Source organism: Kitasatospora sp. NPDC002543, assembly GCF_053594915.1.
Window position 1 is genome coordinate 1 of sequence record NZ_JBSFWR010000070.1, and the last position, 45,369, is coordinate 45,369.

At 74.9% G+C, this 45,369-nt stretch carries 48 protein-coding genes; 21 read left to right on the forward strand and 27 right to left on the reverse strand.

Annotated features, from left to right (window positions below; all coding sequences use genetic code 11):
• Positions 1-66: 66 nt before the first annotated feature.
• The 3 genes from ACWD4P_RS25805 to ACWD4P_RS25815 form a co-directional block, all read right to left on the reverse strand.
• Positions 67-339, reverse strand: coding sequence for a DUF397 domain-containing protein (locus tag ACWD4P_RS25805; protein WP_449781198.1), 273 nt, complete (start codon positions 337-339; stop codon positions 67-69).
• A 76-nt stretch (positions 340-415) separates the two neighbouring features.
• A complete protein-coding gene (locus ACWD4P_RS25810) occupies positions 416-604 on the reverse strand; it encodes a DUF397 domain-containing protein (protein ID WP_449781199.1) in 189 nt (62 codons plus the stop codon).
• Complete coding sequence (locus ACWD4P_RS25815) at positions 601-1,458, reverse strand: helix-turn-helix domain-containing protein (RefSeq protein WP_449781200.1); 858 nt, start codon at positions 1,456-1,458, stop codon at positions 601-603. The genes ACWD4P_RS25810 and ACWD4P_RS25815 overlap by 4 nt, the downstream gene beginning before the upstream one ends.
• 248 nt (positions 1,459-1,706) lie before the next feature.
• Between ACWD4P_RS25815 and ACWD4P_RS25820 the strand changes: the two genes are divergently transcribed.
• The 3 genes from ACWD4P_RS25820 to ACWD4P_RS25830 all read left to right on the forward strand — a co-directional run bounded on the left by ACWD4P_RS25820 (position 1,707) and on the right by ACWD4P_RS25830 (position 3,518).
• The gene (locus tag ACWD4P_RS25820) at positions 1,707-2,111 is read left to right on the forward strand and encodes an ATP-binding protein (protein WP_449781201.1); all 405 of its coding nucleotides are present in this window, start codon (positions 1,707-1,709) and stop codon (positions 2,109-2,111) included.
• Positions 2,108-2,374 carry a hypothetical protein gene (locus ACWD4P_RS25825; RefSeq protein WP_449781202.1) on the forward strand — a complete coding sequence of 89 codons (267 nt, stop codon included), beginning with the start codon at positions 2,108-2,110 and terminating at the stop codon, positions 2,372-2,374. Before ACWD4P_RS25820 ends, ACWD4P_RS25825 begins: the two co-directional genes overlap by 4 nt.
• A gap of 100 nt (positions 2,375-2,474) precedes the next feature.
• Positions 2,475-3,518 (forward strand): DUF5937 family protein, encoded by a 1,044-nt coding sequence (locus tag ACWD4P_RS25830; protein WP_449781203.1) that lies wholly within the window; start codon positions 2,475-2,477, stop codon positions 3,516-3,518.
• A gap of 53 nt (positions 3,519-3,571) precedes the next feature.
• Here the strand turns inward: ACWD4P_RS25830 and ACWD4P_RS25835 are convergent, their stop codons facing one another.
• The gene (locus ACWD4P_RS25835; RefSeq protein ID WP_449781204.1) at positions 3,572-4,555 is read right to left on the reverse strand and encodes a hypothetical protein; all 984 of its coding nucleotides are present in this window, start codon (positions 4,553-4,555) and stop codon (positions 3,572-3,574) included.
• Positions 4,556-4,724: 169 nt separating this feature from the next.
• Between ACWD4P_RS25835 and ACWD4P_RS25840 the strand changes: the two genes are divergently transcribed.
• The 3 genes from ACWD4P_RS25840 to ACWD4P_RS25850 all read left to right on the forward strand — a co-directional run bounded on the left by ACWD4P_RS25840 (position 4,725) and on the right by ACWD4P_RS25850 (position 8,061).
• Positions 4,725-5,843 (forward strand): alpha/beta hydrolase, encoded by a 1,119-nt coding sequence (locus tag ACWD4P_RS25840; RefSeq protein ID WP_449781205.1) that lies wholly within the window; start codon positions 4,725-4,727, stop codon positions 5,841-5,843.
• A 93-nt stretch (positions 5,844-5,936) separates the two neighbouring features.
• Entirely contained in the window at positions 5,937-7,043 is a 1,107-nt protein-coding gene (locus ACWD4P_RS25845) for an RICIN domain-containing protein (protein WP_449781206.1), read from the forward strand.
• Positions 7,044-7,509: 466 nt separating this feature from the next.
• Positions 7,510-8,061, forward strand: coding sequence for an RICIN domain-containing protein (locus ACWD4P_RS25850; RefSeq protein ID WP_449781207.1), 552 nt, complete (start codon positions 7,510-7,512; stop codon positions 8,059-8,061).
• A gap of 68 nt (positions 8,062-8,129) precedes the next feature.
• On the opposite strand, the gene ACWD4P_RS25855 is transcribed toward ACWD4P_RS25850, so the two are convergent.
• Positions 8,130-8,651 carry a peptidylprolyl isomerase gene (locus ACWD4P_RS25855; RefSeq protein ID WP_449781208.1) on the reverse strand — a complete coding sequence of 174 codons (522 nt, stop codon included), beginning with the start codon at positions 8,649-8,651 and terminating at the stop codon, positions 8,130-8,132.
• A 236-nt stretch (positions 8,652-8,887) separates the two neighbouring features.
• Between ACWD4P_RS25855 and ACWD4P_RS25860 the strand changes: the two genes are divergently transcribed.
• Positions 8,888-9,091 carry a hypothetical protein gene (locus ACWD4P_RS25860; RefSeq protein ID WP_449781233.1) on the forward strand — a complete coding sequence of 68 codons (204 nt, stop codon included), beginning with the start codon at positions 8,888-8,890 and terminating at the stop codon, positions 9,089-9,091.
• Between the two features lie 83 nt (positions 9,092-9,174).
• On the opposite strand, the gene ACWD4P_RS25865 is transcribed toward ACWD4P_RS25860, so the two are convergent.
• Complete coding sequence (locus ACWD4P_RS25865) at positions 9,175-10,662, reverse strand: ALF repeat-containing protein (protein ID WP_449781209.1); 1,488 nt, start codon at positions 10,660-10,662, stop codon at positions 9,175-9,177.
• 199 nt (positions 10,663-10,861) lie between these two features.
• On the opposite strand from ACWD4P_RS25865, the gene ACWD4P_RS25870 reads away from it, so the two are divergent.
• Positions 10,862-11,806 carry an NAD-dependent epimerase/dehydratase family protein gene (locus tag ACWD4P_RS25870; protein ID WP_449781210.1) on the forward strand — a complete coding sequence of 315 codons (945 nt, stop codon included), beginning with the start codon at positions 10,862-10,864 and terminating at the stop codon, positions 11,804-11,806.
• Between the two features lie 112 nt (positions 11,807-11,918).
• A complete protein-coding gene (locus ACWD4P_RS25875) occupies positions 11,919-12,998 on the forward strand; it encodes a response regulator transcription factor (RefSeq protein ID WP_449781211.1) in 1,080 nt (359 codons plus the stop codon).
• Positions 12,999-13,230: 232 nt separating this feature from the next.
• Here ACWD4P_RS25875 and ACWD4P_RS25880 read toward each other — a convergent pair whose 3' ends face one another.
• Positions 13,231-14,043, reverse strand: a complete 813-nt coding sequence (locus tag ACWD4P_RS25880; RefSeq protein ID WP_449781212.1) for a hypothetical protein — start codon at positions 14,041-14,043, stop codon at positions 13,231-13,233.
• On the reverse strand, positions 14,040-14,573 hold the full coding sequence (locus tag ACWD4P_RS25885; protein ID WP_359822434.1) for a SigE family RNA polymerase sigma factor: 534 nt from the start codon (positions 14,571-14,573) through the stop codon (positions 14,040-14,042). The genes ACWD4P_RS25880 and ACWD4P_RS25885 overlap by 4 nt, the downstream gene beginning before the upstream one ends.
• 318 nt (positions 14,574-14,891) lie before the next feature.
• Here ACWD4P_RS25885 and ACWD4P_RS25890 point away from each other — a divergent pair, with 318 nt between their 5' ends.
• Together ACWD4P_RS25890 and ACWD4P_RS25895 are read left to right on the forward strand one after the other, a co-directional pair.
• Positions 14,892-18,254, forward strand: a complete 3,363-nt coding sequence (locus ACWD4P_RS25890; protein ID WP_449781213.1) for a S8 family serine peptidase — start codon at positions 14,892-14,894, stop codon at positions 18,252-18,254.
• A gap of 228 nt (positions 18,255-18,482) precedes the next feature.
• Positions 18,483-20,273, forward strand: a complete 1,791-nt coding sequence (locus tag ACWD4P_RS25895; RefSeq protein ID WP_449781214.1) for a glycoside hydrolase family 35 protein — start codon at positions 18,483-18,485, stop codon at positions 20,271-20,273.
• 407 nt (positions 20,274-20,680) lie between these two features.
• On the opposite strand, the gene ACWD4P_RS25900 is transcribed toward ACWD4P_RS25895, so the two are convergent.
• A complete protein-coding gene (locus tag ACWD4P_RS25900) occupies positions 20,681-21,940 on the reverse strand; it encodes an SLC13 family permease (protein ID WP_449781234.1) in 1,260 nt (419 codons plus the stop codon).
• Positions 21,941-22,056: 116 nt separating this feature from the next.
• Positions 22,057-22,866, reverse strand: coding sequence for a DUF4253 domain-containing protein (locus ACWD4P_RS25905; protein ID WP_449781215.1), 810 nt, complete (start codon positions 22,864-22,866; stop codon positions 22,057-22,059).
• A gap of 324 nt (positions 22,867-23,190) precedes the next feature.
• Between ACWD4P_RS25905 and ACWD4P_RS25910 the strand changes: the two genes are divergently transcribed.
• On the forward strand, positions 23,191-23,934 hold the full coding sequence (locus ACWD4P_RS25910; RefSeq protein ID WP_449781216.1) for an alpha/beta hydrolase: 744 nt from the start codon (positions 23,191-23,193) through the stop codon (positions 23,932-23,934).
• Between the two features lie 190 nt (positions 23,935-24,124).
• On the opposite strand, the gene ACWD4P_RS25915 is transcribed toward ACWD4P_RS25910, so the two are convergent.
• The 10 genes from ACWD4P_RS25915 to ACWD4P_RS25960 form a co-directional block, all read right to left on the reverse strand.
• A complete protein-coding gene (locus ACWD4P_RS25915) occupies positions 24,125-25,135 on the reverse strand; it encodes an aldo/keto reductase (protein WP_449781217.1) in 1,011 nt (336 codons plus the stop codon).
• Between the two features lie 65 nt (positions 25,136-25,200).
• Positions 25,201-26,040: a S1 family peptidase gene (locus ACWD4P_RS25920; RefSeq protein WP_449781218.1), complete on the reverse strand. Its 840-nt coding sequence runs from the start codon at positions 26,038-26,040 to the stop codon at positions 25,201-25,203.
• Positions 26,041-26,161: 121 nt separating this feature from the next.
• Entirely contained in the window at positions 26,162-26,809 is a 648-nt protein-coding gene (locus ACWD4P_RS25925) for a hypothetical protein (protein WP_449781219.1), read from the reverse strand.
• 80 nt (positions 26,810-26,889) lie between these two features.
• The gene (locus ACWD4P_RS25930; RefSeq protein ID WP_359822415.1) at positions 26,890-27,414 is read right to left on the reverse strand and encodes a GNAT family N-acetyltransferase; all 525 of its coding nucleotides are present in this window, start codon (positions 27,412-27,414) and stop codon (positions 26,890-26,892) included.
• A 56-nt stretch (positions 27,415-27,470) separates the two neighbouring features.
• Positions 27,471-27,866, reverse strand: coding sequence for a sigma factor-like helix-turn-helix DNA-binding protein (locus tag ACWD4P_RS25935; protein WP_359822413.1), 396 nt, complete (start codon positions 27,864-27,866; stop codon positions 27,471-27,473).
• Between the two features lie 193 nt (positions 27,867-28,059).
• Positions 28,060-28,848 carry a helix-turn-helix domain-containing protein gene (locus ACWD4P_RS25940; protein WP_359822411.1) on the reverse strand — a complete coding sequence of 263 codons (789 nt, stop codon included), beginning with the start codon at positions 28,846-28,848 and terminating at the stop codon, positions 28,060-28,062.
• An 18-nt stretch (positions 28,849-28,866) separates the two neighbouring features.
• The gene (locus ACWD4P_RS25945) at positions 28,867-29,154 is read right to left on the reverse strand and encodes a hypothetical protein (RefSeq protein ID WP_359822410.1); all 288 of its coding nucleotides are present in this window, start codon (positions 29,152-29,154) and stop codon (positions 28,867-28,869) included.
• A gap of 493 nt (positions 29,155-29,647) precedes the next feature.
• Complete coding sequence (locus ACWD4P_RS25950) at positions 29,648-30,148, reverse strand: nucleoside deaminase (protein WP_449781220.1); 501 nt, start codon at positions 30,146-30,148, stop codon at positions 29,648-29,650.
• Positions 30,149-30,240: 92 nt separating this feature from the next.
• A complete protein-coding gene (cynS, locus tag ACWD4P_RS25955; protein ID WP_359822406.1) occupies positions 30,241-30,711 on the reverse strand; it encodes a cyanase in 471 nt (156 codons plus the stop codon).
• 91 nt (positions 30,712-30,802) lie between these two features.
• Positions 30,803-31,393, reverse strand: coding sequence for a carbonic anhydrase (locus tag ACWD4P_RS25960; RefSeq protein ID WP_359822445.1), 591 nt, complete (start codon positions 31,391-31,393; stop codon positions 30,803-30,805).
• A gap of 134 nt (positions 31,394-31,527) precedes the next feature.
• Between ACWD4P_RS25960 and cynR the strand changes: the two genes are divergently transcribed.
• Positions 31,528-32,454 carry a transcriptional regulator CynR gene (gene cynR / locus ACWD4P_RS25965; RefSeq protein WP_449781221.1) on the forward strand — a complete coding sequence of 309 codons (927 nt, stop codon included), beginning with the start codon at positions 31,528-31,530 and terminating at the stop codon, positions 32,452-32,454.
• On the opposite strand, the gene ACWD4P_RS25970 is transcribed toward cynR, so the two are convergent.
• Positions 32,444-33,391 carry an SDR family NAD(P)-dependent oxidoreductase gene (locus ACWD4P_RS25970; protein WP_449781222.1) on the reverse strand — a complete coding sequence of 316 codons (948 nt, stop codon included), beginning with the start codon at positions 33,389-33,391 and terminating at the stop codon, positions 32,444-32,446. The two genes, cynR and ACWD4P_RS25970, sit on opposite strands and share 11 nt — an antisense overlap.
• A 269-nt stretch (positions 33,392-33,660) precedes the next feature.
• Here ACWD4P_RS25970 and ACWD4P_RS25975 point away from each other — a divergent pair, with 269 nt between their 5' ends.
• The 3 genes from ACWD4P_RS25975 to ACWD4P_RS25985 are packed head-to-tail and all read left to right on the forward strand — an operon-like array spanning position 33,661 to position 34,878.
• Positions 33,661-34,596, forward strand: coding sequence for a helix-turn-helix domain-containing protein (locus ACWD4P_RS25975; protein WP_449781223.1), 936 nt, complete (start codon positions 33,661-33,663; stop codon positions 34,594-34,596).
• Positions 34,559-34,690: a DUF397 domain-containing protein gene (locus ACWD4P_RS25980; RefSeq protein ID WP_449781224.1), complete on the forward strand. Its 132-nt coding sequence runs from the start codon at positions 34,559-34,561 to the stop codon at positions 34,688-34,690. The genes ACWD4P_RS25975 and ACWD4P_RS25980 overlap by 38 nt, the downstream gene beginning before the upstream one ends.
• Positions 34,687-34,878, forward strand: a complete 192-nt coding sequence (locus tag ACWD4P_RS25985) for a DUF397 domain-containing protein (protein ID WP_449781225.1) — start codon at positions 34,687-34,689, stop codon at positions 34,876-34,878. The genes ACWD4P_RS25980 and ACWD4P_RS25985 overlap by 4 nt, the downstream gene beginning before the upstream one ends.
• Positions 34,879-34,947: 69 nt before the next feature.
• On the opposite strand, the gene ACWD4P_RS25990 is transcribed toward ACWD4P_RS25985, so the two are convergent.
• A complete protein-coding gene (locus ACWD4P_RS25990; RefSeq protein WP_359822395.1) occupies positions 34,948-35,172 on the reverse strand; it encodes a holin in 225 nt (74 codons plus the stop codon).
• Between the two features lie 209 nt (positions 35,173-35,381).
• Between ACWD4P_RS25990 and ACWD4P_RS25995 the strand changes: the two genes are divergently transcribed.
• A complete protein-coding gene (locus ACWD4P_RS25995) occupies positions 35,382-37,166 on the forward strand; it encodes an outer membrane protein assembly factor BamB family protein (RefSeq protein WP_449781226.1) in 1,785 nt (594 codons plus the stop codon).
• 39 nt (positions 37,167-37,205) lie between these two features.
• Here the strand turns inward: ACWD4P_RS25995 and ACWD4P_RS26000 are convergent, their stop codons facing one another.
• Positions 37,206-37,769 (reverse strand): EF-hand domain-containing protein, encoded by a 564-nt coding sequence (locus tag ACWD4P_RS26000; RefSeq protein WP_449781227.1) that lies wholly within the window; start codon positions 37,767-37,769, stop codon positions 37,206-37,208.
• A 248-nt stretch (positions 37,770-38,017) separates the two neighbouring features.
• On the opposite strand from ACWD4P_RS26000, the gene ACWD4P_RS26005 reads away from it, so the two are divergent.
• Entirely contained in the window at positions 38,018-38,782 is a 765-nt protein-coding gene (locus tag ACWD4P_RS26005) for a hypothetical protein (RefSeq protein WP_449781228.1), read from the forward strand.
• A gap of 371 nt (positions 38,783-39,153) precedes the next feature.
• On the opposite strand, the gene ACWD4P_RS26010 is transcribed toward ACWD4P_RS26005, so the two are convergent.
• Positions 39,154-39,618, reverse strand: a complete 465-nt coding sequence (locus ACWD4P_RS26010) for a MarR family transcriptional regulator (protein WP_359822385.1) — start codon at positions 39,616-39,618, stop codon at positions 39,154-39,156.
• 127 nt (positions 39,619-39,745) lie between these two features.
• Between ACWD4P_RS26010 and ACWD4P_RS26015 the strand changes: the two genes are divergently transcribed.
• Complete coding sequence (locus ACWD4P_RS26015; protein WP_449781229.1) at positions 39,746-41,287, forward strand: alpha/beta fold hydrolase; 1,542 nt, start codon at positions 39,746-39,748, stop codon at positions 41,285-41,287.
• Here the strand turns inward: ACWD4P_RS26015 and ACWD4P_RS26020 are convergent.
• Positions 41,242-42,291: an alpha/beta fold hydrolase gene (locus ACWD4P_RS26020; protein WP_449781230.1), complete on the reverse strand. Its 1,050-nt coding sequence runs from the start codon at positions 42,289-42,291 to the stop codon at positions 41,242-41,244. The two genes, ACWD4P_RS26015 and ACWD4P_RS26020, sit on opposite strands and share 46 nt — an antisense overlap.
• 170 nt (positions 42,292-42,461) lie before the next feature.
• Between ACWD4P_RS26020 and ACWD4P_RS26025 the strand changes: the two genes are divergently transcribed.
• A complete protein-coding gene (locus ACWD4P_RS26025) occupies positions 42,462-43,091 on the forward strand; it encodes a helix-turn-helix domain-containing protein (RefSeq protein ID WP_449781231.1) in 630 nt (209 codons plus the stop codon).
• 85 nt (positions 43,092-43,176) lie between these two features.
• On the opposite strand, the gene ACWD4P_RS26030 is transcribed toward ACWD4P_RS26025, so the two are convergent.
• Positions 43,177-43,569, reverse strand: a complete 393-nt coding sequence (locus tag ACWD4P_RS26030; RefSeq protein WP_359818197.1) for a RidA family protein — start codon at positions 43,567-43,569, stop codon at positions 43,177-43,179.
• A 216-nt stretch (positions 43,570-43,785) separates the two neighbouring features.
• Here ACWD4P_RS26030 and ACWD4P_RS26035 point away from each other — a divergent pair, with 216 nt between their 5' ends.
• A complete protein-coding gene (locus ACWD4P_RS26035; RefSeq protein ID WP_449781232.1) occupies positions 43,786-45,189 on the forward strand; it encodes a pyridoxal phosphate-dependent aminotransferase in 1,404 nt (467 codons plus the stop codon).
• Between the two features lie 77 nt (positions 45,190-45,266).
• Here the strand turns inward: ACWD4P_RS26035 and ACWD4P_RS26040 are convergent.
• The coding region (locus tag ACWD4P_RS26040) for a VOC family protein (protein WP_449781235.1) at positions 45,267-45,369 on the reverse strand (103 nt) is incomplete at its 5' end.

Below are 45,369 nucleotides of genomic sequence, written 5' to 3' on the forward strand. Positions count from 1 at the left end.
TTTCTTTGGCGCTCGCCGGGGGGGGGGCCCCGGCGCGCCGGGGGGCCCCGCCCGGGAGGAAGCGCTTCAGGGGTTGGCCGGGAACTCGCCCGCCCGGACGCCCGTGACGAAGGACTCCCACGCCTCGGGAGTGAAGGCGAGGGCCGGACCGTGAGGGTCCTTGCTGTCACGGACCGGGACGATTCCGGCGATGCCCGCGGCCACCTCAACGCAGTTGTCGTTCGGGTTGCTGGCACTCGACTTGCGCCAGGTGGTATGGAGTTCCGAGGCGACTTCAATGCAATTGCCGCCTTCGCTGCCGCTGTGGCTGCTCTTGCGCCGTGTCAGGTCAGCTGTCATGTGGATGACCTCCTGGATCCCTCAGTTCGCCGTGGGCTGCCCCGCTCAGCACGGGGCAGCCCACGGTACGGGGTCACTAGGCGGCCGGGAAGTCGCCCGCCCGGACGCCCGTGACGAAGGACTCCCACGCCTCGGGAGTGAAGGCGAGGGCCGGACCGTGAGGGTCCTTGCTGTCACGGACCGGAACGACGCCGGTGATGCCGTCGGCCACCTCGACGCAGTCACCACCAGATGGGTTGCTGTAGCTACTCTTTCGCCAGCTCATGCTCCATACCCTTCTGCCACCAGCTTGTGCATCCAGGAGATGGAGTCCTCCGGCGTCAGCGCCGACGACATCAGTTGGCTGAAGACAGTCTCGTGTCGAATGATGTCCACCTCCTTCTCGATGTAGAGGCTGCTGGTGACCGACTCGCAAAAGACAACCTCGCCAGGAACGTCCGAGAAGGAGAGTATGCGGAAATTCGTGCCCATTGCCGCGTGGGCGCCCGCACTGAACGGAAGTACCTGGATGGTGACATTGGGCAGCTGCGCGACCTGGGCCAGGTAATCGACCTGCTCCGCCATGACCTGAGCACCGCCGACCACACGCCGGAGGGCAGCCTCGGAGAGCACAGCGTGCACGGCCAACGGTTCTGGGCTCCGGATGAGTTCTTGGCGCTGCAGCCTGAGCTTCACTCGTCGTTCGATGGCTTGGTCACCGTTCTGCTCCGACCTGAAGGTTCGGAACACCTCACGCGCATAGTCGGCTGTCTGAAACAGCCCGGGGATCAACTCGGACTCGTAGGAGCGGATCCGTGCGGCGTCGGCTTCCAGGCCGACGTACGTCTGGAACCAGTCCGGCAGCGTGTCCGCGTAGTCGTGCCACCAGCCGCGCTGGGTGCTGCGGCGGGTCAGTGAGATGAACTGCCGCAATTCGGCCTCGTCGCTGACGCCGTAGAGTTCGAGCATCGCGCGGATGTCCGATTCCTTCAGGGTCGTCTGACCCGACTCGATCCGCGACACCTTGGTTGCGCTGAAGCCGAGCTCGTCCGCAACGGACTTGGCCTGGCGGCCGGTCCGTTCGCGCAATCGTCGCAGCTCGGAGCCGAGCCTACGGCGCAGCACGGTTGGACTGTCCACGCTCGTCGCTCCCTCTTGGTTGACGTCGGGTCACAGTCTGCCACCTCCCTCGGTGATCACAAGACTCTTGCGACGTCGCGCAATTGCGCGCGGACGCGCTTGCGCAGTGAAGCCATCGCAGAGCATGCTACCGCCAGTAGTCCTTCGAGGTCCCTGAGTGACCGCGACGGATCTACCGCCGGGCATCCCCTTGTCTCCGCCCGGCTTCCGCATGGCTTCAAACTCCGTTCCTGGAAGGTTCCTTCGCCATGTCCTCCACCTGCTCCACCGCCTGGCTGCCGCGCAGCCGGCGCTCCCCCGGCGCGGGGCGCTCCCTCCTCTCCGTCCTCCTCTCCTCCGCCCCCACCGGCGAGCAGTTCCTTGACTCGGGGCTCCTCCTGGTCTCCGAGCTCGTCACCAACGCCCTGCTGCACGACACGCCGCCGGGGCACCGCATCTTCCTCTCCCTCGACCTCGACCTCGCTCCCACCGCCCGCCTGCGCATCGAGGTGCACGACGCCCGGCAGGACCGCGCGCCCGTCCTGCGTGCCCTCACCCTCGACGGCGAGGCCGGGCGCGGCCTCCACCTCGTCAAGTCCCTGGCCAAGGAGGTCGGTTGCTCCCCGCGCCACCCGGTCGGCAAGGTCGTCTGGTGCGAGGTGACCGCCCCGTGAGGGCCGACCACGAGGTCCTCGTCGAGCTGCCGGGCCTGCGCCCGCCCACCGTCCACACCCTGAACGACGACACCCTCGGCCGGATCTGGGACTCGGTGCGCCACCTGCCGATGTCCCGCTTCGAGCACCACGTCCTGGAGCGCCGCCTCACCGGCCCCTGCGCCCGGCGCGACATCGTCCGTGAACTCGCCGACGCCCCGCTCCTCGCCCTCCCCTGCGGCGACCGCGAACTCCGCCTCAGCTGGGCGAACCCGCCCCGCTGAGCGGACGACAGCCGTCGGCTCGAATCCCCTGGCCCGGGCGCCCGGTCTCGGCGAGGATGGTTCGAGCACCGGCGGAGACGGTCAGGGGAGGACGATCGACGTGCCGTTACGCATCCACTTCACCGTGGAGGACCTCGCCCGCACCCGGGTCTCCGACCGCCCCGCCCCCTGCATCGAGTTGAGCACCGCCGCTCGCCAACTCCAGGAGCGCACCCACCCGGTGCGCCTCGGCGCCTGGCGCCACCGCACCCTGTCCGCCCTGCACCCCGCCTCCCGCATGGTCCTCGACCTCATGCCCCCGCGCGGGCGGATCACCGACTTCCTGAGCGGCGTGAACGCCGCCACCCCCGCCGAGCTGATCGAGTCGATCCGCTCCACGCCACGCGGCCGGCTGCGGGCCAGCCTGGAGGACACGGCCCGCCACCAGCCGCTGCCCTCCTGGGCCCACCGCCTGCCCGAAGACCCGCTCCTGCTACGGCAGTTGTGCGACAGCCTGGAGCACCTGGCCGGCCACGCCCTGCTTCCGCACTGGCGGGAGGTCCAGGCCATGACGGCCGCCGACGCCGCGGTGCGCTCCCGCCAGCTCCTCGGCGGCGGCATCGAGGCCGTCCTGGCGCGCGTCAACCCTCGGCGGATCCGCTGGCGGGCGCCCGTGCTGGAGATCGCGATGGTCTCCGGGCTGGACGCGGACGTGCACCTGGCCGGGCGCGGCCTGCTGCTCCAGCCGTCGGTGTTCGGCGTCGAGGCCCCGGTCGTCGACCTCGAAGCGGTGCCGCAGCCCGTCCTCAGCTATCCGGTGGCCCGACTCCAGGAGGGCGCGGCCACACCGCTGTTCGCGGCGCTCCCGCCCGACGGCGGCCGGACGGGAGCGGCGGCCCGCGCCTCGGCGGCCTCCGATGCCGTCGGGTCCGTGCTGGGCCACACCCGGGCCGCGGTGCTCGACGCCGTCGCCCGTCACCCGGGCTGCTCGACCCAGCAGCTCGCCGCGCTCGTCGGCATCGCCATGGCCAGCGCCAGCGAGCACGCCACGACGCTGCGCAACGCGGGCCTGATCGACACCCACCGGGACCGCCGTACGACCGCCCACGTCGCCACCCCCACGGGCATCGCGGTCCTCAACGCGCCCTCCGCACGCCGCCCCTGAGTCCTGCGGCCGCGGCCGCGGCGGCGGCGGCCCGGACGGTCCGAGGGCGACGCCTACAGCCACCCCCGCCGCGCCGCCTGCACTCCGGCCTGGAAGCGGGTGGTGGCGCCCAGGTGCGCCAGCAGGGTGGAGACGCGCCGCACGACGGTGCGCCGGCCCAGCCCCAGCCGGCGGGCGATGGCGTCGTCGGTGGCACCGCCGGCCATCAGGGTGAGGATGCGCCGGTCGCGTTCGTCGATGCGCAGGTCGACGTCGGCCACGGAGGCGGGCACGGCGAGCCGCCACAGCGTCTCGAACACCGCCGTCAGGGCGTTGAGCAGCCCGGAGGGCCGCACCAGCAGCGACACCACTCCCGGCCGGTCGTCGGCGGGCAGGGTGACGATGGCCAGGTCGTCGTCCCCGATGGCGAGTTTGAGCGGCGGCTCGTCCAGTGTCCGGGCCTGTTCCCCCGCCTCGACCATCCGCGCCATGTTGGGCCCGGCCACCGGGTCCTGGAACGCGCAGCCCTGGTAGATCGCCCGGTAGACGACGCCCGCGGCCATCCGGCGGCGTTGCAGCGCCTCCTGGTCGAGGTAGTGGGCGTGGCTGCCGGAGTACGGCGGCACGTCGATGACCCGCACCTGGTGGCGGGCGGCCAGTTGGAGGCGGTGGCTGGCGGCCAGGACCTCGGCCGGGTCCTCGACGACCTCCAGGGCGCCGTAGCTGCCGGTGTCGCGGCGGGCGAAACGGTAGAGGCGTTCGAGTTCGGCGCCGGTGCGGCGGGCGGTGGCCTGGCGCAGCGCGTCGTGCTGGAGCACGGCCTCGACGACCCGGGCGGGCGGCAGGGCTTCCCAGGCGTGGTCGCGGTCGTCGGCGCTGTCGGTGGTGTCGAAGGCCACCGCGACGCCTTCGTCGGCGAGGTCGCGCAGGACGGCGAGTACGGCGTCCTCGTCCAGGCCGGCCTCGCGGGCGAGTTCGGGGACGCGGGCCCGTGGCCGGCCGACCAGGCAGTGGTAGACGCGGCCGCGTTCGGACTCCGGTTCCAGTACGTCGTGCACGACACCCCCCAGTCGCCGCGCCCCCGGGCGGGGCCGGGGGAGGCTACCCGCGGTCGGTGGCGCGCATGCGCCAGCGACCCAGGTGCGCCGCCGGGGGCTCTGGCGTCGGGCGGAGCCGCTCGCAAGAGTTGTCGGTGATCAGTCAGACGATGGAAGGCCGAGGACGCCCATGACCCCTGCCCGGCTCCGGCGCGCCCGCGCGGCTCTCGCCGCCCTGGCCGCCTGCCTGCTCCCGCTCGCCGCACCCACCGCGGCCCCGGCCGCACCCGCACCCGCACAGACCCCCGTACGGGCCGAAGCCGACGCCCCGCCGCCGCCGCTGACCGACGGCTTCGGGCTGACCCAGGTCGGCACCGCCACCGGCAGCGCCACCAACTTCGTCGTCACCGTCACCACCCCGCAGGTCGCCGGCCCGCACACCATCCGCATCCTGCTGCCCGCCGACTACGCGGCCCGGCCCGACAAGCGCTACCCCGTGCTGTACTTCCTGCACGGCGCCTCGGACAACCCGAGCGACCCGGCGCTGGCCTACCCCGCGCTGACCGCCGCCCAGTCGATGATCACCGTCATCCCGGACGGCGGCCTGCGCGGCTGGTACGCCGACTGGCTCGACCAGGGCACCGCCGCCGGCGCGCAGAACTGGGAGACCTTCCACCTCACCCAGGTGCTCCCGTTCGTCGACGCCAACCTGCGCACCCGCACCGACCGCGCCCACCGGGCCGTCGGCGGGCTGTCCATGGGCGGCTTCGGCGCCCTGCACTACGCCGAGGACCGCCCCGACCTGTTCGGCCAGGTCCTCACCATGTCGGGCGCCAACGACCTGTCCACCGACGAGATGATCATCCGCGGCGCCGTGGTCGCCACCCTGGTCAACGCCGGCACCGTGCTCTGCGGCCCCAGCGACGGCCACCCCTGCGGCCTGGACTTCGGCCCCACCGTCTCCAGCGACGCGATCTTCGGCAGCCCGTACCCGGTGTTCAACGCCGACTGGCGCTGGAACGCCGCCGACCCCGTCTCGCGCGCGGCCACGCTCGACCACACCGGCATCGCGATCTACACCGGCAACGGCAACAACAGCCCCGGCGACATGGAGTTCTGGGCCGAGGGCACCGCCAAACGCCTCAAGCAGCGCCTGGACACGCTCGGCCTGCCGTACCGCTACGTCGGCTACGGCGACGGCACCGGCTGGGGCCCCGACTGCCACGGCGGCCACACCCCGGGCTGCTGGGCGCAGGACCTCGTGGACTACGTCCCGCGCCTGGAGGCGGCCTTCGCCGCCGCGCCCTGACCTCCGCCCCTCTCCCGTCTCCTCGATCGCCTCGATCGCCTTGACCGCCTTGACCGCCTCATCGCCTTGACCGCCCGACGAAAGGACACCCTCGTGCCCACCACCGCCACCCCCGGCCGCGCCGCGCCCTGGCTGCGCCTGCTCGCGTCCCTGCTGGTGACCTGTTGCGCCGCCCTGGGCCTGACCGCCGCGCCCGCCCGCGCCGCCTCGGCCACCCCGGCGTCCGGGCCCGCCGCGGCCGCCGCCTGCGCCGGGCCGCAGCAGTGCCTGACCATCAAGTCGCTCAGCAACGGGCGCCAACTCGACGTCCAGAACGGCAACACGGGCGACGGCGTCTACATCGTCACCAACTCCGCCCCCGGCTACCACCAGTCCTGGCGGCTGAACGTCGACCCCTCGGACTACACCTTCACCATCGTCAACAACGACACCGGCAAGTGCGTCGACCTGGCGTTCCTCACCCCGGCCCTGCGCCAGCAGACCTGCGCCGGGCAGGCCAGCCAGCGCTGGTACTTCCAGCCCGCGCCCGGCGGCGGCGACGCGTTCATGATCCGCCACGCCGGCGACAGCACCTGCCTGGACCTGCTGCTCGGCGGCCAGTACGACGACGCCTGGACCGACCAGTACGCCTGCAACGGCACCGCCAACCAGCAGTGGGCCACCGGCTTCCCGCAGGCCGCCCGCAACCTGGCCGTCGACCACGCCGCCAAGCAGTGCCAGAAGGACGCCTCCACCTGCTCCTGGGCCGTGAAGAGCGAGGCCCCCGCCGCGCCGCTGCCGCGGGTGTGCGCCTCCTCGGTCTGGTTCAACAACACCAGCGGCACCGTCCAGCAGTCCTTCGCGGTCACCGACACCAGCGGCTGGTCCAACACCATCGGCGTCGAGCTGGGCAGCGAGATCGCCGGCGGCGCCGAGGGCGCGGTGAAGGCCGCGGTCAAGACCGGCATCAGCTTCCAGAACGTCTGGAGCGGATCGCGCAGCGTCAACAACTCCGTGACCGTCAACGTCCCGCAGCAGCAGTACGGTTGGGTGACGCTCGCCGAGCTCGCCCGCAAGGTCACCGGCACCTGGACCTTCGACGCCCGGGGCATCCCGTGGACCGCCGAGGACACCATCACCATCCCGGTCACCTCCGACCCCAACGGCGGCGCGACCCTCTACATCGCCAACACCAGCGCGACGTTCAACAGCTGCTCCTGACGCGTCGTCAGGCTCAGGCCGCCGCCCGGCACCCCGCCGGGCGGCGGCCCCGCGCGTTCCGGCGGCCCCCGCGCACTCCGACGCCGGGGGCTTCCGGCGTCCGGGCTCCCCCGCAGGCCCGGAACGCCGCAGCCCCGGAACGCCGACGCCCGGCCGCGGCCCCGGAGGTGCGGCGCCGCGCGAACCGCCGTACAGTGCCGCCCTTCGCCGTCCACGGCACGCCCCCGACCTGCGGGTTCACGCGGAGCTGCGGGCCGCCGGACATCTGGCTAGCCTGGTCGGGTGGGTACGAAGCGCCTCCGCGCCCACCGGGCCCCGCAGGCCCGACAGCCGGGGCGACAGACGATCCGCCCTCTCGGGCGAACCCCGGCGCGGTCGCGTGGACCGCGGGGCGTCCGGCGCCATCCGCCGACAAGCCCGCACCACCTCCCGCAGCACCTCTCGGACACCCCACAAGGGACAGCACATGAGAGCGATCACCATGTCTCCCGCGAAACGCGTCGCGACCGCGGCCATCGCCGCGGTGCTGCTGGGCGGCACCCCCGGCCTGGCCTCGGCAGCCACCCCACAGGCCGCCCAGCCGGCCGCCCAGCCGTCCCAACAGACCGAGAACTGGTACCAGTTGCGGATCTGGCCGACGCCCAGCAGCTCAGGCGTGAACCTGGAGGCCGGCAACCACGGCAGGGCCATCGTGGCCAACCCCCAGAAGAACAACGACCACCAGCTGTGGGGGCTGAGCGGCATGGCCGGCAAGCAGCTCGTCGAGAACAAGGCGACGGGCACCTGCCTGACCGCGCCGAACCGCGGCCAGGGCGTCACCCTGCGAACCTGCGACAAGAACGACCTGTACCAGCAGTGGACCGTGGAGTACACGTCCCAGGGCAGGGTCGCGATCGTCCCCACCTACGACCGTGACCTCGCCCTCACCGGCAGCGCGGGACTCGGCACCGAGGTCTTCCTCAGGGTCTACAGCGAGTCGGCGAACCAGCAGTGGAGCGCGGTGCCCCCGGGCGCCTGATCCCCCGCGTGGCCACCGGCCCGACGGCACGCCCGCACGCCCCGCGGCCGGCGCCCCGGGCACCACCCTCAGGCGTGCTCGATCTCGACCGAGGTGATCACCACCTCCTGGACCGGGCGGTCGTCCTCGGTGGGGGTGGCGGCGATCGCGTCGACCACGGCCTTGGAGGCGGCGTCGGCGACCTGGCCGAAGATGGTGTGGCGGCGGTTGAGGTGGGTGGGGGTGCCCACGGTGATGAAGAACTGCGAGCCGTTGGTGCCCGGGCCGGCGTTGGCCATCGCGAGCAGGTACGGCTTGGTGAAGAACAGCTCCGGGTGGAACTCGTCCGCGAAGGCGTAGCCCGGGCCGCCGGTGCCGGTGCCGGTCGGGTCGCCGCCCTGGATCATGAAGCCCGCGATCACCCGGTGGAAGAGCGTGCCGTCGTAGTACGGCCCCTGGCCCGGCTCGCCGGTGCGCGGGTCGGTGTACTCCCGGGTGCCCTCGGCGAGTTCGGCGAAGTTGCGGACCGTCTTCGGCGCGTGGAACGGGAACAGTTCCAGGCGGATCGGGCCCGCCGTGGTGTGCAGGGTGGCGAACCGGGCAGTGGCCACGGGGGTGACTCCTCAGAGTGAAGCCGGCACGGGCGCGGTGGCGGCACGGGGGTGCGGCCGGAGCGGGTGCGGCTGGCGCGGGGACGGCTGGCGGGTGGATCGCATGCGACCGGTAGGGTGACCAGGGCCGATCGGCTACCGCATCCTGGCACAGTCTCCGGCGGAGCGGTCGAACCGGGTGGCGCGGTCCGCTCGTCACAGGTGGTGGAGCGTCGAGCGAAGGGTGGGTGGCCGTGATGGTCGGTGCGGTCCTGGTGGGAGTGCTGGTCCTGGTCGTCGCCGGATGCGGCTGTGTGGTGTGGGCCGGCCGGGGCGGGCCGCGCTGGGCCCGGGCGGTCGCCGCCCTCACCCTCGGCGCCGGGGAGGTGCTGCGCGTCGCCCACCGCGACCGGCCCCGCCGGCGGATCGGCGGCGGTGGCGACAGTGGCGACGACGGCTGAGCCTCCGCCCGGACAAGGGCCTGCCCCCGGAAACGGCGCGTCCCCGGACGCCTGGTGACGGCGGCCGGGGACGCGAGGGGGCGTCAGCTCTCGGTCGAGCGGCGGCGGGCGGCCACGACCAGGGCCGCGCCCGCGGCGAGGGCCGCGGCGGCGCCGCCGGCCTCCCAGCCGAGGCCCTCGGTGCCGGTGGCGGCGAGCACGCCGGTGCCGGTGGCGGAGGTGTGGGCGCCGGTGGTGGTGCCGCCGCCCGTACGGGTGCCGGAGGTGGTGCCCGTGCTGCCGGAGGTGGTGCCGGTGAGGCCGGCCTGCTGGACGTTCTGCGACTGCTGCCCGGAGCCGCCGGCGGTGGTGCCGGTGCCCGTGCCCGTGCCGGTGGCGGCCTTGGCGGCGGCCTCGTCCTCGGCCCGGGCCTTGGCCAGGCCCTCGGTGAGGAACGCGGTGATGGCCGCGTCGTCGCCCTCCAGGGCCTCCAGCGCGGCCTTGCGCACGGCCGGGCCGCCGCTCTCGGCGAGCTGGGAGACCTTCAGCCGGTTGTCGCCGGCGCGCAGCGCGGGCAGGGTGACGCTCAGGAAGTGCTGCACGTCCTCGGCGGTGCCGTCCATGGCCTTCTGGGCGGCGTCGTAGACGCGCGGGCTGGTCGTCTTGTCGGCGATGACGCGCAGCACCTCGACCCGGTTGTCCTCGGCGCGCAGCCTGGGCAGTTCGACGTCCAGGAAGTGGCGCACCTCGGCGGCGCCGCCCTTGAGGGCCTTCTCGGCGCCTTCGCGCACGCCGCGGCCGGTGGCCGGGTCGGCGACCAGGGCCTCGACCTTGGCGCGGTCCTCGTCCTCGGCGCGGGCGACGTACTGGCCGGTCTTCAGGAACTCGGCGACGGCCTCGTCGCCGGCCCTCAGGGCCGCCTTGGCGGCCTTCTGGACGGCCGGGCCGCCGACGGCGTAGATCTGGGAGGCCTTCACCTGGTTGTCGATCGCGCGCTGTTCGGCGAGTTCGACGTCCAGGAAGTGGCGCACCTCGGCGGCGCCGCCCTTGAGGGCCTTCTCGGCGGCCTCGCGCACGCCGACGCCGCTCTGCGGGTCGGCGAGGATGCGCTCGACCTCGGCGCGGGCGTCGTCCTCGGCGCGGGCGGTGTACTGGCCGGTCTTCAGGAACTCGGCGATGGCGTCGTCGCCGGCGTCGAGGGCGGCCGCGGCGGCCGCGTGGACGGCCGGGCCGCTGTTGAAGAGCCGGGCGGTCAGGACCCGGTTGTCGTCGGCGCGCAGCCTGGGCAGCTCGACGTCCAGGAAGTGGCGCAGCTCGGCGGGCCCGCCCTTGAGGGCCTTCGCGGCGCCCTGGTGCACCCAGCACCAGGACTCGTCCGGGCTCTGGGCGAGGATGCGCTCGACCTCGGCGCGGTCGCGCCGGGCCTGGTCGTCGGTGGTCGTGGGCGCGGTGCCCGGTGCGGTGTCGGGCGCGGAGTCCGAGCCGGTGTCAGGACCGGAGACGCCGGTGGGCTTCGGGGTGTCGGAGGCCGAGGCCGTGCTGGGGAAGAGGACGGCGGGGGCCAGGACGGCGGCCGCGACGACAGCGGACACCCGGGGCAGCTTCATGGAGAGCGGACCTGCATTCGTGCGAAAGGATCATGAATCTTCACCAGCATAGGTCCGTTTTCACGATTGCCATACCAATATTTTGCCAAACGCCCAACTCTCCCCGCCCGACGACCCGTTCCACCGCGCCCGAACCGTGCCCGAGCCCCGGCCCGCCCGCGCGGGCGCCGCTAGGGTGGGGCGGATGAGCTTCCACCTGGTCGTCGGACACGGGCCCGCCGGGGCCGCCACCGCCCGCCTGCTGGCCGAGCAGGGCCACGAGGTCCGGGTCGTCACCCGCAGCGGGCGCCCCGCCGGGCCGGCCGCACCCGGCGTCGAGCACCTCGCCCTGGACGCGAGCGACCCGGTCGCGCTGGCGCGGGCCGCCCGCGGTGCCGCCGCCGTCCACGGCTGCGCCGCGCCGCCGCTGCCGCAGTGGACGCGGCTGTGGCCGGCGCTGACCGACTCGCTGTGCGCGGCCGCCGAGGAGAGCGGCGCGGTGCTGGTCCTGCTCGGCAACCTGTACGGCTACGGGCCGGTGGCGGGGGCGATGACCGAGGACCTGCCGCTCGCCGCGACCGGCCCCAAGGGGCGGGTGCGGGCGGCGGCCTGGGAGCGGGCGCGCGCCCTGCACGAGGCCGGGCGGATCCGGGCGGTGGAGGTGCGGGCCTCGGACTTCTTCGGCCCCGGCGTCACCGACGGCGGCCACCTGGCCGCGCGGGTGATGCCCAAGGTGCTGACGGGCCGTCCGGTCGCCACCCTGGGCGACCCGGACACCGCGCACAGCTGGACCTACCTGCCGGACGTGGCCCGGGCGATGGCCGAGATCGCCGGCGAGGAGCGGGCCTGGGGCCGGGCCTGGCACGTGCCCACCGCCCCCGCCCTGTCGGCGCGCGCGATGATCGAGGGGCTGGCCGCCGAGGCGGGCGGCGGGCCGGTCGCGGTGCGGCGCCTGCCGGCGGCCGCGCTGGCCGTGGCGGGGCTGCTCTCCCCGCTGCTGCGCGAACTGCGGGAGGTGCGCTACCAATTCGACCGGCCGTTCGTGGTGGACAGTTCGGCCTACGAGGCCGCGTTCGCGGTGCGGGCCACACCGCTGGAGGAGCAGCTGCGGGCGACGGTCGCCTGGTGGCGCGGGCGCGAGCGGCCGTAGCGGCGGCCGTGGCCGTGGCGGCCGTGGCGGCAGCCGTGCTCGTGCAGGGCGCCGGCGGACGGCGTGGTCCGTTCACCGGACGCCGGGCCCCGGCTTCCGTAGGATTCCATCCGTGGCCAAACGACGTGACGTTGAGCGGGAAGTCCTGGGCACCATCGGCGAGTTGGCGGCCTCCGGGTTACCGGCCGCCGAGCTGTTCCGGGCGCTGCACGCCCTGCTGCTGGAACCGCTCGGCTTCGACGGCGGCTGCTGGCACGGCAACGATCCGGTGACCGGGTTCCCCACCTCCACCGTCGCCGACGGCCTCGACCCCGCCCAGTTCGAGCAGGCCGTGCACCTGGAGCTGGGGGGCGAGGACGCCACCACCTTCAGCGCGATCCGCACCGCCGGCCACCGGGTGCAGAGCGTCGGCCGGGCCACCGACGGCCGCCCCGAGCGCAGCGTCCGCTACCGGGAGCTGCTGCACCCCTGCGGCTACGGCGACGAGCTGCGGATCAACTTCGACGTGGGCGGCGGGCGTTGGGGCTCGGCAGCGTTCATGCGCGAGCGCTCCCGCGGCCGCTACGACCTGCCGGACCTGCGCCTGGCCGAGCGCGTCGCCGCCCCGATCGGCGCCGCCCTGCGCGACGCCCACCTCGCCGCCCTGCGCAGCCCCCGCACCCCGTCGCCCGCGCACGCCCCGGCCGTGGCGATCCTGGACCGGCACGGGCGGCTGCGCTCGGCGGACGCGGCGGCCCGCGAACTGATCGGACGCATGGCCGAACCCACCGACCACACCGGCGGGGTGCCCAGCGGCTTCCTCACCGTCGCCCGCCTGGCCGCCCGCCGCGGCGGCGCCGCCGAGATGCGGGTGTGCACCCCGGACGGCCAGTGGCTGGCCCTGCACGCCTCCCTGCTGGACGGCCGGCACGGCGGCGCCGCCGTCGTGGCCTCCCCCGTCTCCCCCCTCCAGCGCCTGCCGCTGGCGATCCTCGCCCACGGTCTGTCCCCGCGCGAGCAGCAGGTCGCCCTGTACGCGGTGCGCGGCACCAGCACCAAGGACATCGCCGCGCTGCTGCACCTGACCGTGCCCACCGTCCAGCAGCACGTCACCGCCATCCTCCACAAGACCGACGTGCGCTCCCGCCGTGAACTGGTCGCCCTCCTGATGGCCGACCACCTCCCCACCCTCGGCCTGCCCCCGCGGGCGTGAGGCTCCCGGACCGGCCGTGCCCGTCGTCCCGGTCGGCCGCACCGGCTCACCGCGTCGCGCACTCGCCCCACGACCGGGCGCGGGACACTGCGCCGACGACGTCCGGCGGGGTCGGGCGGAGGGCGGCGTCACGGCGGCCGGCGCTGTCGGAGCCGCTGCCGGCCGGACGGGAACGACCGGTACGGGGGCGGGAACGGCCACGCCGGGCGGCAACGACCGGTACGGGGGCGGGTCAGAACTGCCAGGCGGGGTCGTCGGCGATCGCCAGCAGGGCGGCCTCGTCCAGGCCCGCGTCCGGCTGCTCGGCCCACTGCTGGAGCGTCACCGTCCGGCCGTCGGCGCGCTGGAGGCGGATGTACAGGGAGACGCGGTCTCCCTGCCGGGGGGTCAGTGCCACGGCCTCGCCGTGTGCGCCGGAGGGCAGCTCGACCAGGTGGCAGTCGGTCCGCGGGGCGGCCTCCTGGGGGCTCGGCACGCCGGGGCGCGGGGTGACCCTGGGCAGGGCGATGGCGGCGCAGAACGGGACCTTCGGCGCGTCGGCGGTGCGGTCGGCGCCGCCGACGAAGTCCACCGGGCCGGCCGGGGACTGCCAGGCGACCCGGAAGCTGCGGCCCGGGATGTCGCCGGCGCCCACGGTCCTGGCACCGGCCGGGAGCAGGGAGGCCAGGGTGGTTCCCAGGTGGTCGCTGGTCCAGTCGGTGGCCCGGCCGCTGCCGGGGCCGAAGGAGTCCGGGCGCAGCGGCTCGGGGACGGCTCCGGCGGCGCCGGCCAGGGTGAGGGGGCCGGTCAGCGGGTCGGCGGCGGCCGTCGGGGTGCCCGGGGCGGGGGTGGTGGCGGTGGGCAGGGCGGCCACCAGGGCGGCCAGGGCGGCGGTGGCGGCCGTCGCGGCTCCGGTGCGGACGGCCAGCCGGGTGCCGCGGCGGCGGCGTCCGGCCGCGACGGCGGTGTCCACCGTGCCGGGGCGCAGGGGCGGTTCGGTGCCGAGGCCGGCCGCGAGGAGGGTGCGCAGGTCGTCCTGCGGGTCGAGGGCGTCGTGGTGGGTCACAGCAGTTCCTTCAGGGGGGTCGGGGCGGCGGCCAGTTCGTCGAATGGATCGGTGTCGCCGAGCAGGTCGCGCAGTCTGGCGAGTGCGCGGGCGGTGTGGCTCTTGACGGTTCCGGCGGTGCAGCCGAGGGCCTTGGCGGTGTCCGCGATGTCCAGGTCGACCCAGAACCGCAGGACCACCACGGCCCGTTGACGCGGCGGCAGGGCGGCGAGCGCGGCGCGGATCTGCAGCCCGAGCGAGGGGTCGGTGCCCGGGCCGGGCCGGTCGGGCAGCACGGGTGTCGGGTCCTCGCGGCGCCAGCGGCGCCGGGTGTGGTCGATGCAGGTACGGGTCAGCACGCGGTGGGCGTAGGCCTCCACGTTGGCGATCCGGTGCCGTCTTCCCCACACCGCGTACAGCTTGGTCAGTGCGGTCTGCGTGATGTCCTCGGCGTGGTGCCAGTCGCCGCACATCAGGTACGCGGTCCGCCGCAGGTGCGGCAACCGGTCCTCGGCGAAGCCGCGGAACTCCTCCAGGTCTGCGCTACGCACAGGGCGTGTCCTCCGTTCGTCTCTGCCCACTCCGACGGAGCGCGCCCGGTGCCGGGATGTCACGGGTGGCGGGAAAAGTTCGCCGGTCGCGGGGGGCGGGAGGATCCGGCCGGTGGTGGGAGGGGTGGGAGGCGTTCCGATTTCTGATCATCGGATGACATCTTCCGCCGCCCTCCGTTCCGTCGATTCCACGCCAGAACCAGTGCGCGGCCCCGGAATCCGTGGCGGCGCCCGATCGAGAGGACTCCTGTGCGAGGAACCCGCAGGTACGACACACGTGGGCGAGGGCCACGGGCGGCCCGGCGGTGGCCGGCCGCCGTGCTCGGTGCGGCCCTGGTCGCGGCGCCGGCCGCCCCGGCCGGCTGGGCCGCTCCCGGCCCGGCGCCCGACGCGGGGGCGGACGGGCCGGCGCCGGGCCGTCCGGTCCAGGTCACCCTGGTCACCGGCGACACGGTCACCGCCCTGGTCGGCGCCGACGGCACGGTGACGGCGGCCGGAGTGCGGCCCGGGCCCGGGCGCGAGGACATGACCTTCCTCCGGCGCCCCGGCGCCCCCGGCTCGCTGAACCTCCTGCCCTCGGACGCGGTCGCACCGCTGGACTCCGGGCGGCTGGACCCCCGGCTGTTCGACGTCGCCGGACTGATCGCCCAGGGCTACGACGACGCGCACACCGCCGAACTGCCGCTGATCCTGGGCTCGGAGCAGGCCGGCGCCCCGGGCCTGGCCGCGGCCGCGCCGCCCGCCGGCGCCACCGCCGTACGGGCGCTGGAGAGCGTGCACGGCGCGGCCCTGCGCGCCCCGAAGGCGCGGGCGGGCGAGCTGTGGCAGCTGGTCGCGCGGCCCGGCACCGGGCTCGCCGCGGGCGGCGTGGACAAGGTCTGGCTGGACGGCAGGGTCACCGCGGCGCTCGACCGCTCGACCGCCCGGATCGGCGCCCCGCAGGCCTGGAACTCCGGCTGGACCGGCAAGGGCGTCAAGGTCGCGGTGCTCGACAGCGGCATCGACCGGGGCCACCCCGACGTGGCCGGCTCCCTCGGCGAGACCTCCGACTTCACCGGGCCCGCCGGCACACCGGTGAACGCCGACCCCGACGGGCACGGCACCCATGTCGCCTCGATCGTCGCCGGCACCGGGGCCGCCTCCGACGGCCGGTTCAAGGGCGTCGCCCCCGACGCCGAGCTGCTGGTCGGCAGGGTGCTGGACGACGAGGGCAACGGCCAGGAGTCCTGGGTGCTCCAGGGCATGGAGTGGGCCGCGGCCCGCGCGCCGATCGTCAACCTGAGCCTCACCGGCGCCCCGACCGACGGCACCGACCCGATGGCCCGGGCCGTCGACGCGCTGTCCGCCCGCTACGGCACCCTGTTCGTCGCCGCCGCCGGCAACAGCGGCCGCCCCGGCACCGTCGGCACCCCCGGGTCGGCCGACGCCGCGCTGACGGTGGGCGCCGTCGACCGGGACGGCGCGCTCGCCTCGCTCTCCAGCCGGGGCCCGCGCGTCGGCGACCAGGCCGTCAAGCCGGACCTCACCGCGCCCGGCGTCGGCATCGTCGCCGCCCGGGCGGCCGGAACCGACGGGCAGGAACCGGCCGGCGACCGGTACACGGCCATCTCCGGCACCTCCATGGCGGCCCCGCACGTGGCCGGCGCCGCGGCCCTGCTCGCCCAGCAGCACCCGGGCTGGAAGGGCCCTCAGCTCAAGGCCGCGCTCACCTCCTCCGCGGCGCCGGCCGCCGGCCAGGGCGCGTACGAGCAGGGCGCCGGGCTCGTCGACCTCGGCCGGGCCACCGCCCAGGAGGTGTACGCCACCGCCGAGGGCACCGGGATCCACCTGGAGGGCCCGCCCGGCGGCGAGCCACTCACCCGTACGGTCCAGTACCACAACAACGGCCGGGAGCCCGTCACCCTGGACCTGGCCGTCGAGACCACCCCGGCGGCCGGCGCCTTCACCGTCCAGCCCGGCCGCCTGACGGTGCCCGCGGGCGCCGCGGCGTCGGCCACCGTGGCCGTCGATCCGGCCCGCGTCCCCTCGGGGGCGTCGCTGACCGGGCGGGTGCGCGCGACCGGGCCCGGCACGACCGCCGTCACCACCGCCTACGCGCTCACCCGCGAGGCCGTGCGGCACGACGTCACCGTGACGGCCGTCGACCGCAACGGGGCGCCCGTCGGGCCGGGCAGCTGGGACGCCTGGTCATCGGTCAGCCTGGTCGACCTGGACACCCGTGACGCCTACCAGCTGCGGTTCACCGGCGGCACCGCCACCGCGCGGGTGCCCGAGGGCCGCTACAACCTCGGCGGACAGCTCGTCACCCCCGCCTCGGGCACCGCGCCCCGCACCGCGACCCTGTTCCTGCAGCCGGAGCTGGAGCTGCGCGGCGACACCCGGCTCGCCGTCGACGCCCGCGAGGGCCGGCAGCTGAGCGTCACCGTGCCCGGCCGCGCCACCACCGGCCTCTCGCTCTCCGCGGGCTACTGCTACGGCGGCACCGGGAACGACTGCGCGGACGCGGCCACCGCCCTCGCCCGGCCCGGCAACCTGTACGTCGTCCCCACCGCCCGGACCACCTCCGGCCGGCTCGACTTCGTCACACAGAGCCTCCAGCAGGGCCCGGCCACGCGCGACGGACGGCTGCCGGACCGCTACGACCTGCTGGTGCGCACCACCGGCCGGCTCCCCGACCCGGCCCTGACCGTCGGGCCCGGCGAACTCGCCACGCTCAACACCCGCTACTTCGCCCAGGGCCCGGGCACCGCGGGCGACTTCAGCAGCTTCGCGTCCGCCGGCGGCGTCGGCGGACTCAGCATCGCCCAGCCCACCTTCGCGCTGCCCGCCACCCGCACCGAGTACTTCACCGTGAAGGACCAACTCCGCGAGACGACCTTCGGCCAGACCTCCGGCCCCGCCGGCGAGATGGCCCGCACCGCCGTCAGCCAGAGCGGCACCGTGCGCTGCGCCGCCGGCGCGACCTGCGCGGAACGCTGGAACGCCGCCGTCATCGGCCCGGGCCTGACCCCGGACAGGGACGGCGCGCCCACCATGGCCCGCACCCGCGACGGCTACCTCACCCTGCACCCGCAGCTGTTCAGCGACGCCTCCGCCGGCCACGTCGGCTCCCCGTGGCCGCACCTGCTGGAGGACACCGTCCGCCTCGAACTGGAACGCGACGGGCAGCGCGTCGGCGGCAGCGACCGGGAGCAGGCCCGCTTCGCCGTACCGGCCGCCGACGCCGCCTACCGGCTGACCGCCAGGGCCGTACGAGCCGAACCCTGGGCGTCGCTGTCCGGCACCGTCGAGGCGGTCTGGACCTTCCGCTCGGCCGCCGTCGCCCCCGGGCCCGACGGCCGGGGCCCCGCCACGGCCCTGCCGGTCGACACCGTCCGCTTCACCGCCCCCGTCGACCCGGACAACCAGACGCCGCGCCACCGGCACACCCTGCTCACCGCCGTCGAACGGCAGAGCGGCGCCCCGGCCTCGGCCACCACGAGCCTGAACGTGCGGGTCTCCTTCGACGACGGCGCCACCTGGCAGGACGCCCCGGTCACCCCGGACGGCGCCGGCTACCGCGTCACCGTCGACCCGCCGCCGGGCGCCGCCGGCTTCGTCTCGCTGAAGGCCGCCGCACGCGCCGCCGACGGCGCCACCGTCGAGCAGACCGTGCTGCGCGCCTACCGCCTGGCACCCTGACGACCCGCCGGCGGCCCGAGGCCGTTTCCCCGGGGCCCCGGGTTCGCGGGGCGGCCCGGCTCGTCCGTGGCGTCCATGGTGTCCGTTGCGTCCCCGCGGCCCGCCCGAACGCCCGGCCCCCGCGCAACGGCCGCCGCGACACCCCGGCACAAGCGGCCGGCGCACGGCCCGTTCCTCGCTAGGCTCGGCGGTGCCGGGGTCTCCGGCGGGAAGGCGGGTGGGTCGCGCATGCTCGGGTACGACGCGGACGGGTTCGTCCGGGACGGGGCACCGCACCGGGTGGTGGCCGGGGCGGTGCACTACTTCCGGGTGCATCCGGAGCTGTGGGAGGACCGGCTGCGGCGGGTACGGGCGCTGGGGGTGAACACGGTCGACACCTACGTGCCGTGGAACTTCCACGAACTCACCGACGGGACGGTGGACTTCACCGGCTGGCGGGACGTGGCCCGGTTCGTGCGGCTGGCCGGCGCCCTGGGGCTGGACGTGATCCTGCGGCCGGGACCGTACATCTGCGCGGAGTGGGAGTTCGGCGGGCTGCCCGCCCGGCTGCTGGCGGTCGACGGGCTGCGGCTGCGCTGCGCGGACCCGGCGTACCTCGCCGAGGTCGACGGCTGGTTCGACGCGCTGGTGCCCGAGCTGCTGCCGCTGCTGGCGAGCCGGGGCGGGCCGGTCGTGGCGATGCAGGTGGAGAACGAGTACGGCAGCTACGGCGACGACGCCGGCTACCTCGCCCACCTGCGCGACGGCCTGGTGCGGCGCGGCGTGGACTGCCTGCTGTTCACCACCGACGGCGCCCACGACACCATGCAGCAGGGCGGCACCGTCCCCGGCCTCCTCGCCACCGCCACCTTCGGCTCGCGCGCCCCCGAACGCCTGGCGGTGCTCCGCCGCCACCAGGGCGAAGGGCCGCTGACCGCCATGGAGTTCTGGATCGGCTGGTTCGACCAGTGGGGCCTGGCGCACCACGTCCGCGACCCCAAGGAGACCGCCGCCTCGCTCGACGAACTGCTCGCCACCGGCGCCTCCGTCAGCCTCTACATGGCGCACGGCGGCACCAGCTTCGGCCTGTGGTCCGGCGCCAACCACTCCGGCGCCCACCCGCTGGACGCCGGCTACGAGCCGACCGTCACCAGCTACGACTACGACGCGCCGATCGGCGAGGCCGGCGAACTGACCGAGAAGTTCCACGCCCTGCGCGAGGTGATCGGCCGCTACCTGCCCCTGCCGGACGGCGAACTGCCCGACCCGCCGCCGCGGGTGGCACCCCGGCGGCTGGAACGCGCCGACGGGCGGGCCGTGCTGGCGCGGGCCCTGGACGCGCTGTCGCAGCCCCAACGGCACGCCGCCCCGCTGCCGATGGAACGCGTCGGACAGTCCCGCGGCCTCATCCACTACCGCACCCGCGTACCCGGCCCGCGCAACGAACTCCCGCTGCGCATCGACGGGTTGGCCGACCGGGCACAGGTCTTCGCGGACGGCCGCCCGCTCGGCGTCCTGGAGCGCAACTCCCCCGGCGCCGCGCTGCCGCTGGCCACCGGGCCCGAAGGCGTCGAGCTGGACATCCTCGTCGAGGCGCTGGGGCGGGTGAACTACGGCCCGCAGATGGACGACCGCAAGGGCATCACCCGCGGCGTCTCGCACGGCCACCAGCGGCTCTTCGACTGGCAGATCCGGCCGCTGCCGCTCACCGACCTGTCCGCGCTGCGCTTCACGGACGACACCGAAACCCGCGACGGCGAACCGGCCTTCCACCGCTTCACCGCCGAACTCCCCTCCCCCGCCGACGCGTTCGTCGCCCTGCCGGACTGGGGACGCGGACTGCTGTGGCTCAACGGCTTCCTCCTCGGCCGCCACTGCGCCGCCGGCCCCCAGCGCACCCTCTACGCCCCCGCCCCCCTGTGGCGGGCGGGCGCCAACGACCTGGTCGTACTGGAACTCGAACGGCACGGGACGGCACTGGAGTTGGCCGACGAGCCGGACCTCGGCCCGGTCACGGCGGCCCCCAGCTCCGAGTACTGACCCCGGCACGGGGCCGCGGAGTGGGAAGTCGGCGGGCTCGACTTCCCACTCCGGCCACCGAGCCGCCAGGCAGGCCGCAACCCTCCGAGATGCGGGCAGAGCGCAACTGAGCAGTACCGGAAGCCACCTCCTCGGCACCGCCCCGATTCACGCCGGCGACCCGGGGCCGACACCCGCCCACGGGACCCGGCACAGGAAGTCGGCCTCGCCGACTTCCCACTCCGTCACGTACCTCATCGGCCACCTACCGCAGCCCCGGCGCGAGCACATGGGCCCGGAGAAAGAAGTGCTCCCCCACCGAGCCGCGCAAGGTGATCAGGTGCTGCTCCACGGCGGCGCGGACCGCAGACAGCAGAGCGTGAGCGAAGCCACGCGAGCGAAACCACGCGAGACGGGGCCGTCGTCCGTCAGGTGCCGATGAGGCACAGGGAGGCCCACAGCGCGAGGACGGCGGCGGTGAGGGTGGCGGGGACGGCGAGCAGGCCGAGGCGGGTGAACTCGCCCAGCCTCACCGGCACCCCGCGGTCGCGCACGATGCCGCGCCACAGCAGGGTGGCCAGCGAGCCGGCGTAGCTGAGGTTGGGGCCGATGTTCACCCCGAGCAGGACCGCGAGGACGGCTCCGGGCCCGGCCGGGGCGGCCAGCGGCACCAGGGCGAGCGTGGCGGGCAGGTTGTTGATGACGTTGGCGAGGACGGCGGCGAGGGCGGCGGTGCCGAGCAGGGCGGGCAGCGCCGTGCCGGACGGGATCAGGTGGGCCAGCCCGGCGGCGAGGCCGTTGTCGACGACCGCGCGCACCACGACGCCCAGGGCCAGGACGAACGCCAGGAACGGCAGGTTGGCCGAGCGGACGACGCCCGCGGCGGTGGCGTTGCCGCGGGCCAGGGCGCGGACGGCCAGGACGGCGGCGCCCGCGGCCGCCGACCAGGCCGGGTTGACGTCCAGTGCGGAGGCGAGGACGAACCCGGCGAGCGTGCAGCCCACCGTCACCAGGGCGAACAGCGGCACGGCGGGGGCCGGCCCCGCCTCGGGCGCCCCGGCCGGGGCCGCGTCCAGGTCGGCGGCGAAGAAGCGGCGCAGCACCAGGTACTCGACGCCGACCGCGGCCAGCCACGGCAGCGTCATCAGGGCGGCGAAGCGGCCGAAGCTCAGGCCGCTGGCGGTGAAGGCCAGCAGGTTGGTCAGGTTGGAGACCGGCAGCAGCAGCGAGGCCGTGTTCGACAGGTGGGCGCAGGCGTACAGGTGCGGTGCGGGCCGGGCGCCCAGGCGGGCGGCGGTGGCCAGCACCACCGGGGTGAGCAGCACGACGGTGGCGTCCAGGCTGAGCACCGCGGTGACGAGCGAGGCGACGGTGAACACCTGGACGAGCAGCCGGCGCGGGCGGCCGGCGGCGCTGCGCGCCATCCAGGCCCCGCAGGCGCGGAACAGCCCTTCGCGGTCGCAGAGTTCGGCCAGAACCAGGACGGCGGCCAGGAAGCCGATGACCGGTCCGAGGCGGGCGGCCTCGGCCGTCGCGTGCTCCGGCGGGACGGCGCCGGTCGCCACCAGGAGGGCGGCGGCCGGCACCGCGGCGGCGGCCTCCGGCCAGCCCCAGGGGCGGGCGACGGCGCAGACCAGGACGAGCAGCAGCAGGCCTGCGGACAGGGCTTCGGCCCAGGCGGTGTTCAGGGGTGCTCCTCAGGGGGGTGGTCGGTGTCCGCGCTCGGTCCGCGGCCCGGCGCAGCATGCCACAGCGGCGGACCGCGGGGGCCGGGCGGGGCCGGTGCGCCTCCCCGGGGGGCGGGTCAGTCCCACCAGAAGGACCACTGGTAGGTGCCCACGAGTCCCTCGGCGTACTCGGTGAGGGAGCCGGTGCCCTGGAAGACCAGGTCGGGGCAGAAGGCGGTGTGCTCGGCGGCCAGCGGGAGCGCCTCGGCGAGCGTGGCGGGCGGCACGGGGACGCTCAGTTCCAGGGTGTCGAAGCCGACTTCGACGACCTGGGCGCCGAAGCGGCGCTCCCAGTCGGCGAGCACGGCGGCGATCCGGGCGATCTCGTCGTGGTTGGTGGGGCCGCTCCAGCCGCAGACCGTCAGTGCCTCGGCGCCGCTGGCGGCGCGCACCAGGCCGAGGCGGCCGCCCTTGTGCAGCAGCACCTCGGCCAGCTCCCGGGCCTCGGTTCCGGCGGCGCCGTCGGGGACGGTGACGGCGGGGGCGGGGCCGGGCCAGGTGCGGCCGTAGGGGGCGAGGGCCTCGTCGAGGATCTCGGCGTCCTCGCCCGTCTCGCCGTCCTCGTCCTCGTCGGCCTGCTTCCACCAGGTGCGCAGCAGGGCGGCCGGGTCGTAGAGGCCGGGCAGGGCGGCGTCGGTGGGGTGGAGCTCGCCGGACAGCCAGGGCCGGTAGTCGGGACCGGTGCGGTCCAGCGGGGTGAGCAGCAGCGGCCACAGCCCGGTCTGCGGGTGGGCGCGGTGCAGTTGCCGCCACAGCCCGGCGGGGGCGGGGTCGTCGCTGATCCACAGCAGCGGCTGCCGCCCGTCGTCCTCGGTGACGAGGCGGCCCGGTGGCAGGTCGACGGGCAGGGCGGCGAGGGCGGCGGGGAGGTCCAGGTGCTCGGTCATGCGGCCACCGTAGGGGTGCCCACCGGCAGCGCCCGGGGGCGTCGGCAGGGGCCTCGACGGGGGCGTCGGCAGGGTGTCGACGGGAACATCGCCGGGGCGTCGGCGGCGCTTCGTGTCCGGCCTTCGGGAGGGGGCGCCGCCCGCGTGAACCCGTTTGTCGGACCGCCACGACCACTGCTACCTTTCCGGAGGCCGTGCGAGAGACAGAGGAGGTGGTACCCGTGAACGCAGTATCGACATGGGTGCTCCCCTCCGGGGTCACGGTCGGGCGATAGGTCGTCGTCCGGGAGCGCCGTTTTCCGAGCACTCCCGAAAGGCACGACCATGCACTTCACTTCCGAGCAGCGTTTCGACGACGGCGTCGTCGAGCGACGGTTCACCCTCGGCGAGATCCCCGGCATCCTGTGGACGCCCGCGTCCGCCACCGCGTCCGCACCGGTTCCGCTGATCCTGATCAGCCCCCCGCCGCTCGGCCTGGGCAAGGTGTACTCCCGGCTGGCGGGGCGGGCCCGCTACTACGCGGCGGAGTACGGCTTCGCCTCGGCCACCCTGGAGCTCCCCGGCAGCGGTGAGCGCCCCCGGTGGGCCGCCGCCGACCAGGCCCGCGCCGACCTGCGCCGGGCGATGGAGGCCGGCGGGCCGGTCAGCGGCGAGATCGTCGACGCCCTGATCCTCCCGCTGGTCGAGCGGGCCGTCCCGGAGTGGCGGGCGGCGCTGGACGACCTCCTGTCGTTGCCCGAGGTCGGCGGCCCGGTCGGGTACGAGGGGGGCATCATCTCCATCGGCGTCCGGCTGGCGGTGGTCGAGCCGCGCATCGCGGCGGCCGGCCTCTTCGCGGGGAGCCTGGTGCCCGCCGCCATCGTCGAGGAGGCCCGGCAGGTCACCGTGCCGTTGCAGGTCCTGCTGCAGTGGGACGACGAGGGGAACCCGCGGCAGGCGGCCCTGGACCTGTTCGACGCCTTCGGCTCCGAGGAGAAGACCCTGCACGCCAACATGGGCGGGCACACCGGCGTCCCGCGGCACGAACTCGACGCCGGGGCCCGCTTCTTCGCCCGGCACCTGAGGTGAGGCCCGGCCGCCGGGGCGGGACCGGCCGCTAGCCGCCACCGTCCCCGCCCGTCGAGGCCTCGCCTCCCCCACCGTGGGCCCCAGCCGACCCGGCAGGGGCCCGCGGTGCTTCGCGTTCCGCCCGAACTCGCTTACGGGCGCTGTCCGTTCCCTCCGGACGGGGCCGAAACGCGCACGTCAGGAGGCCCGGTCAGGACCAGGGGAGGTTGGAGCGGGTGTGCCAGTAGGCCTCGGGGGGCTCGGGCATGGTGGCGAGGGCGGTGAGGTCCGCGGGGGTGGGGCGCAGGGTGGTGGCGGCGAGGTTGGAGGCGAGCTGGTCGGGGGTGGCGGCGCCGGACAGGACGATGTCGGCCCAGGGCTGGGCGGCGGCCGCGGCCAGGGCGAGGGCGTCGGCGGCCGCGCCGGTGCGCTGCGCGAGGGTGCGCAGCGGGGCGGTGTCGGGGCCGGTGGCGTTGCGGCCGGCGAGGCGGCCGTTGGCCATGGCCTCCTTGACGACGACGAGCCATCCGGCCGCGTGGGCTTCGGCGAGGGCGGGGGCGGCGGAGGTCTCCAGGAGGTTCCAGGTGGCCTGGACGGCGGTGAACAGCGGGCGGCCGTCGGCGGTGACGGCGAGGGCGCGGCGGATGGTGTCGGCCTGGGCGGGGCCGCTGGTGGACAGGCCCACGCGTACGCCGTCGGCGGCGAGGGCGGCGAGGCGCCGGTGCAGGGCGGGGTCGGTGAGGGCGGGGCTGTCGGGGGTGACGGAGTGGACGAGGTAGAGGTCGAGGTGGATGCCGAGGTGGGTGCGGGTCTCGTCGATCTGGCGGTCGTAGACGGCGGTGGAGTGTTCCTTGACCTCGTGGGCGGGCACTCCGGTGGTGCGCCAGTCGGCGGTGTAGGTGTAGCCCCACTTGCTGCCGACCGTCACCTCGGCGGCGGCTTCGGGGTGTTGGGCGAGCCACTGGCCGAGGAACTCCTCGGCGCGGCCGTAGGAGCGGGCGGTGTCGAGGTAGCGCACGCCGGCGGCGTAGGCGGCGTCGAGGAGGGTGTGGGTGCGTTGGCGCAGGGCGTCGACGGTGCGTTCGGCGGGCAGGTCGGTGTCGCGCCCGAGGTTGATGTAGCCGGGCCGGCCGACGGCCGCGGTGCCCAGGCCGAGGCGCGCGGGGTGCGGGCGCGCGGCGGCGGGGGTGGGGTTCGCGGGGGTGGCGGGGTCGGTCGGCATGGCGGGTTCTCCTCGGGCGCGACGGTTCTCACCTGGGACTTTAGTCGCGCGGTGGGGGCGGGGTGTCAGCCGGCGGCGAGGGTGGCCTTGATCCAGGGGGCGTAGGCGGGCACGTCGGTGTAGAGGCCGGGGCCACCGGTGCAGGGCACGCCGGGGGTGCCGGGGCCGGAGGTGGTGCCGACCAGTTCCCAGCGGCCGCCGCGGCCGCGCTGGATCTGGGGGCCGCCGGAGTCGCCGAAGCAGGCCATGGCCTTGGGGATCTGGCTGAGGGTGCACAGGCGGGTGGGGTCGGCGTAGCCGGGGGCGCAGTCGGTGGGGGCGCCGATGCGGGTGGGCAGTTCCTGGAGGCGTTCGGGGAAGACCATCTTCTGGTAATCGGCGACGTCGACGACGGTGCCGAAGCCGAGCAGCCGGGTGGGGGTGCCGGGGGCGCCGGGGCGGTCGGCGATGCGGACGGGCTGCTGGGGGGCGGGGCGGTCGAGGCGGATGAGGGCGAGGTCGTCGTGGTTGGGGCGGGTGGCGCCGTCGCCGAAGGAGAAGCCGGGGTGGACGACGACGCGGTCGACGTTGCGTACGGTGCCGCCGCTGGAGCGGTGGGCGCTGCCGATGCGCACGGTGCCCTTGAGGGCGAGGCCGGTGTCCTCGTCGCCGACGACGCAGTGGGCGGCGGTCAGGACCCACTGGCGGTCGATCAGGGTGGCGCCGCAGGTGCCGTCGGCGAGCTGCTTGGCGCTCAGCGGGAGGGTGGCCATGAAGGGGTAGCGCTCGGTGGAGTCGTGGCCGTTGACGATGGCTGAGGCGCTGCCGGTCATGGCGGTGGCGCCGAGGGCGGCGGCCAGGGCGGTGACGGCGGCGGCGCGGGCGGTGCGGCGGGCGAGGGGTCGTCCGGTGGTACGGAGGGGCACGGGTGACGGCCTTTCGGGTCGGTCGGTGTTGATGCGACCAGCCAACCGGGAGCCCGCCCGCCGGGACATCCGGCTGGCGGGCGGCCCTGGCCTGGGGGTATCCCCCGGTCCCGGTTTCGGGCTACCGGGTGGCCCGCCCGTTCTCGCCCGGCAGCGTGGACGGCGACACGGAGGGCGACGCGGGTCGCAGTGGCTCCGCCGCCGGGGCGGTGCCGCGCTCGGCCGTCCGTCCGACGCCCCGCCCGACGCCCCGCTCGGCCCCGGGCGCGACCTCGCGCGCGACTCCGGGCACGGCCTCACGCTCGGCCCCGGGCTCGGGCCATCCCGAGGAGGAGGTGCGCACGGCCTGGACGGGCGCGGAGACCGGCTCCCCCAGCGGGCGGGCGGCGCGCACGGGCGCGGCGGCCCGGGTGACGGCCCGGGTGACGGTGGCGGCCGGGGCGACGGCCTGGTCCAGCCGCAGCACGAAGTTGACGTAGTCGTGCGGTTTGCCGGGGAAGTGGCAGTCGTTGCTGGTGAGCAGCCGGCTGCGCAAGCCGTCGTGTTCGGTGAGCGGCCCGGTGGTGGTGCGCAGGTTGGGCTGCCAGCTGCGGCCCCACAGGTGGTGTTCGAGGGAGAGCGTCCAGCTCTCCTCGTCCACCTCGATGGCGGCGCCGACGCGCCCGGGCAGCACCCGCAGTCCGTAGGAGCCGCGTACGACGGCCCGTTGGTCGAAGTCGGCGCTCTTGCCGACGACGGTGATCCGCCACGCGCCGTGGAACCTGAGCATGCCTGCCTCCTGACGCCTCGGCGCCCGCTCCGGCAGAGGGCGCCCCCGTCCACGTCTACGGCCGCGGGGCGCCCTCGGGCTCAACCGGCCCGCAGGCCGAGCCACTGCTCGGCGTCCCAGGCCTCGAAGCGCTCGACTTCGGTGAAGCCGAGCTTCGCGGCGAGGCGCATCGAGCGGGTGTTGGCGCTCTGGGTGGTGAGCACCACGGGTTCGCCGGGCAGCGCGCCGGCGAGCCAGTGGAGGGCCGCCGCGCACGCCTCGGCGGCGTAGCCGCTCCCCCAGGCGCGCGGCAGGAACAGGTAGCCGAGGTCGGCCTTGCCCGCGGCGGCGGGGCTGCGGTGTCCCGTCGCCCTCCGGAGCAGGATCAGGCCGATCATCGACCCGTCGAGTTCGACCACGAGGTGTCCGGGCCGCTGTTCGGGCGCTTCGGGCAGCTCGCGTTCGAGTTCCGCGCGCGGCCGGGGGCCGCCGAGGTAGGTGTGCACCTCCGGGGAGGCGAACAGTTCGACGAACGCCTCGCGGTCGCGGGGCTCGGACGCGCGCAGCACGAGCCGTTCGGTCCTGATCGGTTCGGGCGGCCAGGGCACGTTTTCAAGATCGTCCATCCGCGCACCCTAACAACCCCCCCGACGGCCGCCCGAGGGCGGTCAGCGGTGGGCGGTCAGCGGTGGGCGGCGGCCAGGGAGCGGAGTTGGACGTGGACGGCGCCGGGTTCGGTGCCGGTGAGGGCGGCGATCTCGGGGGCGGACAGGTCGAGGACGAGGTGCAGCAGCAGGACGTCCTGCTGGGCGGCGGTGAGGTGGGCGACCGGGCCGAGCGGGCGGGGGCCGGCCAGGGCGCAGACGCGGTGGCGCACCGCCTGCCAGGCGCAGGCGGCCGGGCTGGCGGTGGCCAGGGCGTCGAGCCAGCGGGTGCCGAGGTCCTCGAAGGCGGCGCGGACGGCCAGGGAGGCGTCGGCGGGCGGCAGGAGCAGTTCGGCGTAGTCGAGGTAGCGGCGCAGGTGGAGGTCGTGCAGCGCCCGCAGGGGGGCGGCCGAACGGCGTGGTGGTGTCGGCATGGTGGTGTCCCGAGGTGTCCCGAGGTGGCGCGGGTGGGTGCCGAGGCGGCGGGTACCGGAACGGCAGGAGCCGGAAGTGCGAGTACTGGAACGGCGGGTGCCGGAACGGCGAGTACTGGAACGGCGGGTGACGGAGGGGCGGGTGCCGGTCCGCGGCCGGGGCGCGGGTGGCGCGTCCCGGCCGCGGGCCGGGTCACACGAGGACCGGCGGGTTGTCGTCGGTGCCTTCGCGGCCGGCCGTGGCGGGGTGGCCCAGGCCGCCCTCGCCCCGGTCGGCGGCCAGGCTGGTGCGCAGGGTGGCCCAGAGCCGGAACAGCATGTCCGTCGAGGTGCCGGCGCTGGAGGACTGCATGGCCCGGGCGAACTCGGCGTGGTGCGTGCGCGAGTTGACGGGCAGCGGGGCGCGGGCGTTGTTCGTCCGGTCCCAGGCCGCCGCCCACAGGGCGCGGCGGGCCTCCCTGACCCCGCAGACCTCCATGTAGGCGAGGAAGACGGGTTTGCGCAGCGGGGCCTCGCCCTTGAGGACCAGGGCCAGCGTGCTGGAGGGCAGGCGTTCGCCCCGGTCGCGGGCGCGGCGGTCCAGTTCTCTCAGGGAGGGCCAGTCGGCCTTGCGGCGCATCTCGTGCATCGCCCGGCGCAGGTCCGCGAAGGAGTCGACCTGTTCGGGGTCGACCCGCCGGGGTGCGCGCAGCCGCCGGCTGCCCGAGGGGCGGGGCACGTGGGCCCAGTAGTTGGCCTGGACCCATTTGCGCCGGGCGGTCTTGAGGTCGCCGCCGCATTCGCGGGTGACGGCCTCGACGACCTTCCAGCTCGGCACGGAGCTTCCGCCGGCGGCCCGTTGCAGGGTGGTGGGGTGGTAGTTGGTCCTGGCGGCGAGCTGACGGTACGTCAGTCCCGCCTGCCTGCGCTGCTCCCGCAGCCAGGCGGCGAGCCGGCCGAGCGCGGGCTCGGTCGCCTCGATCGGATTCTCTCGGCGTCCCATCGCGGTCGGGCGCTCTTCCTAGGCCCGCTCCCGTCGGAGCCTGAAGGCCAGCAGGCAGCCGCCGGTGGCCAGTTCGAGCGCGGCGCCGGCCGACATGCCGGTCGCCACCAGGGCGGCGGCCAGCGCGACCGTCAGGACGACCACGACGACGACCACGAGCGGACGGCGGTCGCCCGGGTGGCGCCGCGGGCGCGAGTGCGGCGCGGGGCGCGCCGGGTACGGCCGCGGGTGCAGCGGTACCGGGTCCGCCGCGGTGCGCCGGGTACGGTTTCGAGTGCGGATGCGCTTGTTCCGGTTCCTCGTCATCGAGGAGTCCTCCATATCACTGTCCACTCCAACTGGCAGGCACTTGTGCGGTTGGCGTCGCACTGCGTGCCCGGTGGCATCACACTCTGTCAGGCGTACGGGTGAATCCCAATCGGTTCGGTGAACATCGCGCGGATTGATGCGCCGGTGTCCCGGTCCCTGGCCGCAATCTCGTGAACGCCCTATCAGAAAGGCACAGTTCAGCGAAAGGAAACCGGATTTTGATGCGCCTTTGTGCAGCCCGCCCTTGTGAGCCGTCCTGACGGGATGTGACGATTTGGAGCGGCGTCACCCGGACCCGCGGGTCCGGAACCCGGGGGCGCTGTTCACTCCAACAACTCGGGAACATCGGCAGCGGGCCGTGTTGGCGCATGGGTCCGCCCGAACAGCAGAGACCGCCCGGCCCTGGTGGCCCGAGCGGTCTCTCTGCGTTCCGCGCCCGGTCGCGCGACCCGTCACGCGGGCCGGTCCGCCTCCTGCGTCACCGCCCGCGTCATGCGGCGGTCGGGGCGCCCGCGACGCGGCGCTCGCCGCCGTTGCGCTCCTGCCAGAAGCGGTAGACCTCGACGGCGGCGGCGCGCTCCTCGTGGCGCATCGGCAGCCGGCGCTCCTGGTAGGGCTTGGCGAACTCGCCGTAGAAGGTGTCGAGTTCGAAGTACTTGCGGTCGTCGACGTAGTGCGGCTCGTAGGCGTCGCGGGTGGTGAGGAAGACGACCTCGTCCGGCGAGCAGTAGTAGAGCGAGCCCAGGCACATCGGGCAGGGGTGGGCGAGCACGTAGATGGTGGTGCCGGTCAGGTGCTCGGTGCCCAGCCTGGTGCAGGCCTCGCGGATGGCGAGGATCTCCGCGTGGGCGGTGGGGTCGTTGGTCTGGGCGACCCGGTTGGGGCTCTCCGCGAGGACCTCGCCGTCCTTGACGATGACGGTCGCGAACGGGCGGCCGCCCTCGGCGACGTTCCGGCGGGCGAGGTCGATGGTGCGCTGGGCGAAGTCCACGGTGGTCCTCCGGAGTGGGGAAGGGGGCGGGGTCGGCGGGTTCGGCGGGCGGGGTGCCCGGCCGGCGGGGTGCCGGCCGGGCACCGGGGGTGTCAGAACGGCTTGGTCGGCAGGTACTTGCCGTCGAGGGTGATGACGGCGCGCTCGCCGCCGTCCGGGTCGGCGACCTTCTTCACGTCCAGCCTGAAGTTGATCGCGGAGATGATGCCGTCGCCGAACTCCTCGTGCACCAGGGCCTTGAGGGTGGTGCCGTAGACCTGGAGCATCTCGTAGAAGCGGTACATCGTCGGGTCGGTCGGGACGCGGTTGGGCATCGAGCCGCGCACCGGGACGGTCTGCAGCAGCAGCGCCGCGTCGTCGTCCAGGCCGAGCAGTTCCGCGACGGCCCCGGCGGACTGCTTCGGCAGCGGGTGCTGGCCGAGCACGGCGGCGGTGGTGAAGGCCACCGACAGGCCGGAGGCCTCGGCGATCCGCTTCCAGGACAGGTCCTTGCGGATCTTGGCCTCGACGGCCTTGTCGGCGAGGGCCTCGCGGGCGGTCCGGTCGAACTGCGCGTGCACCATGGTGGCTGCGTCCTTTCGGGGTGGGGGGTGTGCCGCGCCGCCCGGAGACGGGGCGGCGGGCAGGGGGCTGCGTGGAAGGTGAGGCGGGAGGTCAGGCCGCGAGGGCGCTGCCCGCGGCGGCGGTCAGGTCCTCGACGCGGCCGGTCGGGATGTCGTAGACCCAGCCGTGCAGCGCGACCCGGCCCTCGGCGAGGGCGCGGGCGACGGAGGGGTGGGTGGCCAGGTTCGCCAGCTGGGCGAGCACGTTCTGGCGGACCAGCGCCGGGACGCCGCCCTCGGCGCCGGCGCGGGCCACGGAGGCGTCCGCGTGGCGCAGCCAGGTGGCGACCGCGGGGGCGCCGGACAGGTCGTGGCCCTCGGCGAGGGCGGTCATCGCGCCGCAGGCGGAGTGGCCGCAGACGATGACGTCCCTGACGCCCAGGGCGGCGACGGCGTACTCGATGGACGCCGCGACGCCGTCGGCCTCGGGGCTGTGGGCGGGCACCAGGTTGCCGGCGGTGCGGATGACGAACAGGTCGCCGGGTTCGGTGCCGGTGATCAGCTCGGGCACGACGCGGGCGTCGGAGCAGCTGATGAACAGCGTGTCCGGGGTGTGGTGGGTGGCGAGGCGGGCGAAGAGCTCCGCCTTGGCGGGGAAGACGTCCCGCTGGAAGCGGGCGACGCCGTCGGTGAGGTCCTGCACGGTCACTCCCTTCGGGGTGATCGGGGTGGTGATCGGCCCTGTGGGCTGGTGAGATCCACCCTGCATGACCTGCTCCTATAGTGTCCAAGAGCTGCTGCGCATGGAAACCATTGGTGGCATCTATAGTCGATTCCATGGCCCTTCTCGAACTGCGTCACCTGCGCTACCTGCTCGCCGTCGCCGAGCACGGCAACTTCACCCGCGCCGCCGAGGAGCTGCACATCTCCCAGCCCACGCTCTCCCAGCAGGTCAAGCAGCTGGAGAAGACCCTGGGCGTACAGCTGCTGGACCGCACCGGCCGCACCGTGCGGCTCACCGACGCCGGCACCGTCTACACCGAACACGCCCGCCGCGCCCTGCGCGACCTGGCCGCCGCCGAACGCGCCGTCCACGACGTCCAGGACCTCTCCCGCGGCCACCTGCGCCTGGGCGTCACCCCCACCTTCACCGCCTACCTGGTCGGGCCGCTCACCGCCGAGCTCCACGCCCGCTACCCCGGCATCGGCCTCACCCTGACCGAGGGCACCCAGGACCGCATCGAGGCCGCCCTGCTCGCCGACGACCTCGACCTCGGCATCGCCTTCGCCGGCGACCACCTGCCCGGCGTCGGCGCCACCGCGCTGTTCACCGAGACCCTCAGCCTCGTCACCGGTGCCCGCCCCACCCCGGCGCAGACCGCGCCGCTGCCCGTCCACGCCCTGGAGGACGAGCGACTCGCGCTACTGAGCGGCGACTTCGCCACCCGCGGCCACATCGACGCCTACCTCGCCCGCCACCGGGCCGCCCCGCGCATCACCGTCGAGGCCAACTCCGTCCAGGCCCTCACCGAGATCGTCCGGCGCACCGGCCTGGCCACCGTCCTGCCCGACGCCGTCACCCACGACCACCCCCACCTCACCCCCGTCCCCCTCGACCCTCCCCTGCCCACCCGCACCGTCGCCCTCCTGCACCGCGAGGGCGCCTACCGCGGCGCCGCCGCCCGCGCCTTCACCCGCCTCACCCACGAGCTGGTGCGCGACCGCGGCTACCCGCCGGCGCCACAGGCGGCCCTCAGCGGGTGAACACCACGTCCGTGCCGGTCAGTTCGCGGCTGGCCTCCCACAGCCGCGCGGCCGTGGCGGTGTCCCTGAGGTGGTCCCAGAGGGGTTCGGCGCGCGGGGTGCCGCGCAGGCCGAACGCCCGGGGGCTCCACATCCGGCCGCCGCGCACCTGCGGGTCCAGCACGGCGCGCACGGCCGGCCAGGCGGCGGCGTCCTTGCCCTGCACCACCAGCCCCAGCGGCAGGTGGCGCAGCCGCTCCCCGGCGGTGCGGACGTGGACGGGCGGGCGCGAGGGCGTGAGGGAGTCGAGCGCGCCGCCGGGATGGACGAGCACGCTCAGCGTCGTGCTGCCGGCGGCGCGCAGGCGGCGGTCGAGTTCCAGGGCGAAGAGCATCTGGGCGAGCTTGGAGCGCGAGTAGGCCCGCTTGGGCCGGTAGTCGCGGGCGCTCTGGAGGTCGTCGAGGTCCAGGCGCTCGGACTTGGCGGCGAAGCTGCCGGTGGTGACGACCCGGCCGCCCGGGGCGGCCGCGAGCAGCGGGGCCAGGTGGTGGGTCAGCGCGAAGTGGCCCAGGTGGTTGGTCCCGAACATCAGCTCGTGCCCGGCGGCGGTCGTCCGGCGCGGCGGATGGTCCAGCGCCACACCGGCGTTGTGGACGACCGCGTCCAGCCGGTCCAGCCCGAGCGCGTCCACGGACGCGCGGAGCGAGGTGAGGTCGGCCAGGTCCAGGGGGACGTGCCGCACGTCGGCACCCGGGACGCGGGAGCGGATGGAGGCGATCGCCGCCTCGGCCCGCCCCCGGTCACGGCAGCCCAGGACCACGGTGGCGCCGGTGCCGGCGAGTTGCTCGGCGACGAAGTACCCGATGCCCGCGTTGCCGCCGGTGACCAGGACGTTCCTCCCCTCGGCGCGGGGCAGCCGATGGACGTCCCACGGGGAGGCGGCGGGTGCGGAGGGCATGGTGGCTCCTGGATTTCGGGGGCGGTTCGGAGCCCCTACCGTCCCTCGGGCCGCTCACATCCCACCGGCAGCCCGCCAGCAGCCCGCCGTCCGCGCTGTCGGCCCACCGGCACCCGGCAAGGGGCGCGCGACGGGGGCGCGCGCCATGACGCTGCGCAAGCAAAAGATCGCATTCCGGTATCAACGGCCGGGCCCCCGGGCTACGGTGATGATCGGAACGGAGTGCGGAGCCCGCAGTACGTGAGAGGTTTGAGATGGCCCATCGGCGTTTGGAGAACGGCCTCACGTCGAGCCCGGCGGTGATGTTCGGCGAAGCACTCCGCTTCGCCCGCGAGCTGGCGGGCTACACCCAGGAAGAGCTGGGCAAACTCCTGCACTGCACCCGGCCGGCGATCACCCGGTTCGAGAGCGGCAAGCGTTCGATGCACAGGGACGTCGTCGAGAGAGCCGACGAAGTACTCGGCGCGCGGGGCCTGCTGGTTCGGCTCTGGGAGCGGGTGGACTGGCACGCCGATGTCGAGCACCCCGACTGGTTCCAGACGTACGTCGATCTGGAAGCGGAAGCCGCGGCAACCCGGGTGCTCCAGTACATGCGGATCAACGGTCTGCTCCAGTGCCGGGAGTACGCCCACGAGATCTTCCGCCTCGGCGATGCCCGGGACAACCCGGAGTGGATCGCCGAGCGGGTGAGGACCCGACTGAGCCGACAGGACCGGTTCCTGGCCCCCGGCGGGCCGTCATTGATCGTCATCCTCCATGAGAGCGCGATCCGGAGCACCATCGGTGGACCGGGCACCATGCGAAAGCAGATGGAGCACCTCCTCTCCATGGGAGAGCGGTCCAACGTGATGATTCAGGTGGCGCCGTTCGCCTTCAGCGCCCGGAAGTTGCCGACCACGTCGGTGGTGCTACTGGAGATGCCGGACGGGAGGGAGTGGGTCTACTCGGAGAGCCTGTACCGAGGGCACTTCAGTGACGCCCCTTCGATCGTGCAGCAGACCCGCCGGGACTTCGACCTTGTCCGTGGATCTGTACTCTCGGTCGACGATTCCCACACCTTTATCGCTGAAGCAATGGAGGAATACCGATATGCGGAACGCCGAGCCGAGCGGGGCGTTGTGGCGCAAGAGCAGCTACAGCGGGGACAACGCGGGCGAGTGCATCGAGGTGGCCCTCGGGTCCCCCGGCCTCGTTCCCGTACGTGACTCCAAGGACCCCCACGGTCCCCGCCTCGTCTTCCCCGCCGCCGCCTGGAAATCCTTCGTCACCGCTGTCCAGGAAGGCGTGTTCCCGGTATGAAGCCGACGTGGCGCAAGAGCAGCTACAGCGGCACGAACGGCGGAAACTGCGTCGAGGTGGCCCCCGGATTCCCCGGCCTCGTTCCCGTACGTGACTCCAAGGACCCCGACGGTCCCCGTCTCGCCTTCTCCTCCCCCGCCTGGGACTCCTTCCTCGCCGCCGTGCGCGCGGGCGAGTTCCCCGGCTAGTTCCGTCCACCACCACCCGCCGTGCGGGGTGCAACTCCTCGTTGCGCCCCGCACGGCGCATGTCCGGGGCTACTCGCGGGGCCGGCCCAGGAGGGCGGCCGAGGCGGGGTCGCCGATGCGGGTGGCCACCGCCCCCTTGAGGACGCTCAGCGCGGCGGGCAGTGCCGACACCGCCGCCGCCTTGAGGGCGCTGATCGAGGTCAGGTCGAACTGGTCGGCCAGCAGCAGGCCGAGGAACGCCGCGACGTACGTGGCGGCGGTGCGCTCGACCAGGTCGAGGACGAACTTCCGCATGGTCAGGTCTCCTTCGTGGTGGAGGGCGGTGGGATGCGGTCCGTGCGCGAGGGGTCGGAGGGTGTGCGGCACGGGCCGCCGGGGGGAGTCGGCCCCTCATGTACACGTTCACGCCGCCGGATCCGACGACGGCCCGGTCCACGGAATCCGGCGATGCTCCGTGTCCGTCCCGCGCGGTACGGTCCTGGTCTCACAACCGGAGGTGGCACATGGGTCGTTGGGGAACCGGGGCGGGTCCCGGCGGGCTGCGCCGGCGCGGGGCCGAGCGGCGGCGGCTGGCGGCGGAGCAGGGCTGGGAGTTCCACGAGGAGAGCCCGGAGCTGGTCGAACGCTGGCGCGGCGCGGTGCTCTCCGGCGGCCGTGACGCCACGCCGCGCGCCCGGTTCGCGGCCACCGGCGCGCTGGACGGCCACCGGGTCACCGTCTTCGACTGGGCCTTCGGCCGCGGCGCCGACGGCATACGCGCCGTCCACCTGGTCGAACTCCCCCGCCCACTGCCCCTGGTGGCGGTCACGCACTTCCCGACGGGCGCCGACCAACTGCTGCCGCTGCTGCGCCGCCAGGTCCTGGCGAAGCCCGGCCACCACCTGTACGAGAGCGGCGAGGAGGCGTACGACGACGTCCACCTCGTCGAGACCACCGACCCGGACGTCGCCGGGCGCCTGCTGACGCCCGCCGTCCGGGAGTTCGCCGACGACCACCTCTGGTCGCAGTGGCGGGTGGAGGACCGCTGGCTCTGCTACGTCGGCTACGAGGGGCCCTCGGCGCGCGGCGAGCAGCCGCTCGCCGTGCTGCGCTCACTGACCCGGCTCGTCGACCTCGCCGACCCGGCCCTGTGGGGCGGGCCCCGCCCCACCCCCGCCGACGCCGCCTCCACGGCCACGCCCGCCGGCCCGGCCGCCATGTACCGGGGCGGCCCCGCCCACACCGGCGTCCACCCCGCCGCCCCGGCCCCGGCCGGCTTCCTGCCCTGGAGCACCCGCCTGCCCGAACGGCCCTCCACCGCGCCCACCGTCTGCGCGGGCACCCTCTACCAGAGCGCCGGGGAGCGCTGCTACGCCCTGGACGCGCTCACCGGCGAACAGCGTTGGCGCCGCGACCTGCGGGACCGCCTGAGCGGCACCCCGGCCGTCGCGGGCGACACCGTGTACCTGGTCGGCGAGGACGGCCTGTTGTACGCGCTCGCCACCAAGGACGGCACCGAGCGCTGGCACACCCGTGTCGGCACGTCGTCCTCGCCCACCGTCGCCGACGGCGTGGTCTACACCGTGACCAGGTCGATGTTCTCCCTGCACCACACCCGCCCCGGCAAACTGGTCGCCACCGACGCCCGCACCGGCCGCCGGCGCTGGGAGCGGATCCTGCCGGACGGCTCCTGCTCGGCGGCGGCGGTGGCCGACGGCCGGGTCCACGTCACGGGCCTCAGGGGGCAGGTGGGCGCCTACCAGGTGGAGGACGGCGAGCGGCTCTGGTACGACGACACCGCCGAGCCCTGCCTCGCCCTGTGCTCCCCGAGCGTCGCGGACGGCACCGTCTACGTCGGCACCGGCGGCGGGATGGTGCGCGCCTACGACGCGGAGACCGGCGAACAGCCCTGGGGCGGGCCCAGGTTCGGCGGCGGCACCGCGATCGACGACAGCCCGGCGGTCACCGGCGAGGTGTTCCTCGTCGGCGGCCTCGGCAGCCCGCTGTTCGCCCGGTACCGCGGCGACGCCCAGCCCAGCTGGAAGCTTCCCGGCCCGGACGGCTCCTCCGGCGCCACCGTCGCCGGCGCCGACGCCTGGGCGGTCGTCGCGGGCCGCCGCCCCACGCTGGTGCGCGTCCGCGTGGCCACCGGCCTGGTGCACTGGCGGCTGCCGCTGGACGCGGCGGCGAGCGCCCCGGTCTACGCGGACGGCGTGGTGTACGTGACCACCGCGAAGGGCACCGTCCTGGCCCTCGACGCCCTCACCGGCACCCGCCCCGCCCGGGCCCGGCAGCGGCAGCTCTCCTGACGGCGGCTCCGCCGACCGCGTCGCGCCGCCCGGCCCCCGCTACCGCCCCGCGAGCGGGTGGGCGCCGGTCCACCAGTTGCCGGGGGCCTCGGGGTCGCGGCTGGTCCAGTACTCCACGATGGCGTCGACGAACTCCTCACGGGACAGCACGCCGTCGCCGTTGCGGTCCAGGTGACGGAAGGCGGTGTCGGCCCGGTCGCGGCCGAGGCCGGGGAAGTGCGCCCCGTGGAAGGCCCGGAACTCCTCGGGGTCGACCGTCCCGTTCCCGTCGGCGTCGGCGACGGACAGGAAGACCTCGGCGAGCCGGCCGACGGTCGCGGCGGTGGCCCGCGGGTCGTCGGCCAGGGTCAGGGTGGAGGCGACGAACTGCTCGCGGGTGATCGCCTCCGCGCCGCCGACGTGAGGGCGGTGCAGGTCGCGCCAGACGGTGAGGTAGGCGTCGACGATCCTGCGCTCGGCGTCGGAGCCCGGCGCGTGCCCGAGGCCGCGGGCGGCCGCCTCCCCCATCAGGACGTGGTCGTGCTCGGTGAGGCGGCCGTCGCCGTCGGCGTCCAGGTGGTCGAAGCCGAGGGCGATCTTCGTGGTCAGCAGGTCGTCGTTCACGGGGGCTCCCCTGCGGTGGCGCGGTATGACGGGCACTCGCCCCCAGCATCACCCGCCGGCCCGCCTGGCGCCTGCGCGCGGGCGCCCCCGGGGTCACGAGCGGGCGCCGCGCGGGCGGTGGCGGATGCGCTGGGCGACCGGCCGGACGCGGAGGGGATCTGAGTACGGGAGCGGATTGCGGGGCCGCGGGCGGGCGGGCCAGAGTGTGGGCGCGCAGACGCGCGTGCGACCCGAGAGGACCCCCGTTGGTGAAGTCTTTCCTGGAGAAGGTGGCGACGAACCTGGTCTATTTCGTCGGCATGCTGGTGAATCCGCTCCTCAACGGCGCGCAGGACCTGTGGGCGGTGAACTGGCCCACCGAGCGGCGCAAGCTGCGGCTGATCGGCTCGCCGAGGGCGCGGGAGGCCCGGGCGGCGGAGCGGGAGCGGTTCCGGGTGATGGTCGAGGCGCTGGGCGCGGTCGAGGGCGTCGAGCACGTGCTGACCCAGGTGCTGGACCAGTCCACCCGCCCGACCTTCCACGGGCGGGACCACCCCCGGGACACCCTGCTGGTCTGCCGGCTGCACGCCCGCGCCTACTTCGTCGTCCGGGAGGACATCCTCGACGTGCTGCCCCGGATCGCGGCGGCGGGCGTGGCCGACTGGCAGGCCCACGGCCAGGGCGGCGACCCGGGCGGGACCGTGGAGCACGCGCTGCGCTGGTACCGGGACGGCGGCGTCGACGCCAACGGCTGGCGGATGCACGCCCCCTGCCTGTTCAGTCCCGACGCGCGACTGACCTGGGACCGGCCCGGCATCCCGCCCCGCGACCCGCTCCCGGCGGGCCCGTTCCCCAGCCGGCTCTTCGTGTCGGAGCAGAGCCCGCCGGACGCGGACGCGGAGCGGCTGCTGCGCGAGGCGCGCGACAACGGGCGGGGCACGGTCGTGGAGCTGGAACTCGGCGCGGACTGGGTCGGCTACAGCCAGTACCACAAGGTGGCGCGCGGCGGCTTCCTGGGGCGCGGGCGGCTCTGACCGGGCGACGCCGCGCGAGTGGGCCGGGCGGGCGGGCCCGGACGGCCCGGAGGGCCCCGTCCGGGCCCGCCCGGCCGTCCGGGTGTTCAGCCGTCCGGTCGGCGGCTCACCCGTTCGGCCGCGGCTCAGCACTGGGGGCGGCGGCCGTGGTTGGCCCCGCGCCTGGCCCTGGCCTTCTTCTTGCGGCGGCGCTTCGACGACATGGCCACTCCTCTCGCGACCGGGCGCCCGAACCGGGGCGCCCCGGGCTACCACCGTTCCACACCCGGGCGGCCCCGGCCCGTCGAGCACCCCGGAGGCTGTCCCCCCGGGGGTCCGCCCCCGTCACCGCCGGTCGCCGATCGCGGTCGCCGATCGCGGTCACCGGCCGGTCAGTCGGGGAGGTTCCCGTCGCCGCCCAGGTTCGCGACCATGCGGCGCAGCACGTTGATCGTGGTGACGAACTCCTCGGTGCCGATGCCCTCGTGGGCGCGGTCGGCGACCGCCTGGTTGCGTTCGCGGGCGCGCAGCCGGCCGGCCTCGCCCTCCGGGGTGAGGGTGAACGCCCCGCCGGTGTCCTCGGTCAGCCAGCCGCGGGCGATCAGGTCGTCGTAGACGGCGTCGAAGGCGGTGTCCTGGTCGTCGTACGGGGTGAGCCGCTGGGTCAGGGCGGTGCGGGTCCATCCGCCGGGGCGGCCGGCCGCGTGGTTGAGCGTCCACCAGTGCGGCTGGGTGAGGCCTTCGACGGCCAGTTGTCCGCGCAGGCCCTCCACCACGAGGCGGCGGTAGACCTGCCCGGTCCAGGCTCCGATGGGCTGGGCGGCGATGGTCTGCGGGTCGTAGGTCTTGATCGTCACGTCCGGGTGCTCCTTCGACTGGTCGTCAGGACGCGACCGACCGTAGGACCTCACGTCGGCTTGAGGTCAAGGCGGTTCGGCGGGCCTGGCCCCTCCCGGCGGTCAACTCCCTTCTAGGCTGGCCCACATGAAGATCACACCGGCGCTCGCCGCCGCCCTCGCCCTGTCCGCGGCCGCCGTGCTCGGCACGGCCGCCCCCGCCACCGCCACCGCCACCGCCGCTTCCCCGGGCTCGTCCTCGGGCGCTTCCTCGGGCACCGCCGTCGACCCGCTGGAGCGCTTCCGCCGCCAGCCGCTCGCCTGGTCCCCATGCCAGGACCCGGAGTTGGCCGCCGCCGGTGCCCAGTGCGCGGCCCTGAGCGTCCCGCTGGACTACCGCGACCCGCGCGGCCGCACCCTGTCCCTCGCGGTCTCCCGGATCAAGGCCGCCGACCCGGCCGGGCGCCGCGGCATCCTCCAGACCAACCCCGGTGGCCCCGGCGAGAGCGGGCTGGCCATGCCGGTCGCCCTGCGCGAGCAGCTGGCGCCCGCGACCGCCGCGGCCTACGACCTCATCGGCATGGACCCGCGCGGGACCGGCGCCGGCACCCCGGACTGCGGCCTGACGCGCGGCAGTTGGCTGCGCTCGGCCGGCCCCGGCCAGGCCGGCTTCGACCAGGCCTGGCTCCTCGCCAAGGCCGACGCGGACGCCTGCTGGGCCAAGCACCCCGACCTGCTGCCCCACCTGACCACCCGCAACACCGCCCGGGACGTCGACGTGCTGCGCGCGGCGCTCGGTGAGCAGCGCACCTCCTTCTTCGGGCAGTCCTACGGCGGGCTGCTGGGCGCGGTGTACGCGCAGCTGTTCCCGCGGCGCGTCGACCGGCTGGTGCTGGACAGCGCCCTGGACCCGGCCCGGTACGGCATCGGGGCGTTCCAGGACATGGCGGGCGCCAACGAGCGTGCCCTGGACGGCTTCGCCGCGTGGGCCGCGCCGCGGGACGCCGCCGTCCACCTGGGCGCCACCCCGGCGGCGGTGCGGGCCACCGTCGAGACCCTGGTGCACCGGGCCGAGGCCGCGCCGATCGCCGTCGACGGCTTCCGGCTCGACGGCGCGATGCTGCCGGTGCTGCTCGCCCTGCTCCAGAGCGACGACCGCGACAACGCCCTCTACGCCGACGTGCTGCGGCAGTTGCTGGACGCCGCCGACGGCGGGCCCGTCCAGGCCGGCCCCGTCCTGCACCAGCTGCTGACCCTGCTCCTCACCCCCAGTGCGGAGGCCGGCGCCGGCCTGTCCGCCACGCTCGGCATCCTGTGCGACGACGTGGCGATGCCGCGCACAGCCGCCTGGTACCGCGACGCCGTCGAGCGCTCCCGCGCCGCCGAGCCGGTCTTCGGCCCGGTCTACAGCGGCCCCGTCCCGTGCGCCTCCTGGCGCGGCACCCCGCTGGAGGCCCCGGTCGAGGTCCGCAACGCCGTCCCCGCGTTGCAGCTCCACGCCACCGGCGACACCCACGCCCCGTACCAGGGCGCCCTGGCCCTGCACTCCCGCCTGACCGGCTCCCGCCTGGTCACCGTCCCGGGCCGCATCCACACCCTCACCCTCAACGGCTACGACGCGTGCGCCAACGGCGCCGTGGACGCCTACCTGTCGACGGGGGTGCTGCCGGCCTCCGACACCGTCTGCTGACGGTCCCGGCCCGCCGGCGGGCACACCCGCGCGAGCCAGGAGACCAGCAGGCGGTTGACCTCCCGGGGGCGTTCCTGCTGGACCCAGTGGCCGCAGCCGTCCAGCAGGTGGGAGGAGACCAGGGCGGGCAGCGTGGTCGGGAAGGCGGCGATGGCGTCGGCCAGCCAGGTCGTGGAGGCGTCCAGGGCTCCGCCGACGAACAGGGACGGCTGGGTGAGCGGGGCCCCTTCGAGGTCGGCGAGGTCCTCCCAGTCGCGGTCCATGTTCCGGTAGCGGTTGAGCGCCCCGGTCATGCCGGTGCGCTCGAACTCCCCGGCGCAGTGGTCGAGATCGTCCTCGGTGAGCCAGGAGGGCCGGCCGGCGGGGAAGCGGTCGCGCAGGGTGCCGCCCGCGCTGACGAAGTGCGGGTCCGGCTCCCCCGGGGCCGGCATGGTGTCGGCGGACAGGGCCGCGTAGAAGCCCGCCAGCCAGCCCCGGACGTCGGGCTCGATCTCGGCCTCGGCGCGGCCCGGCTCCTGGAAGTAGGAGACGTAGAACTCCTGCCCGCCGGCGCCCGGGCCCGCGCCCATCCGCGTGAAGACCTCGCTGGGGCGGGGGCCGCCCGGCGGGGTGTAGGGAACGCTCAGCAGGCCCACCGCGCGGAACACCTCGGGGTGGAGCAGGCCGGAGGCGGCCGCGATGTTCGCGCCCCAGTCGTGCCCGACGACCACCGCCGTCCGCTCGCCCAGGGCGCGCACCAGGGCGAGGTTGTCCTCGACGAGGGCGCGCATCCGGTACTCCGGCGTCGCGGACGGCTTGGAGGAGCGGCCGTAGCCGCGCACGTCGAGGGCCACCGCCCGGTACCCGGCCGCCGCGAGCGCGGGCAGCTGGTGGCGCCAGGAGTACCAGGACTCGGGGAAGCCGTGGACGAGCAGGACCAGCGGCCCGGCCCCCTGCTCGACCAGGTGCAGCCGCCCGGCGGGGGCGTCGACGGTGCGGTGGCGCGGACGGCTCGACTCGGTCATGGGGACTCCTCGGGATCCGGTGGCCGCGGTGGCTGCGGCGGTGGAACCGATCATGCGGCCCGTCGGCCCGGGGATGCGAACAGCCTTGACGTTTTGGCAAACTCCCAGGACAGGGGCGGTGGGCGGAGGCCCCACCGGGGACGGCCCCACCGAGGAAGGGCGGAACCGCGATGACCGGGAACGGCACCACCACCGGCGGGCCGACCGGGGACGACGTCGCCGACGTACTGGCGGCCGTGGGGCCCCGGCTGCGGGCCGCGCGCGTACGGTGCGGACACACCCTCACCGAGGCGAGCCGCGCGGCCGGCGTCGCCCTCAGCACCCTGTCGCGGGTCGAGAACGGCCGGCGCAGGCCCACCCTGGACCTGCTGCTGCACCTGGCGAGGGCCTACGGCGTCTCCCTGGACGAACTCGCCGGCCTCGCGCCCGCCCCACCCCGCGAGGCGCCGCGGCCCGCGCCGCGGCGCCCGGCGGACGGCAAGGCCGTGCTGCCGCTGACCCGGTACGTCGGCGGCCTGCACGCCCACAAGCACGTCCTGCCCGCCACCGAGACCCCGCCGTCGCGGCCCCGGCAGGTCTCGCACGAGGGGTACGAGTGGCTGTGCGTGCTCTCCGGCCGCCTGTGGCTGGCACTCGGCGACCGCGACCTCCTCCTCACCGCCGGGGAGGTCGCCGAGTTCGACACCCGCACCCCGCACGGGCTCGCCAACGCCGGACACGGCGGACCGGCCGAGTACCTGATCATGTTCGGCCCGCAGGGCGAACGCCTGCGCCCCCGCACCGGGCCCCCGGCCCCCTGAGGCACCGACCGTACGGCCGGGGCCGGGCCACGGTCGGCGGCCCGCACCCTGACGCCCCCCGGCCCGGCCCCGGCCCCGCCCCCGGTCAGCCGATCACCGCGTCCACCTCGACCTCCACCAGCCACCGCTCGTCGATGAAGCGCGACACCTCCACGAAGGTGGTGGCCGGGCGGATCAGCGAGAACCGTTCCCCGTGGGCGCGCGCCGCCTCCCGCCACTGGCTCATGTCGGTGAGCATGACGCGGGTCCGCACGACGTCCGCGAGGACGGCGCCGGCTTCCCGCAGGGCGGCTTCGGCGATGTCCAGGCAGCGGACGGTCTGGGCGTGGACGTCGCCCTGGCCGACCGTCGTGCCGTCCTCGCCGATCGGGGCGGTGCCCGCGACCGCGACGTGGTTGCCCTTGCGCACGGCCCGGGAGAAGCCGATCCGCGGTTCGAGGGGCGAGCCGGAACTGACTGTCTGTCGAGTGCTCTCCATCGCCCCATCGTGCCCCACCGGCACACCCGTCACCCCGCACCGGCACACCCCGCCGCGCCGCGCCCACGCACCCGCCGCGCCGCGGGCACGCGCGGGTCGGGCCGGGCGCCCGGCCGCGTCCGCCACCCTCATCCGCGCGGGTCACCAGCGCAGGCCGAATCCGCGGCCGGAGGGGAGAAAGGAAGCCGACCGACTCCCCGTACGAAGGTATGGACAATGACCCAGAGCATCACCAGGCCCGACGCCGAGCAGCGGCAGGCCGACGCCGCGCTCGTCTCCAGCGTCGAACAGGCCCTGGCCATGGAACGCCTGCACCGGATCGCCGACCCCGAGGAACGCCTGGCCTACTACGAGGACACCGTCTCGGAGGACGTCTACAACCTCGGCATCGCGAACAACGTGCTCCTGTTCGACCTGCTGGACGAGAACGTCTTCTCCCGGATCGAACTGCGGGAGAAGGACGCCAAGTACGCGTCGCCGCCCTACGGCGCGCAGAGCCTGCTCGACGTGGTCACCGCGTTCCTGCGCCCCCGGTTCTCGGCCGGCATCGACCCGAAGTTCGACGTGTACGCGACCGCCGGCGGCTCGGGCGCCCTGGAATGCCTGGCCTTCGGGCTGATCCACGGCGGGGTGCTCAAGCCCGGGGACCGCGTCATGCTGCCGGCCCCGTTCTGGCCCGGCTTCCTGTGGTGCTTCCAGCAGCGGCCCGGACTGCAGTGCGTGCCCGTGCGCCTCGACGGGGCGGACCACCTCACCCTGACCGTCGACGCCCTCCAGCACGCGTACGACGCCGCCTCCGAGCCCAAGCCCAAGCTCCTCGTCCTGACCAACCCGCACAACCCGCTGGGCGTCAACTACAGCGAGGAGCTGCTCGACGACGTCTGCCGGTGGGCACTGGACAAGCAGATGCACATCGTCTCCGACGAGATCTACTCCTACTCCCAGAGCACCGGCACGGACGGCTTCCACAGCGTCCTGTCGACCCGGGCCTACGCCACCGACCCCGACCGCATCCACCTCGTGTACGGGCTGACCAAGGACTTCGGACTGTCCGGCTTCCGGATCGGCTTCCTCGTCTCCAAGTCGAACGACGTGCGCCGGGTCATGCAGGGCGACGAGACGCTCAAGTCGCTGACCTGGTTCGGCCCGCTCGACTCCCTCAAGAGCGCCTACGTGCGCAAGCTGTTCCTCACCGACGACGGCAAGCCGAGCGACTTCCCGAAGACCCTCATGGCCGACTACGCCGGACGCCTGGAGACGGCCTTCGACCGGACCGCGGCGAAGCTCGGGGAGCACGGCATCCGGTACGTGGGCGACGACGGGAAGCCCGGGGACCGCAACGCCGCCCAGTTCTTCCTGCTCGACCTGAGCGCCCACCTCGACAAGGCGTTCCCCCCGGACCTGGTGCCGATCAACCACGAGATCGACCAGCGCGAGGCCCTCCTGGGGGCGTACCTGCTGAAGGACGCGAAGGTCAGCCTCCTGCCCGGCGGGGAGATGCACTGCCCCAGGCCCGGCTACTTCCGGATGTGCTACACCGCCGACACCACCGACCGGGTCGAGAAGGCCGTCGACGCCATGGCCGCCTCGCTCGCGAAGCTCAAGCCCGTCAAGGCCTGACGCCGCACGGCCCTGACGCCGCACGGCCCTGGCACCGTACGGCCCTGACGCCGTACGGCCCTGAAGCCGCCGGGCCGCTACCGGGTGCGCGGCTGGTTGAAGCGCAGCATGTTGCCCGACGGGTCCCGGAAGGCGCAGTCGCGCACCCCGTAGGGCTGGTCCATCGGCTCCTGGAGGACC

Bases quoted from the DNA above. Each gene is read 5' to 3' on its own strand.
- ACWD4P_RS25895 (WP_449781214.1), top strand. From the start codon at position 18,483: ATGCTCGGGTACGACGCGGACGGGTTCGTCCGGGACGGGGCACCGCAC.
- ACWD4P_RS25810 (WP_449781199.1), bottom strand. From the start codon at position 604: ATGAGCTGGCGAAAGAGTAGCTACAGCAACCCATCTGGTGGTGACTGC.
- ACWD4P_RS25990 (WP_359822395.1), bottom strand. From the start codon at position 35,172: ATGCGGAAGTTCGTCCTCGACCTGGTCGAGCGCACCGCCGCCACGTAC.
- ACWD4P_RS25850 (WP_449781207.1), top strand. From the start codon at position 7,510: ATGAGAGCGATCACCATGTCTCCCGCGAAACGCGTCGCGACCGCGGCC.
- ACWD4P_RS25940 (WP_359822411.1), bottom strand. From the start codon at position 28,848: ATGGGACGCCGAGAGAATCCGATCGAGGCGACCGAGCCCGCGCTCGGC.
- ACWD4P_RS25985 (WP_449781225.1), top strand. From the start codon at position 34,687: ATGAAGCCGACGTGGCGCAAGAGCAGCTACAGCGGCACGAACGGCGGA.
- ACWD4P_RS25970 (WP_449781222.1), bottom strand. From the start codon at position 33,391: ATGCCCTCCGCACCCGCCGCCTCCCCGTGGGACGTCCATCGGCTGCCC.
- ACWD4P_RS25935 (WP_359822413.1), bottom strand. From the start codon at position 27,866: ATGCCGACACCACCACGCCGTTCGGCCGCCCCCCTGCGGGCGCTGCAC.
- ACWD4P_RS25930 (WP_359822415.1), bottom strand. From the start codon at position 27,414: ATGGACGATCTTGAAAACGTGCCCTGGCCGCCCGAACCGATCAGGACC.
- ACWD4P_RS25840 (WP_449781205.1), top strand. From the start codon at position 4,725: ATGACCCCTGCCCGGCTCCGGCGCGCCCGCGCGGCTCTCGCCGCCCTG.
- cynS (WP_359822406.1), bottom strand. From the start codon at position 30,711: ATGGTGCACGCGCAGTTCGACCGGACCGCCCGCGAGGCCCTCGCCGAC.
- ACWD4P_RS26030 (WP_359818197.1), bottom strand. From the start codon at position 43,569: ATGGAGAGCACTCGACAGACAGTCAGTTCCGGCTCGCCCCTCGAACCG.
- ACWD4P_RS26025 (WP_449781231.1), top strand. From the start codon at position 42,462: ATGACCGGGAACGGCACCACCACCGGCGGGCCGACCGGGGACGACGTC.
- ACWD4P_RS25820 (WP_449781201.1), top strand. From the start codon at position 1,707: ATGTCCTCCACCTGCTCCACCGCCTGGCTGCCGCGCAGCCGGCGCTCC.
- ACWD4P_RS25870 (WP_449781210.1), top strand. From the start codon at position 10,862: ATGAGCTTCCACCTGGTCGTCGGACACGGGCCCGCCGGGGCCGCCACC.
- ACWD4P_RS26035 (WP_449781232.1), top strand. From the start codon at position 43,786: ATGACCCAGAGCATCACCAGGCCCGACGCCGAGCAGCGGCAGGCCGAC.
- ACWD4P_RS26020 (WP_449781230.1), bottom strand. From the start codon at position 42,291: ATGACCGAGTCGAGCCGTCCGCGCCACCGCACCGTCGACGCCCCCGCC.
- ACWD4P_RS25805 (WP_449781198.1), bottom strand. From the start codon at position 339: ATGACAGCTGACCTGACACGGCGCAAGAGCAGCCACAGCGGCAGCGAA.
- ACWD4P_RS25945 (WP_359822410.1), bottom strand. From the start codon at position 29,154: ATGACGAGGAACCGGAACAAGCGCATCCGCACTCGAAACCGTACCCGG.
- ACWD4P_RS25910 (WP_449781216.1), top strand. From the start codon at position 23,191: ATGCACTTCACTTCCGAGCAGCGTTTCGACGACGGCGTCGTCGAGCGA.
- ACWD4P_RS25860 (WP_449781233.1), top strand. From the start codon at position 8,888: ATGGTCGGTGCGGTCCTGGTGGGAGTGCTGGTCCTGGTCGTCGCCGGA.
- ACWD4P_RS25905 (WP_449781215.1), bottom strand. From the start codon at position 22,866: ATGACCGAGCACCTGGACCTCCCCGCCGCCCTCGCCGCCCTGCCCGTC.
- ACWD4P_RS25995 (WP_449781226.1), top strand. From the start codon at position 35,382: ATGGGTCGTTGGGGAACCGGGGCGGGTCCCGGCGGGCTGCGCCGGCGC.
- ACWD4P_RS26015 (WP_449781229.1), top strand. From the start codon at position 39,746: ATGAAGATCACACCGGCGCTCGCCGCCGCCCTCGCCCTGTCCGCGGCC.
- cynR (WP_449781221.1), top strand. From the start codon at position 31,528: ATGGCCCTTCTCGAACTGCGTCACCTGCGCTACCTGCTCGCCGTCGCC.
- ACWD4P_RS25915 (WP_449781217.1), bottom strand. From the start codon at position 25,135: ATGCCGACCGACCCCGCCACCCCCGCGAACCCCACCCCCGCCGCCGCG.
- ACWD4P_RS25925 (WP_449781219.1), bottom strand. From the start codon at position 26,809: ATGCTCAGGTTCCACGGCGCGTGGCGGATCACCGTCGTCGGCAAGAGC.